The following is a 55589-nucleotide window of genomic DNA, read 5'->3' on the forward strand; positions in this document are numbered from 1 at the left end:
GCCGCACGCCCTCGTCCAACCTTGCCGGATCGCAGGCATAGCACCAGCGCACGAACCCCTCGCCCTCGTCGCCGAACGCGCTGCCGGGCGCCAGCCCGAGCCGGGCGTCCCGCACCAGCTGCTTGCACAGCGCCAGGCTGTCGCCCGCGCCCGGCAGACGGAAGAACACGTACATGGCCCCTTCCGGCGCGTGGGCATCCACACCCGGCACTGCCGACAACGCGCCAACCAGGTGATCGCGGGCTGCGCGCAGCCGCTGCACCAGTCCGCGCGTGAAGGATTCGCCTGCGCGCACCGCCAGGACGCCCGCTTCCTGCACGAACGAGGGCGCGCACGAGGTGTTGTACTCGATCAGCTTGCCGAGATCGTCCGTCATCGACGCCGGCAAGACCATCCAGCCAAGCCGCCAGCCCGTCATCAGCCAGGCCTTGGAGAAAGAGTTGACGTGGATGACGCGCTCCTCGCGCGAAGCGATATCGAGAAAGGACGGCGCGGTGCGGCTCTCGCCACCGCCCGCTTCATCGCCGTAGTAAAGGCGCTCATAAACCTCGTCGGCAATGATCCAGATGCCGTGGCGGCGGCAATGGTCCAGCACGACCCGCTGCGCGGCGCGCGGCATCACCCAGCCAGTGGGATTGTTGGGCGAGTTGACCATCAGCGCGCGCGTGCCGGGAGTCAGCGCCGCCAGCAGCTTGCTGACGTCGAGCGTCCAGCCATGCGGACCATAGTCCAGCGAAACGGTTTCGACCGTGGCACCGAGGATCTTTGGAATCTCGACCAGGTTCGGCCATAGCGGCGTCACCGCCACCACCCGGTCGCCCGGGCCGGTCACCAGTTGCGCAGCCAGCATCAGCCCGTTGACGCCGGCACTGGTAACAGCCACGTTCTCCATGGGTGTCGCACCGTGCAAAGCGCTGGCGTAATCGGCCAGCGCACTGCGCAGTGGTGCGATACCGAGATTGTGTGTGTAGAAGGTAGCGCCATTCGCCAGCGCGCGCGCCGCGGCATCGCGGATGAAATCCGGCGTGGCCTGGTCGGATTCGCCGAACCAGAACGGCAGGACGTCGGGCAGACCGATGCCGGCATTGGCCACTTCGCGGATGCGGGAGGCCCGCAGGTGGCGGACGGTGTCGCGGGCTTGGGGAATATTCAAGTCGGGACTTGCGGGCATGGGGGTTCCTCGGCCAGGCAGTGAATGGGAAGAGTACCGGAAAGCCGCGCCGATTGCCGGTCCCCTCTACCTGGCGGGGTAGCCAAGCCCGTCACGGGCGCCGCCGTCGTTATCGCGCGCAGCGCCGCCCGGCCGGAGTTTCAGGCCAAAGCCGCCTCGCGCCTGCCCGTCGTTTGCCGGCCGCAACGCGTACTGCTCCGAACGCTCCGGTCTTGCCGCCTGCGGGGCCGATGCCGGACCGCGGACGTGGGCCGAAGCGCCGCCGGAAGCCGCAGCGGCAGCCGAGGCTGCTTGCCACGTCAGCAGCAGCGAAATGAGAAGTCGAGGAATCACATGAGGATTTCAATAACCCATTTGCGCAGAGTCAAGGGAAGTTCACACCGGTCTGCGGTGCACAGGTTGCGGTAACGTTCTTCGTATAGGTGTACGTCTGGCCATTCGTTCTTGAATTAGTCAGCGTAACAACAGTACCTTGGGGGACGGACAACGAACAGCTGTAATTGGAAGAGCCATTGCCATCCATTGAGCAAGTCCCACTGCTTGCAGTGACGTTGCCTTGCTTGTCGGCGGCCGATCCGCTTATTGGCGTGGTGCAAGTGGCATTCGGAGAAAACGTCGCGGTGACGCTCTGTGCCGCGCTCATGGTCACCGAGCAAGAGCCAGTACCACTACAGCTCCCGCTCCAACCAGTGAAGGTACTGCCACCAGCCGCTTTCGGTGTCAGCGTCACCAACGTCCCGGCGCCGTAGGAGGCCGAGCAGGTGGACGAGCAACTACTGATCCCTGCCGGCGAGCTATCCACCGTACCCGTACCGGTTCCGGCCTTGGTCACCGTCAAAGCATAGGTCGTCGTCGCGGTATAGGTTGCAGTGACTGTGGTTGCACTTGTCATCGTAAGGGTACAAGGGCCTGTGCCTGAACATCCACCACTCCAGCCTGAGAATGTGGAGCCGCCATTGGCCACTGATGCCAGGGTCACCGACGTCCCGGTATTAAATCCGAACGAGCAAGTCACGCCACAATTAATCCCTACTGGCGTACTGGTTACGGTACCGGAGCCCGTCCCGCTCTGCGTGACGGTCAAAGTCACCCCCAATGCGAAGGTGGCTGTAACGGACGTTGCACTGTTCATGGGGACAGTACAGGCCCCCGTGCCCGTACAAGCCCCGCCGCTCCAGCCGGTGAAGGTCGAGCCGTTATCAGCCACCGCCGTCAACGTCACGGAAGTGCCGGTGGCAAGAGTTGTCGAGCAAGTCGCCCCGCAGCTAATCCCGGCTGGCGCACTGGTGACCGTGCCAGTACCGGTTCCTGTCCTGGTCACCGTCAGAGCGTAGCTGGTGCCGCCGGAGCCGACCTGGCTCTCGAAGCCTGGCCAGATAGGGGGGCACACATCCGCCGCCGAGTCGTTGTCAGGGTTGATGCAAACGTATTTGCCTGCATTACGGGTGAATGCCCCGCCGGCCATCTTCGCGTTACAGGTGCCGTTGCCCGTCACCTTGGTGACCAGGAAGTTCTGTTCGAAGTAATCGGTCGCACTGCCTGCCGTCACAGAGGCGTAGGAACTGGGATATGCGGAAGGCCTTGGGCGCCCGTCGAATGGGCCGGTAATGGCGGTTCCATCAGGCTGAAAAGATGCCCCGTACTTGGTTCCGCTCCACGGCCTGTTGACGACAGGATTGGCGGACTGATCGACGACCGATTGTGTACCCATTCCGGTGGACAGATAGGCACCCACCGAGCCCTTGAATCCGCGATAGCTGCGGGTCGAGGACTCCAGGGGATTTGCGCTGATGAGCGTGCCGTCACTCGCGCCACCGTTGAATGCAGGGTCGCCTACGCAGATGGTCGGACTAGCGGCATTGCCCGTGACGGACTCATCGATAATAACGCCTACGTTTCCATACCAGCCTGGGCCGACGTAGCAGGTGTAAGTGAAGTATTTGTAGGAGTTGCTGCCGCTGGTGACAGCGGTCATCAGGGTTGGCGAATTGTTATAGACGCACTCACCTTCGCTTGACAAGCGAACCCGCACATTGGCTGAACTCGGAATGCCATTGCTGGCGTTCTGATCAAAGAATACCTTGCCGGTTATGGTCGAGAACGATTGTGCGGCATTGTTCTTCGGTGGCAGGTAAAGAAGGATGTCATTCGTGCTGCTCAGGAGGTAGGTCGTTCCATTATTGACGGCAATCTTTGTGCCATCAGCATTTGCCACACTTGTGCCGGTATAGGTTCCGCTGCCCCTCTGAGCAGAGCCGGTGGGCGAAATCAGTGAGCCGCCCAAACCAGCGGTCAACTTGCCCTGCCCGCCAGGGTCATCCCACGCTACCACGCTGTTCAGATCCAGGCGCTGCTGGACGCCCTGGCCGTCGGTCCATGTGGTCGTCAGCTGAACCAAACGCTGCTCCAGGCCCCCGCTGGGCGTTGATACAGCCCACGTCATGGCATAGGAAGCGTTGCTGCCGCTCACCGTCGCATTGCCAGAGACCAGCGGCGTGCCAGTGAATGCCGACTTCACCAGCATATTGCGAACTTGCTCGAGCTTTTGTTGCGACAGAGCCATCGCTTCCGATCGCGACTTTGCCTGACCCGCACCAGAAAGACTCAAGGTCTGCAATTTTGATACCGCCAGCAGACCGATGCTGATGAGGATTAACGCAATCATGGCTTCGATCAGTATGAAGCCATGATTGCGCGGAGTTCTTTTTATATACATAAGATAACCGTCCGAATATCAGCCAGCCTACCAATCGCGCCAACTACCTTGCAGCCTTGCGGCCTGGCCAAGATTGGACGCCGCGCCAAGCACTTTCGGGTCGAAGACAACCTTCAGATTGCCGGTGACATTGGCGGAACCGGCATTCACAATCGCTCCGTAGATGGTGGGCGAACCGTTACCCGTGATATTGCCAGTCACATAAACCAATCCGTTGATCACGGAATTGGCGCTCATATCGAAATCGCCATTTACAATAAGAACCACAGGATGATCCTGGGTACCGATATTTCCCGGTAAGCTGGCATTGCCTTCAACCCAGATGGCGTTGTCCTGCATGTTGACTATGCTGTTCAGACTGGTTGAATTCGATGTGGCCAGCACGCTGCCGGGGTCAACTACCCAGGTAGCTGTGCTGTCCCGGTACGCTACAGGTGTCTGGCCAAAGAAGTACTGAAAAAAGCCATCGCTGCTCAGGCTTGAAAGCTTTGTGTCGTTGCTCACCGTGTCGTGACCAAGGTTGGCGCCTTGCGTGGAACACTGATATCCGGTGGGCGGGTTATTGCACCCGGGGCTGTTCCCGACATTTCGATAAGGATCGCTCAGACTGGCGATCGGATTGCTGACTTCATCGCGAATGAAAGTCTTGCCTGTGTTGCTTTGGCCGAGCAGCGCCCCCCCCGACCAAACTGTCAGGTCGTTGAAGTAGTTGAGGATCGAGGCTCCCCCCGTCAATAGATTGGCCGTGCCTCTGGACGTAACCGGTGTCGAAATGCTGCCCCCGAGAGATGGACTGAAGCCCGCTAACTGCACAATGCGCTGGACCGAACTGTCGTCATCGCTCCAGCCACAACTGATAATGCCTACCCGTGAAAGGTCCATCGGTACGACCGGTTGCGGCAGTGCCGCGGGTGGCAGTGTGCAGGACAATGCCGTGCCATGCGTTGCCGGACAGGTCGTATAAGGAATATCCAACGGGTCGCAGTAAAGCGCCTGGTAATAACTCGGCGTTCCGCTGCTGCTCGTCAGCGTATTCGGTGTGATCACGTCTGGCACGCCATTCTTATCCTGATCGATCCCGCCCTTTCGCATATAGGCCAGGGCCTGATCAAGGCCCGCACTGGCTGCCGCAAACGCCTGTTTCGTCCGTATCTCATTGGCCGAGAGGCGTTGCTCCATGATGGCCGCTCGATTGGTATAAAGCACCATCAGTCCCACCGCCAATAGCAGAATGACGGTCATGATGAGCGTTGCCGCCCCCTGTTGAATCGTGGCTTTCTGTCGCGATGCGAATGGGCGGGACCTCTGGGCAGGTAACTTCATGGCGTGATTACACGGTTGTTGCGTACGAGCACCGTTCCATTCAGAGTTCGAACTATGGTCGAATCGGTTTTGCTTTGAGCCGTAAGGCTGATATTGATCCGCCGGGTTTCTACAAAAGTGTTGGTGGCAGGCGGATAGGTGACTGGCGCGCCAGCTGCGGCCGGGCTGCACGCCTGCAGACTTCCACCTGTTGTTGTCCAGGCTGTGAAAGTGGTGGTATTGGTCGGGTCGTAAGTCGCCGGCAGGTATGAAATGCATTTGGAGCCGATGGTATCGAACGTCAGAGCCGTTACCGTGATGGCTCTCTGGTCTGTCAGGTTCTCCCAAATGGCATCTGTCCCGCACTGCGTACTGGTACTAGTACTAGCTAAATTTGCCGTCGGCAGCAGCGTTTGCACAGCGCCTCCTGAAAGCCGGAACCCGAAGAAATCCATAAAAGCGGCATTGCTGTCCACGACTCCGGGCGCGCCGCCAGCGAACGTTGCATCGTAGCTGTACAGAATGCAGTTGCTGCTGCCCGATATTTCGAGGTTAGTGGCTGCCGCGGTGAACGGATTGGCTCCTTTTGTGGCATTTCCCCAGTATCCAGCCCGTCTAATGTCGTTGACCATGATGTCCATCACAGCACGCATATCCTGGTTCAACTGGGTCGCCGTTGTGGTGACCTGGTTGCCTCGGGAAAAATTCAGGTAGACCGCAGACATTCCCCAAAGCACGATCAACGAGACCACCATGCCCACCATCAATCCGATGAGGCTGTATCCCGACTGTTGTCTTGAAATTGGGCTCAACATGTTGGGTACCCGCCTACCGCCCCACCTGGAGAGCACAATGAAATTCGACCGAGTCGTCCGATGTTCAGGCTGAGCTGCCTGCCCATGGGAGATTGCAAAGTAATAGATTGATCGGTGTTGCCGGTGGCAAGCCCCCGCAGGTCAAACGTGATGACGGCCTGCGCAGCTGGCGAGGTCATCGTGCAGCCCGTGCATTCGGTGGCCGACACGGTGTGCGATACGTTGTTTCCTGCTTCGTTGATGAAACAGGTGGCCCCACTGCATGCCGCAGAGCCATTCGCTATGCCGACATACCAGGGCGCGGACGGGCCCACCGTAAAGGATACGGTTTTTAAGCCAGAGGCGGCCGACGACGACTGTTTGATTGCCTCCGAACGCGCCAGTTGCGCCAGATTCGAAATCGCCCGCATCTGGCTGATCAGACGCTGCTTATCGAGGTAATCACTGAGATTCGGAAATGCCATGGTGACAAGAATGCAGAGCACGGCAATCGTGACCATTAGCTCAATTAACGTGAAGCCACCGGGATGCCTTCTCATGATCACTTGCCCCAGCATGTGGCCGGTGAATAGGTTATTGTGGTTCCGCTAACTGCATAGACGATCGCAGTGCAGCCCGTATCGGCCAGTTGGGATGTCGATGACGCGTTTGCCGTCAACGTGTAGGAGCTTGCTGTCACCGAAGTTGGAGTTGCGAGGGTATAGTTCCCTTGATCGCTGAGGCAAGCGCCTGAAGTCGGGCAAGGCGGCGATAGATTAGATGTCGCAGTCGCGTAGGTCGTATTGTTCAAGCGATACTTTTCCTGCGCGATGCTCGCCGCCTGGAGCAGAGCCTGGGCATCGGCGCGCCTTCCTTTCCTCACATAATTCTGATAGGACGGTATGGCGACGGCTGCCAGGATAGCCACGATGGCGACCGCGATTAGCAGCTCAATGAGAGTAAAACCTCTGTAGCGATTAAAACGCCTCTGCATTTTTTTGACTCAATAGTTCATTGTGATGGCGCTAAGGACAACCGATCCACTCAACGCGGGCAGTCGTCGTCGACTGAAATGCAAGCGTAGCCATGCGTGTGCCTGAGTGATGAGTCGGAGATGAAGCGATAGATCAGGCTTGCAGAAGCGGGAAGCCAAGGGAAAGGGCGTGTGACTTGTCGCCAGTACCTGCGCAACGATCTGTTGCCCTGATCCGGCGGCGGTAGCGGCGCGATCCAGGCGCTCGTCGCCAATCGGCTCGGGCACATCAATGCCCGCGGCCGAGCCAGGTTTGCGCATTCGTTCCGGGTGATCAAGCAGCAATTCGGCCTCACGAAGGTCAGATACTGCGGGCTGATACAAGAACGCGGTTCAGATCACGACGCTGCTCGCGCTGGACGGCCTGCGGTTGGCGCATGGCACGCTGATCGGGGCGCAGACAGGACTGGGTCCGCATCGCGCAGTCGAGGGCCGGCCGACGATTACACGCAAATCCCTGTCGCCTGAGGTGGCGACGGATTTCTTGTGGAACCGGGAAATTGGGCTCAGTCGCGCAAGAATTAGCGGATTCAGCGCTGTCGTCGACAGCGCTGATATGCGGACGAGAGGGCTGGCGCGCCTCTGATGACCTGTTTCATATTGACCCCTTCTTTCGTTGCGCGATCAGACCAGGCGCTCCGCTCTGCGGCGGAACTACCACGTCCTTCCCGAAAATTGCCTCGTTCTGGCATGCTGGAGCCGCATGCGGCATGCGACCGGCAGCGCCTATTTTGTTTATTGACGGGCTCACTAAATGGCCACGTGGCTCAGATGTTGAGGATTTTATACAATCGTGTCAATACTCGACAGAAGGTTGCCAAGGCACAACGTCAATCGTTGGACGATTGCCACATCCTGCCCACTTGGCACCATTGGTACCTTTGGCACTACGCCGCCTTCGTCGCAGGCAAACTGGTAACCGGTGTGGCTTATACCTGACATGGACTCGTCCAGGATCAGCAGTGAAGCATGTAGCGCGGGCACCAGGCGGGAATGACTCGCGTCGCCAGGCATTGCCGCCGATGACCAGGGCTCCGAGCCTGTTGCCGTGCTAGCTCTGGCGCCGCGCGATGAAATGCCGGCGGCTGCCCTGCCCCAGCTCCAGTTGCGCCTTGATTGCCTCGTTCACGCGCGGATGTCCCTAGCCGAGGGACGACACCGCGGCGGCGCCGGAGGCTTCCAGTAGCGCCTGCCTTCAATGCCCCTCAGTTCGGTGCCCTTGCCGGCGACCAGCACCGGGAGAGTCTCTGGCGCGGATTCCGATGAAAGACGTGGGTCATGAAGCTCGATGGGTCCAAAACGACAGGCCTGTAGTGGCGTCGGCGCTTACAGCTTTGATCGCCGAGGTCGATATACGAAGACGCAGCGGTGATGGCGGCAGTATAGATACAAAACCTCCCTCGACGGAACATATGTTTCATAAATAGGCGGACCGGAATCGAACGAATCCACACGTTGGGCAACCGGCCGAGCGAGGGCCGCGTGCCTGTCGCGCAACCAGGTGATGCTGCCCGCAGCCAGCTGTGCAACAATCGTTACAAATCCAATCCGGAGTACCAATGTCGTCCGACAGCCCCACCCCGCCGCAAGACCTGGAGGCCCTGCTTGCCCGGCTGCGCGCCAGTTTCCCGACGCTCAGCACGCAGTTCCAGGGCGGCGCGCGCTACCTGCTCGACCATCCGCAGGACGTGCCGGTGCTGTCAATGCGCAAGATCGCGGCCAGCGCCGGGGTGCAGCCGGCCACCCTGGTGCGGCTGTCGCAGCATCTGGGCTTCGAGGGCTGGCAGGGACTGCGGGAGCTGTTTGTCGACGCGCTGCGCGGCGGCAGCCAGCCGTATGCGCACCGCGCGCGCAAGGTGGTGCGTGAAAGCAGCGCCAGCCGCATGCTGGGCGAGATGCTGGACGCGCAGCACCACAACCTGGACCTGATCGCCGCCAGCAACGAAAAGACGCTGCCGCAGGCCGCCGAGCTGCTGTCGCAAGCGGCCTGCGTGCATGTGGCGGGCTTCCGCTCCTGCTTTCCGATCGCGTTCACCTTCCACTATGTCTACCGGCTGTTCCGCAGCTCCGTGCACCTGATCCGCGCCGATGCCGGCACGCTGGAAATGGAGCTGCGCGGCCTCGCGCCCAAGGATGCGGTGGTGGTGGTCAGCTTCGCCCCGTATTCACACGAGAGCATCCGCGTGGCCGCGGCCGCGCGCGAGTGCGGCTGCAAGGTGATCGCTCTGACCGACAGCACGGTGTCGCCGATGGCGCTGGCGGCGGACTGCACGCTGCTGTTCTCGGTGGAAAGCCCGTCGTTCTTCCCGTCGATTACCGCCGGCGTGGCCGTGGCCGAGGCGCTGGTCGAGCAGCTGCTCGCGCGCAAGGGCAAGGGCGCGATCCGCGCGCTGGAGCAGGCCGAGGGCGAGCTGCACCGCACCGGCGCCTACGTGGCGGCCGGGCGCGGCTGAGCCGGCCCGCCGCGCCCGGCTTACTGCGTGCACTTCTCCCGATACGCCTGCTGCAGCGACTTCTTCGGACGGTCACGTTCCAGCTCCGGGACCATGCGGCCCTGCGCGGTTTCAATGGCCGGCTGGGTGGCGCGGTATTCGCGCTTGGGCGCCTCGGCGATCTGGGCGGCCAGGGCGCGGCATTCGTCCGACTGGATGCTGCCCGGCGTCGCGGCCGGGTCGGGACGGTAGGGGGTGGTGCCCTGCTGCACCGCTTCGTTGATGGCGGCGGCGGCAGCACTGTCCCCGTCCGGCTTCTGCGCATGGGCACCGCAGGCCAGCGCCACGGCGGCGATCGCGGCAATACGGGTCAGGATTCGCTGGCGGCTCGGCATGATTGACTTCTCTCCTGTGGCTCGATGAATTTAGTCAAAGGCCGCCAGCTTAATCGTTCGCGGCCTGCCTGACACTACCGGCATTACCGGCATTTCCGACATTTGCGGCGTCGATGCCACCTGCGACGGGCCCATCGCCCGGCATTCCCGCCTTGCCTGCCTGGACGCGCGCCGCTTGGCGCCAGTCCTGGCGGTGGCGCCGCATCTGCCCCAGCGCCATCCGGGTCATGCTGGCCCAGCCGGACGGCCGCGGATCAGCCAGCATGCTGAGCGCGCGCGCGTAGTCCAGCGTCAGGCCGGGCGTCCAGGCCATGGTCTTGGCGCGCTTGCGGATCTGCGCAGCCACCCAGAGCTCCGGCGTGGTCAGCAGGCGCCAGAGCGGCCGCCAGCCCCTGGCCTGGCGCCAGACCCGGGGGCTGGAAAAACCGGCGGGCCGGGGCCGCTAGTCGCGGCGGCGGTCGCCGCCTTCGTCGCGCTCCAGCTCCCAGTCGCGGCGCATCATGACGTAGGTGAACGAGGTAGACCAGCCGATCAGGATCAGGCCGACGAGCGGCTCGATACTGGCGATCAGGCGGGTGGCGCCCACCGGGACGATATCGCCCAGGCTCTGCGTGGTAAAGGTTTCCAGCGCAAAGTAGGCATAGACCAGCGCACCCGGCTGCCCGTGCATGCCCGATGCCTTGCCGCCCGGCGCGGCAACGCCTGCCAGCCCGCCCAGGCCCAGCACCTGGTCGGCAAACCAGAAACCCAGTGCGAACAGCAGCGCCTCAAGGCAATGGACCACGATGATGCAGACGATCAGCACGCCGATATTGACGCGCCCGCTCCAGCGCCGGGGGTGCATCGCGGACAGCAGCCGCAGCGCCTCGTAGTGGATGCCGACCACGGTCACGGTCAGCACGGCGGCGCATAGCAGTGCCAGCGAATAGTGTTCGGCGGAGGTTTCCATGCGCAGCGGCAGGTCCGGTAAGGCGTCGGGGCAAGCGGTATGGTACGGAACGGGGCGGACAAAAAAATGACGCCCTCCAAAATAACACTGGAAGGCGTGCGGGAAAACCAGGGCGCAGTCAGTGGCTGGCGCGCTGCTGCGCTGGCAGCCCTGGCAGAGGTTTGTTGCTGGCGGCGGCCGGGCGGCCGCCGGGTGGCCCGGTTTCAGTGCTTGCAGTACAGGTTGACGTACAGCCCCCCGTTCCAGTTGAAGGTGTTGTTGCCGCTGACCCGGACCTGGACGATGTCGTTGGCCGCCACAGGTGTGGTGGCCGGCGCCGAACAGGTCCGGTCGGCGTTGTCGAGCACGCATTGGGACGCATCGGTCAAAGGCAGCGATTCGAGCGTGTCCAGCGCCGTGCCGCTGGCGACACGATATGCCGTCATCGTGTATGCCGCATTGGACGGCACTGCGCCCGCCAGGCTTGCGGTCAGGGTAAAGCCGCCGTCGCAGGCCACGGGCATCACCGCGCCGAAATAGGGATCGGAACTCTGCTGCGTCAGCCCGGAGCCGGTCATGACGTAAGTCCCGTTGCCGCCGGGCGGCGAGGTGACGGCGAAATTGGCCGTGTAGACGGTTCCGCCCGTGCCGGGATCTCCCTTGTCGCCCTTTTCTCCCGCCGCACCCGTTGCACCCGTTGCACCCGTTGCACCCGTTGCACCCGTTGCACCCGTTGCACCCTGCGCACCCGTCGCACCCTGCGGACCCGTCGCACCCTGCGAACCTGTCGCGCCCGTCGCGCCAGTGGCACCCGTCGCACCCTGCGCGCCGGTATCGCCCTTGTCCCCCTTCGCACCTGCCGGCCCTGCCGGCCCTGGCGCCCCGTCAGCCCCAGCGGGACCCGCTGGGCCGACCGGCCCCGTCAGCCCGACCACGGATACCCCGGCCGGCCAGCCATCCGCCGTCTTCGGGCCGAACAGCGTGTTGGTGGTCGTATTCAGGTAGAAGCTGCCGACCCCGCCGTCCGCCGCGGTGGGATCGGCCGCGCCGTGCAGCAGTACGGCACCAGGCGCGCCGGCCACGCCCTGCGGGCCGATCAGCGACACGCCGGCCGGCCAGGCCCCGCCAGCCTTGGGACCGTAGAGCGTCGAGCCCGAGACATTGATGTAGAAGTCGCCATCCGTGCCGACGTCCGCGGTCGGCGCATTGGTGCCGGACAGGATGGTCTTGCCGTTGGCGCCGGCGGGACCGGGCACGCTGGCCGATGGCCCGGCGCTGGCCGACGTGGAATCGCCGCCGCCACCGCCGCAACCGGCGAGCAGGATGGCGAAGCAGGCGAGCGGGATCGCTGCGCGTTTCAGGTCGATGTGTTGCATGATGAAAGCCCCCGGATTCTTTTTTGAACTGCATCCCCGGATCGATGCCGGGTGAATCCAATCTAGAGATCGCGGTGCCTCCGACAAATCGTGCATTCGCATGGGCTGTTTCATTAATGAAGCGCGCGGGCGGAACCAGGGAAATTCCGTGCCAGGCCAAATGAATCGCACACCCGTTTAAAATGAAAAAAGGCCATGGAAAACGATTATGAAAAAACCCGGGCTGCCGCGCCAGGCCACGCGAACGCGTGCTGGCAAGATGTCGGCACCGTGGGCGTCTGCAGCACCGCGGCAATGGGTGCCGGCGCAGCCATCAAAGCCCCGGCGTGGCCTCGCCCAAATGGTTGAATAACGGTTGAATTCCGGATGGGATGGCCTGGCGATGGCCGGCGATGGCCCGTTCAAAAGAGAAACAAATAATCGCCATTTACCCCTTTATGGGGGGGTATTCGCAGTGCCGCGGCAACCCGCCATTTATGCGCCTCCCGGCCAGGCTCCGGCACCGTGGCGATGCACTATGCTGAATACTCCAACGGCTCCACGCGGAGGCCAACGTGCGCAAACTCTTTCCGATCCTTACGGCAGTGCTGCTGTGCGGCGCCACCGGCATGGCATTCGCCCACAACTGCCCCAATGAGATGAAGGCCATCGACGCCAAACTGTCGACCAAGCCTGCCCTGTCGCAGGAAGACGCCGCCAAGGTCGCCAAGCTGCGCGCAGACGGCGAGGCCTATCACAAGGCTGGCAATCATGACGAAGCGATGAAATCGCTGCTCGAAGCGAAGAAGATCCTGGGTATCTGATAGCCGGCACAAAAAACCGCCACGCACCCAGGCGTGGCGGTTTTTCTTGTTTTCCTGCGGACAACGCCGCGGCCGGCTGGCTCAGGAGCCCGATCCCACCTGCTGAACCACGCCATTGGGCGCCACCAGGTAATACTCGGCGCCAATCCCGACCCAGCGCGTGCCTTTGCGCGGCGCGGGCAGGTTGTACTGCTTGTAGTCATCGATCACATACTGGCGGTCCCTGAACTCGGTGGGCAGCCGGTCGCCCTTCTTCCACTGCTGCACCTGCATATAGGGCGAGTTCTGCGCAGCCGGCTCGGAGGCGGCCATGGAATCCTTCATCGGCTTGGACCTGGCACCGCCCTGCGCCATCGCGAACGGCGCCGCCAGCACGCTTGCCGCCAGCAACAGCACCGGCATCGCTTTCTTGATATTCATCGTGATCTCCTTGCGTACGGGAAAACCGAACTGCCGGAGGATCCGACAGCATCTACCAGATTAGTCACAAATGCTGACGATCGGGCATCCGCCAGCCCTCGCAGCCTTGACGAATGCGGCAGTCAAGGCACGCGGGGATGGCCAGGTTGTTCACAATTGTTTGCCGGATGGCATCCATCGGGGGGGGGGAGCCTCTGACGGCACCCATGACTAGAATAGAACCTGACAGAAACAAGACTTTGAAGCGCTGCTGATGCGCACGGACAACGTGCCGTACGTGGCCAAGAACAACGGCAGGAATTGCGTCGAGTGGGAGCGGGAGGCCGGGTCGCCGGTGCTTGCCTGAGGCTGCCTGGCCGCCAGTCCTGGGGCGGCTATGCTGCTGGCGTCTCGCCGGCTGCAAACTCCGCGCCCCCGTAGTCGTCGTCCACGGCCACGTTGCCGTCGAGCAGCCGCTGGCTTCCAATGCGCCCACGTCGATCCGCCGTGGTCCACGCCAGCGCCAGGCCCCGGCTGCTGCTGGCGGGGCCGCATCGCCCGGCACTTCGCCAAAGGTGTAGTGTGCCGCCGCCGACAGCGCGCCCCACTTGCCCGCGTACTTCGCCATGTTGTCCTGGCGCGGACCGGTGTAGCCGTTAAGGATGGCGACAGCATCCAGATTGGGATGGCCATAGTGCTGGAAGCGAAACGTTGCGTCATAGGCCGTGGTGAACTGGCGCCCGAACGTCAGCTTGCCCCACGCCTGGTGCTCGAGCCCCAGAAAAGACTGCCGGCCGAACAGCCGGCCCGTGCCCTGCGTGCCAACCTGCCCGTAGTTCGGCGCCGCGGTCCCTTGCAGCGAGGCACCGGTGGCCAGGTCGAAACCGCTTTCCAGGTCGAACAGCGCCGACCAGCCCGCACCCAGCGCCTCGATGCCGCGCACGCCCCAGCGCGAGCCGCTGAAATAGCCCTCGCTCAGTTCCGCCAGGCGCTGGTCCCCGCGGTTGTTGTCCGAGTACCGGACCATGGTGTCGATCAGGCCATAGACCGAAACGGACGACGCCGCCGGCTGCGCCAGCGCCTGCTGGGAGGCGCCGCAACCCACAACCGCCAGCACGCCGGCCATCGCCAGTGGCATGGCGCAGCCGCGCCTGGTATTCCAAACCCTCACGCCCGCCCTCCGTTTTTGCATACAAATTAAGAATGCAAAAATATAGGGCGAGGCCGGCCATCCGCATACGAATGTGTGCGCATGAGGTCATGCGGTTTGCGCCGAAGGTGCCTGGCACGGGCACGTAGAATCTGCCGGTTTCAGGAAGTCAGGCTAGCGGCAGAGTCTATGCCACTTACGGAGCGGTCTATATCGCGCCCGCGCTCGGCTGGCTGTGGACAGTCGATAAAGTATCCCCGACCTGGAATGACGTCGTCGGCGTCGGGTTGGCGTTATGCGGAGCAGGTGTAATCGCCATGGGACAACGGCCGGGCTAGTCGCGCCGCGATCGCCGCGTGCCGGCAAGGTCACGGACCACAGATCATTGCCATCCTTCCATAATTCGACTACATTCAAATTATGGAAACAAACACCGCTCTTGAGGCGCTCGCCGCCCTCGCCCATGGGATTCGTCTGGCCGTTTTTCGCCTGCTTGTGCAAGCCGGCCCTGAGGGCCTGCCCGCCGGCCGTATCGCTGAGCTGATGGAAATGCCAGCCTCGTCAATGTCCTTTCACCTCAAGGAACTGCATCGCGCCGGACTGCTCACGAGCCGCCAGGATGGGCGGTCGATCATCTACTCGGCCGGCTACGAGACCATGAACGATCTGCTCAGTTATCTCACGGAGAATTGCTGCGGCGGGAATCCGTGCTCCCCTGTGACCCGCTGCAGCATCGGCGAACAGCCTGCGGAGCCGAAGCGATGAACACGGCGCAGCAAGCCGCTGTTGCAGCACCGAGCAGCGGTATCGGCTTTTTCGAACGTTATCTGACCGTCTGGGTCGCGCTCTGCATCGTCGCCGGCATCCTGCTCGGACAGTCGCTGCCCGGCGTGTTTCACGCCGTCGGTGCCATGGAGGTGGCACGGGTGAACATCCCGGTCGGCCTGCTGATCTGGGTCATGATCATCCCGATGCTGATCAAGATCGATTTCGGGGCGATGGGCCAGGTCGCCGGCCACTGGCGCGGCATCGGCGTGACGCTGTTCGTGAACTGGCTCGTGAAGCCGTTCTCGATGGCACTGCTGGGCTGGATCTTCGTGCGGCACGTCTTCACAGCGTGGCTGCCGGCCGACCAGCTCGACAGCTATGTCGCCGGCCTGATCCTGCTGGCAGCGGCGCCATGCACCGCGATGGTCTTCGTCTGGTCGCAGCTCTGCAAGGGCGACCCGTATTTCACGCTGTCGCAAGTGGCGCTCAACGACGCCATCATGGTCGTGGCCTTTGCACCCGTGGTCGGGCTCTTGCTGGGCCTGTCGTCGATCGCCGTGCCGTGGGAGACCCTCATCACATCGGTCGCGCTCTACATCGTTATTCCGGTGCTGATCGCCCAGATCATCCGCAGGGCGCTGCTTGCACGCGGCGAGGCAACGTATCGGCGCGTGGTGGGTGCGCTCGGCCCTTATTCGATCATGGCACTTCTTGCCACGCTCGTATTGCTCTTTGGCTTCCAGGGCAATGCCATTGTCGAGCAACCATTGATCATTCTGCTGCTGGCCGTCCCGATCCTGATTCAGGTGGTATTGAATTCCGGCCTCGCCTATTACCTCAATCGCCGCTTTGGCGTCGCCCATTGCGTGGCTGGCCCCTCGGCGCTGATTGGTGCCAGCAATTTCTTTGAGCTGGCAGTCGCCACCGCTATCAGCCTGTTCGGCTTTCAATCCGGCGCCGCGCTGGCCACGGTGGTCGGCGTACTGATCGAGGTGCCCGTCATGCTGCTGGTCGTCGGCGTGGTGAACCGATCGCGCTATTGGTACGAAGCCAAGACGAACTGAGAACCCGAACCATGTCTGTCACGATCTACCACAACCCTGCATGCGGTACTTCCCGCAACACGCTGGCCATGATTCGCAACGCGGGCATCGAGCCACAGATTATCGAGTACCTGAGCGCGCCACCGGATCGTGCCACCCTGCAGGACATGATCCGGCAAGCCGGCCTGACAGTGCGCCAGGCCATCCGCGAGAAGGGCACCCCCTATGCGGAACTCGGCCTGGGCGATCCGGCCCTGACGGACGACCAGTTGCTCGACGCCATGCTGGCGCACCCCATCCTGATCAATCGTCCGTTCGTCGTGACCGAGCTTGGCGTGCGCTTGTGCCGCCCGTCGGAGCTGGTGCTCGACATCCTGCCGTCGCCCCAGCAAGGCCGGTTCACCAAGGAGGATGGCGAGGTGGTCATCGATGCGCAAGGCCGGAGGGTCAACGGATGACGGTTGCATTGCCCAACGTCGTACCGTCGTTGCTCGACACGCCGGACCTGAACAAACTTGTGCCGGCTCGGGTCAGCACCCATCCTCCGCGCATCCTGTTGCTCTACGGCTCGCTGCGCGAGACATCCTACAGCCGCCTGCTGACCCGGGAGGCCGAGCGGATTCTGCAGCAGTTCGGTGCCGAGACCCGGGTCTTCGACCCGCATGGCCTCCCTGTTACCGACAGCGTGCCGCCGGACCATCCCAAGGTAGTCGAACTGCGCAAGCTGTCCGAATGGTCCGAAGGACAGGTCTGGTGCAGTCCCGAGCGGCACGGCACCCTGACCGCCGTGTTCAAGAACCAGATCGACTGGCTGCCGCTGGAGAGCGGCGGCGTTCGTCCCACACAAGGCCGCACCCTTGCCGTGATGCAGGTCTGCGGCGGCTCGCAGTCTTTCAACGCAGTCAACGCGCTGCGCGTGCTGGGGCGCTGGATGCGGATGGTGACGATTCCCAACCAGTCGTCAGTGGCCAAGGCATATCAGGAATTCGATGCTGATGGGCGCATGAAGCCGTCGTCCTACTACGACCGCGTGGTCGACGTGATGGAAGAGCTGTACAAGTTCACGCTGCTGATCCGCGATCGCTCCGACTACCTGACAGACAGGTACAGCGAGCGCAAGGAAGCCGCCCCGCAGGTCGCCGCCACCCTCGCTGCAGCCGCGATGAGCCATGAGCCGGACGCCAAGGCCGGAGATACCGACGACGGCGAGGTCGAATAACCACAAGCCGGGACAGCCCGGGTATCGCGGTGGGGGGGACGGCAGAATCATCGCCATGAACGGGGCGCCCTCGGAAGCTTTCGCCTTCCCAGGCGCTGCTTAACGGACTGATGCCAAAGAAAAAACCCCGCATTGAGCGGGGTTCTTCTTTACAGATTGTGCATACGCAAGGTTAGAACGGAATATCGTCGTCCATATCCTCGAAACCGTTCGATGCCGGCTGCTGCGGACGGCGCGCAGCGCCACCGGCCTGTCCGCCACCCTGGCCGCCACCCTGGGCGCCCGCCTGACCACCGCGGCCGCCGCCGTAGCCACCACCGCCCGATGCTTCGCGGCTGTAGCCACCGCCACCGCCCGCGCCGCCACCGTAGCCGCCTTCGTCACCGCCACCGCCACCACCCTGGCGCGAGCCCAGCATCTGCATCTGGTCGGCAACGATTTCAGTGGAGTACTTGTCCTGGCCCGACTGGTCCTGCCACTTGCGGGTGCGGATGCGGCCTTCGATATAGACCGACGATCCCTTGCGCAGGTACTGGCCGGCGATTTCGGCGATCTTGCCGAAGAACGAGATGCGGTGCCATTCGGTGGCCTCCTTCATCTCGCCGCTCTGCTTGTCCTTGTAGCGATCGGTGGTCGCCAGGCGGATATTGGTCACGGCGTCGCCGCTGGGCAGGTAGCGGGTTTCCGGGTCTGCGCCGAGGTTGCCGACGAGAATGACTTTGTTGACCGATGCCATTTGAATGTTCTCCAAAAGCCACGCGCTGTGTTGAAAAGCGTGGCAATACGATGACTGTAAAGCGGACTGTAGTGTGACGCGATACTGCGGTGACGTAAACGAACATCGCGCCCCCCGGCCAGACGTCGGGTGGCGCGATCATGCTAGGCCTTTTCCAGGCCGGATTCTTTACGAAGTGATGCGGATTCAGTTGTGGATTCAGGCGGCAGTCGCGGGTGCAGCTTCCTGCCCGCGCGCCGGCGGCGCCTTCATGCTCCAGGCAATTATAAGCCAGAGCAACAGCACCACCGCGCAGCCGACGAACACTGCGCTGCGGCCCTCGTGCTTGAGCAGCCAGCCGCCGGCGGCGCCGCCCAGGAACAGGCCCAGGGCCTGGGTCGTGTTGTAGACGCCGAGCGCCGCGCCGCGCGCGGCCGCGGCGTAGCGCGACACCAGCGAAGGCTGCATCGCCTCCAGCACGTTGAACGCGACGAAGAAGAGCAGCAAGACGCCGACGATGGCCCACAGCCCGTGCACGGCGGCAAACAGCAGCTGCACCGCGGTCATCAGCGCGACCGCGCTCAACAGCACCGGGCGCACGCGGCCGTAGCGCTCGGCCGCCATCATCGGGCCCAGCATCAGCACAAAGGACACCAGCACCACCGGCAGGTAGACCTTCCAGTGCTGGTCCAGCGGCATGCCGGCATCCGCCAGCATGGCCGGCACCACCATGAACATCGCCACCTGGGAGGCATGGAGCGCCAGCACGCCCACATTGAGCCGCGCCAGGTCGGCATTGAGCAGCACCTTGCGGAACGGCAGGCGCACCGGATGCGGCGGCGGCGGGGTCGGCACCAGGAACAGCGTCACGCCGATGGCCACCACCCCCAGCACCGACATCAGCCCGAAGATGCCGGACATGCCGATGCTGTGCAGCAGCGGCGAGGCGATCACCAGCGACAACGCGAAGGTCAGGCCGATGCTGCCGCCCACCATCGCCATCGCCTTGGTGCGATGGCGCTCGCGCGTCAGGTCGGCGATGCAGGCGGTGATGGCCGCTGAGATCGCGCCCATGCCCTGCAGCGCGCGGCCGGCGATGATGCCGCTGAGCGTGTCGGAGAAAGCCGCCACCAGGCCGCCGGCGATAAACAGCAGCAGGCCGGCCACCATCACCGGCTTGCGCCCGATCCGGTCGGACAGCCAGCCCAGCGGGATGTGCAGGAAGGCCTGCATCAGGCCGTAGATGCCCATGGCCAGGCCCACGCGCTGGGCGTCGTGCCCGTCGGGCAGGCCGCGCGCGTATTCGGCAAAGACGGGCAGGATCAGGAACAGCCCCAGCATGCGCAAGGCGAAGATGCTGGCCAGCGACACGGCGGCGCGCAACTCGGCGCGGGTCATGCGTTCGCGGGCGGGGGGGGCCTGAGATGCGTCGGCGGCACCCGCACCCGGAGAAGAAGACTGGATCGACGGCATTGCGATCGTGGGATCGTGGAATCTGTCAGGCTGGCTGCCCGTGCCCGGTAATGCGGCAAGCGGCAACGGCAGTTTTGATCGGGATCACGGGGGGAAGTTGCCGCCCGGAACCCGGAGCCGACGGCGGCTTCGCCGGGCGCCTGCATGGCGCGAGCCACCCCGGAAACCGAAGTTGGGTATATTAACAGGTTTGCTCCTTCGCGCTTCCCGGGTCACCTGGCCATGCCAGAGGACCCCCGGGCGTGTGCCCGGGCGCGCATTCCGGCCGTCGCCAGCGGTCGGAAGTGCCAATTTCGGTACTTGTTTCGGGTTCTGCGATTCCTTCAGACAGCCCTGCCAGCCCTTTCAGGCTGGCAAGGCGGCCTGTCTGGCGACGACTTTTCGGCATATGGAAGAAATCAAGATCCGTGGGGCGCGTACCCACAACCTGAAGAACATCAATCTCGACCTGCCGCGCAACCGGCTGATCGTGATCACCGGCCTGTCGGGTTCGGGCAAGTCCTCGCTCGCCTTCGACACGCTCTATGCCGAGGGCCAGCGCCGCTACGTGGAGTCGCTGTCCGCCTACGCCCGCCAGTTCCTGCAGCTGATGGAAAAGCCGGACGTGGACCTGATCGAGGGCCTGTCACCTGCGATCTCGATCGAGCAGAAGGCCACCAGCCACAACCCGCGCTCGACGGTGGGCACCGTCACCGAGATCCACGACTACCTGCGCCTGCTGTACGCCCGCGCCGGCACGCCCTACTGCCCGGACCACAACCTGGCGCTGCAGGCCCAGAGCGTGTCGCAGATGGTCGACGCCGTGCTCGCGCTGCCGGAAGACACCAAGCTGATGATCCTGGCGCCGGTGGTAGCCGACCGCAAGGGCGAGCACATGGACCTGTTCGACAGCATGCAGGCCCAGGGCTTCGTGCGCTTTCGCATCCGCTCGGGCGGCGGCGCCGCGCACGAGGCCGAGGCCAAGGTCTATGAGGTCGACGCGCTGCCCAAACTGAAGAAGACCGAGAAGCACACCATTGAAGTGGTGGTGGACCGCGTCAAGGTGCGCGCCGACATCAAGCAGCGCCTGGCCGAGTCGTTCGAGACCGCGTTGCGCCTGGCCGATGGCCGCGCGCTTGCGCTGGAACTGGACAGCGGCAAGGAGCATATGTTCAGCTCCAAGTTTGCCTGCCCGATCTGCTCGTATTCGCTGCAGGAACTGGAGCCGCGGCTGTTCTCCTTCAACAACCCGATGGGTGCATGCCCGAGCTGCGACGGGCTGGGCCAGATCACCTTCTTCGACCCGAAGCGCGTGGCGGCCTTCCCCAACCTGTCGCTGGCCTCGGGCGCGATCAAGGGCTGGGACCGCCGCAACCAGTTCTACTTCCAGATGCTGCAAAGCCTGGCGGCGTTCTACGAATTCGACACCGAGACCGCGTTCGAAGACCTGCCGGAAAATGTGCAGCAGGTGGTGCTGCACGGCTCGGGCGAGCAGGAGATCCCGTTCACCTATATGAACGAGCGCGGCCGCACCACCGTGCGCGAGCATGTGTTTGAAGGGATCATACCCAACCTGGAGCGCCGCTACCGCGAGACCGATTCGGTCGCGGTGCGCGAGGAGCTGGCCAAGTACCAGAACAACCAGCCCTGCCCCGCCTGCCACGGCACCCGCCTGCGCACCGAGGCTCGCCACGTCAAGCTGGGCGAGGGCGAGCAGGCGCGCGCGATCTTCGAGATCAACGGCTGGCCGCTGCGCGACGCGCTGACGTATTTCCTGACGCTGGACATGCACGGCGCCAAGCGCGAGATCGCCGACAAGATCGTCAAGGAGATCTCCGCGCGGCTGAACTTCCTGAACAATGTCGGGCTGGACTACCTGTCGCTGGAACGCAGCGCCGATACGCTGTCGGGCGGCGAGGCCCAGCGCATCCGGCTGGCGTCGCAGATCGGCTCGGGCCTGACCGGCGTGATGTACGTGCTGGACGAGCCCTCGATCGGGCTGCACCAGCGCGACAACGACCGCCTGATCGGCACGCTCAAGCACCTGCGCGATATCGGCAACTCGGTGCTGGTGGTCGAGCACGACGAGGACATGATCCGCGCCTGCGACTACGTGGTCGATATCGGCCCGGGCGCCGGCGTGCACGGTGGCATGATCGTGGCCGAAGGCACGCCGCAGCAGATCGAGGCCTCGCCGGCCTCGCTGACCGGGCAGTACCTGTCGGGGCAGCGGCGCATCGAGGTGCCGTCGAAGCGGGCCGCGCCGGACGACGAACGGCTGCTGCGCATCGTCAACGCCAGCGGCAACAACCTGCGCAATGTCACCGCCGAGGTGCCGGTTGGCCTGCTGACCTGCATCACCGGCGTGTCCGGCTCGGGCAAGTCGACGCTGATCAACGACACGCTCTACCACGCGGTGGCGCGCCACCTGTACGGCTCCACGGCGGAACCGGCGGCGCACGACCGCATCGAGGGGCTGGAGCACTTCGACAAGGTCATCAACGTCGACCAGAGCCCGATCGGCCGCACCCCGCGTTCCAACCCGGCCACCTACACGGGCCTCTTCACGCCGATCCGCGAGCTGTTCGCCGGCGTGCCGTCGGCCAAGGAGCGCGGCTACGATCCGGGCCGCTTCTCGTTCAACGTCAAGGGCGGGCGCTGCGAGTCCTGCCAGGGCGATGGCGTGCTCAAGGTCGAGATGCACTTCCTGCCCGACATCTATGTGCCGTGCGATGTCTGCCACGGCAAGCGCTACAACCGCGAGACGCTGGAGGTCCTGTACAAGGGCAAGAACATCTCCGAGGTGCTGGAGCTGACCGTCGAGCAGGCGCACGAGTTCTTCAGCGCCGTGCCGGTGGTGCGGCGCAAGCTGCAGACGCTGCTGGACGTGGGCCTGGGCTATATTCGGCTGGGCCAGTCGGCGACCACGCTGTCGGGCGGCGAGGCACAGCGCGTCAAGCTGTCGCTGGAGCTGTCCAAGCGCGATACCGGGCGCACGCTCTATATCCTGGACGAGCCCACCACCGGGCTGCACTTCCACGATATCGAACTGCTGCTCAAGGTCATCCACAAGCTGCGCGACCAGGGCAACACCGTGGTCATCATCGAGCACAACCTGGACGTCATCAAGACCGCCGACTGGCTGATCGACATGGGCCCCGAGGGCGGCGCCGGCGGCGGCCAGGTGATCGCGCGCGGCACGCCGGAGGATGTCGCCAGGAGCAAGGCGAGCTTTACCGGCAAGTACCTGGCGCCGCTGCTCAAGCGGGCCTGAACGGGTGTGGCCGCCCCGCGCGGCTTGCTTTCGCCACCCCGCGCCCTACCATGAACCCGATGGCGGCAAGCCCTGCCGCCATGCGGGAGCCTGCCATGGAACTGTCGGTCGTGCCGGTCACCAAGCCGGAAGCCACCAACTTCATCTTCGGCCAGTCGCACTTCATCAAGACCGTTGAAGACCTGCACGAGGCGCTGGCCGGCACCGTGCCGGGCATCCGCTTCGGGCTGGCGTTCTGCGAGGCCTCGGGCAAGCGCCTGGTGCGCTGGTCCGGCACCGATGAGGGCCTGATCGACCTCGCCTGCGAGAACGCCCGCGCCATCGGCGCCGGGCATACCTTCCTGATTTTCCTCGGGGACGGTTACTTTCCGGTCAACGTGCTGGCCGCGGTGCGGGCGGTGCCGGAGGTGTGCCGCATCTTCTGCGCCACCGCCAATCCGACCGAGGTGCTTGTCGCACAGACCGATGCCGGACGCGGCGTGATGGGCGTAATCGATGGCGCCTCGCCACTGGGCATCGAAACCGATGCCGATGTGGCCGAGCGCAAGGCGCTGTTGCGCATGATTGGCTACAAGCTCTAGTGTCCTGAGTCGGAAGTTCGTTGCAGAAATAAGTCTGTCGAGAAGGTGCGCGAGCCTAGGAGCGAAGCGCAGCAAGGCTGGAGCCTTGCGAGCCTTCGCGACGACGGATCGTGCAGCTTATCGGCAGACTTATGCAACGAACTTGCGATTCAGGACACTAGCGCCGCTGCTCAGTGCTGTGCCGCCTGCACCCGTGGCACCGGCGGCAACTCGTCTTCCTTCATGCGGCTGCGGTTGAGCACGCCGGCCTGTTCCAGCACCGGATAGGCGGTGGCGCAGAACAGCGAATTCAGGCGCTTCAGTTCGCTGATCACGTCCAGGTGCAGCGAGCTGGTCTCGATGCTCTCGGCGGTCTGCACCGCCACGCGCTGCAGGTGGGTGCGCGCGTACTTGCGCTCCAGCTCGCGGAAGTTGGCCTTCTCCGCCATCAGTGCCTGCGCGCTCTTGAGGTCGCCATTGAGAAACACCGACAAGCCCAGCCGCAGGTTGGCGACCAGGCGCGCGTGCATCTCGGCGATCTCCTGCATGCCGGCCTCGGAGAACATCAGGTTGTGGGCGATCTTCTTGTCCTTGGTATCGAGCAGGATGCGCTCGATGATGTCGCCCGCGTGTTCCAGGTTGATGGTGAGCGAGATGATCTCGGTCCAGCGCTGGCCGTCGCGCTCGTCCAGCGCTTCCAGGCTGATGCGGGTCAGGTAGAGCTTGATCGCGGTGTAGAGGTCGTCCACTTCGTTGTCGATGCGGCAGGTGGCGGTGGCCAGCTTGGCGTCGTTGGTGCGCAGCACGCGCAGCATGTTGTCCAGCATCTGCTCGATGCGGTCGCCGATGCGCAGCACCTCGCGCGCGGCGTTGGACAGCGCCAGTGTGGGCGTGGACAGCGCGGCGGTATCGAGGTGGCGCGGCGTGACCTGGCTTTCGCCGGTATTGCGCCCGGGCAGCACGCGCTCGCACAGCCGCGCCAGCGGCGCGGTGGCGCCCAGCAGCAGCACGGCCAGCGTGACGTTGAACAGCAGGTGGAAATTGACGATCAGCCGCTGCGGGTCATGATCGACCAGCGCCAGCAACTCCTCGGCCTGGTTCAGCAGCGGCAGCGCGACCAGGCAGCCCAGCAGGCGCGACAGCAGGTTGCCCAGCGTCACGCGCTTGCCCGGCTGGTTGTTGCCCGAGGTGGTCAGCAGCGCCGAAATGCCCGAGCCCAGGTTGGCGCCCAGCACCAGCGCCAGCGCCACGTGGATCGACACCACGCCGGCCGAGGCCAGCGCGCCGCAGAACAGCACCACGGCCAGGCTGGAATAGCACAGGATGGTCAGGAAGGCGCCGACCAGCATGTCCAGCCCCGAATCGCCTGTCAGCGAGGCAAACAGCACCTTGACGCCGGCGGCCTGCACCACGGGACGGGTCGCGATCGAGATCAGTTCCAGCGCCAGGGTGATCAGGCCCAGGCCGATCAGCACGCGGCCGACGTGGCCGGGCTTGCTGCCCTTCCAGGTCAGGTGGCAGATCACGCCGATGAAGATCAGCAGCGGCGACAGCCAGGACAGGTCCAGCGAGAACACCTGCACCATCAGCGCGGTGCCGACGTTGGCGCCGAGCATGATGGCCAGCGCCGGCGCCACGGCGATCAGGCCCTGGCCGACGAAGGAGCTGACGATGACCGCGGTGGCATTGCTGCTCTGGACCAGCCCGGTGACGCCGAGCCCGGCGAGGAAGGCGGTGAAGCGGTTGGAGACGCTGGTCGACAGGACATGGCGCAGGTTCGCGCCGTAGACGCGCAGGATGCCGACCTTGACGATGTTGGTGCCCCAGACGAGCAGGGCAACGCCTGATAACAGGTGAAGGAGTACGCCCATTGTGCGCCCTTGTGTGACCAGTGCCGACAGAACCCTGGAGGCTCGGCCCGGTCATCGTGTAGTTGTCAATGGGGCATTATGCGCCCGTCACCACACAGCGGCAACGGCATGGGTGCGGCGTGCGGGCAACAGGCAACGCGCCCATACACCCGCCAGCGGCGGCGCTCAGGGCAGCGCGACCTTGATCCCCAGCCCGACGAAGATCGCCCCGGCGGCGCGGTCCAGCCAGCGGCCGGTGGCCGGGCGGCGGCGCAGCCAGGCGCCCAGCCAGCCGGCGCACAGCCCGAACAGCGAGAACACCACCGCGGTCTGCAGCATGAAGACCGCGCCCAGCAGCAAGAACTGCAGCCCCGGGTGCGCGGCATCGGCACGCACGAACTGCGGCAGGAACACCAGGAAGAATAGCGTCACCTTGGGGTTCATCATGTTGCCCAGCACGCTCTGGCGGAACACGCGCGCGAGCGGCACGGCATCGACCTCACCGCCCTGCGCCAGCCCGCCCCTGGCGCGCAGCGCCTGGATGCCGATCCAGATCAGGTAGGCCGCGCCGGCGTACTTGATCAGCTGGAACGCCAGCGGTGACGAGCGCAGCACCGCCGCCAGCCCCACCGCCGCGATCACGGTATGGAACAGGCATCCGACTGAAAAGCCCAGCGCCGCCACCAGCCCGGCACGCCGTCCCTGCGCCATGCCGCGCGCCAGCACTTGCAGGTTGTCTGGCCCCGGGGCCACGGTCACGGCAATCGAAGTCAGCAGGAACAGCAGCAGGTCAGGCATGGGGTCTCCTTGCGTGGAAATCGTGCGGGTCTGTCAGCGCGGCTCAGTGCCCCTCAAACTTGCACACGGTGAACAGCGGCAGCCCGCCGTCCTGCAGCAGCTTCGAGCCGCCCAGTTCGGGCAGGTCGACGATGGCGGCGCCCTCCACCACCGTCGCGCCCAGGCGCTCCAGCAGCTTGCGCCCGGCCATCATGGTGCCGCCGGTGGCGATCAGGTCGTCGACCAGCAGTACGCGGTCGCCGGCCTTGCAGGCATCGGCATGGATCTCGACGGTGGCGCTGCCGTATTCCAGCTCGTACTCCTCGGCCACGGTCTGGAACGGCAGCTTGCCCTTCTTGCGGATCGGCACGAAGCCCAGGTTCAGTTCATACGCGACGATCGCGCCCAGGATAAAGCCGCGCGCATCGATGCCCGCGACCAGGTCCAGCTGCGCGTCCATGTAGCGGTGCACGAAGACATCGATCAGCACGCGCAGGGTCTTGGGGTTCTGCAGCAGCGGGGTGATGTCGCGGAACATCACGCCCGGCATGGGCCAGTCCGGCACGGTCCGGATGCGCTCGCGCAGGTAGCCGGTGACGTCGCCGAGTTCGGGGGACTGGATGATGGAATCTGCCATAAGGTCTGGAAACGGTAGGCGCGCGGCGTCGCGCGCCGGTAGAAAAAGGGAGGACGTGGCCAGGGTCAGGCCTGCGCGGTAACCAGTTACCACCCGCGCCGCCGGGGTAGCCAGCACAATGGTCCTGCCGGCCGCACAGGCTACCAGGACCGGCGGGCCGTGTCCGGCACCCGCCGGACACCCGTAACCATACAGGAGACCGCGATGGCAAAGAAGATTCTGATGCTGGTGGGCGACTACGCCGAAGACTATGAAACCATGGTGCCGTTCCAGGCACTGCAGATGGTCGGCCATACCGTCCACGCGGTCTGCCCTGACAAGCAGGCGGGCGACGCCTGCGCCACTGCGATCCACGACTTCGAGGGCGACCAGACCTACAGCGAGAAGCGCGGCCACAACTTCACGCTGAACGCGACCTTTGCCGGGATCGACCCGGCCGCGTACGACGCGCTGGTCATCCCCGGCGGCCGCGCCCCCGAATACCTGCGCCTGAACGCGCGCGTGCTGGAGATCGTGCGCCACTTCGCCCAGGCCGACAAGCCGATCGCCGCCGTCTGCCACGGCGCCCAGCTGCTGGCCGCGGCGGGCGTGCTGGAAGGCAAGACCTGCTCCGCCTACCCGGCCTGCGCGCCCGAGGTAAAGCTTGCCGGCGGCACTTATGCCGATATCCCGGTCGACCAGGCCCATACCGACGGCAACCTTGTCACCGCCCCGGCGTGGCCCGCGCATCCGGCCTGGCTGGCGCAGTTTCTTGCCGTGCTGGGCACGCGGATCGTACATTAGAGCTTTCCGCACGCGGCGCCCCCACGCGTGAAGGCACGGCTCGCCCCCATGCGGCGAATCGTGTACATGCCTGTCGGCAGCGCCGCCCGCACGGGAGCATTCATGTGTGAAATCTTTATCCGCGCCAATCCGGAGTCGTACCAGAGCCAGTCGCGCTCGCTGCGCCTGCACGGGGTGGCCACCAGCATCCGGCTGGAAAGCCTGTTCTGGGAAGTGCTGGAGGAACTGGCGCAGCGCGACGGCATGACCGTCAACCAGCTGATCACGCGCCTGCACGATGAACTGACCGAACATCGCGGCAGCGAGGCGGTGGCGGGCAATTTCTCGTCCTTCCTGCGCGTGTGCTGCCTGCGTTACCTGATGTTGCAGGGCGAGGGCCGCATCCCGGCCGATACCAGCGTGCCGATCCGCTCGCTGGACGCACGCGCGGTGCTGGAGAATCTGCCGGAATCCTGGGTCGAGGCGCGTCCGCACTGACGCATCCGGCGGCCCCGCTCAGCCGTTCAGGATGCGCGTCTCTGCCGCCTCCAGCGCTTCGGGCGGGCCGCGCAGCACCACGATGTCGCCCGGTTCCAGCACGGTCTCGGGCTGCGGGTCGAAGGCGCGGATGCCGCGCCGGCGCACCGCGGTGACTTCCACGCCTATGCGCTCCAGCCCCAGCACGCCCAGGCGCCGCCCCACCGCGGTGGATTGCGGCCCGAGCGACACGGAATGCAGCCGCACCGAATCGCGCTCGACCATGTCCTCGTCATCGTCGCGGCCATGGAAATAGCCGCGCAGCAGGCTGTAGCGCGCGTCGCGCGCCTGCTGCACGCCGCGCACCACCCGGCGCATCGGCACGCCCAGCAGCACCAGCGCGTGCGACGCCAGCATCAGGCTGCCCTCGATGATCTCGGGCACCACCTCGGTGGCGCCGGCCTTCTGCAGCGTGTCCAGTTCTGAATCATCCACCGTGCGCACGATCACCGGCAGCGCCGGCGCCAGTTCCTGCACGTGGTGCAGCACTTTGAGCGCCGAGGGCGTATTGGCATAGGTGACGATCAGCGCGGCGGCGCGGTGGATGCCCGCGGCGATCAGCGCCTCGCGCCGGCCCGCGTCGCCGTAGACCACGGTGTCGCCGGCGGCGGCGGCCTCGCGCACGCGGTCGGGATCCAGGTCCAGCGCCACGTAGTTGATGCCCTCGCGCTCCAGCATATGCGCCAGGTTCTGCCCGCTGCGGCCGAAGCCGCAGATGATGGCGTGCTTCTCGGTCTGCAGGCTCTGGGCGGCGATGCGGGTCATGTTCAGCGACTGCATCAGCCATTCGTTGGCGGCAAAGCGCAGCACGATGGCGTCGCTGTACTGGATCAGGAATGGCGCGGCCAGCATCGACAGCAGCATCGACGCCAGGATCACCTGGATCAGCACCGGGTCGACCAGGTTCAGGCCGTCGATCTGGTTCAGCAGCACGAAACCGAATTCGCCCGCCTGCGCCAGCCCCAGCCCGGTGCGGATGGCCACGCCCTGGCGCGAGCCGAAGACCCGCGCCAGCACCGAGATCAGCACCAGCTTGAACAGTATCGGCACCACCAGCAGCGCCAGCACCAGCCACGCGTGGTCCAGCACCACACGGATATTGAGCAGCATGCCGATGGTGACGAAGAACAGCCCCAGCAGCACGTCGCGGAACGGCTTGATGTCTTCTTCCACCTGATGGCGGTAGGGCGTCTCGGAGATCAACATGCCCGCCATGAAGGCGCCCAGCGCCATCGACAGGCCCAGCCGCTCGGTCAGCGCCGCCATGCCCAGCGTCACCAGCAGCAGGTTCAGCATGAACAGTTCCTGCGAGCGGCGCGCCGCCACCACATGGAACCAGCGGCTCATCAGGCGCTGGCCGAGGAAGAAGATGGCGCCCAGTGCCACCACGATCTTGAGCATGGCCAGGCCCAGCGCCGCCATCAGGTCGGCCGGATCGCGCGACAGCGCCGGGATCACGATCAGCAGCGGCACCACCGCCAGATCCTGGAACAGCAGGATGCTGATGATATTGCGGCCGTGCTCGCTCTCCAGCTCCATGCGCTCGGAGAGCATCTTGGAGACGATCGCCGTGGAAGACATCGCCAGCGCCCCGCCCAGCGCCACCGACGCCTGCCAGGACATCGGGAACAGCCAGTTGAACGCCCAGCTTGCCGGCACCACCGCCAGCATCGACAGCACCACCTGGGAGCCGCCCATGCCGAACACCAGCCGCTTCATCGAGCGCAGCTTGGTCAGGTTGAATTCCAGCCCGATCGAGAACATCAGGAAGACCACGCCGAATTCGGCCAGGTACTTGGTCTGCGCGGTGTCGCTGGCCAGCCCCAGCGCGTGCGGGCCGATCAGGATGCCGACGGCCAGGTAGCCCAGCATCGGCGGCAGCTGCAACATGCGGAATGCGACCACGCCGAAAACGGCGGCGGCCAGCAGCACCAGGGTCAGTTCCAGCGGAGAATGCATCAGGCGGTCTGGGTGACCGGCCAGGCGCGCGTCCGACCCGGCACGGGCACCCTGCCGGCAAAATACGGCGAGCACGGCAAGCACGACGTGCGCCGTAGGTCAGACCAGGCGCCATCGCATTCGTTGGTATACTTCGTCGCCATGATAGCCAATTTCGATGCGGATCGAGCACTCAGGCTCGCCCGCGACACTCTCCAGACCGAAGCCGACGCGGTTTCCGCACTTTCCGGACGCCTGAACGGCGACTTTGCCCGTGCCGTGCTGCTGATCCTGCAATGCACGGGGCGCGTGGTCGTCTCGGGCATCGGCAAGTCCGGCCATATCGGGCGCAAGGTCGCCGCCACGCTGGCCTCGACCGGCACGCCGGCGTTTTTCGTGCACCCGGCCGAAGCCAGCCACGGCGACCTGGGCATGGTCACGCGCGACGACGTGCTGATCGCCTTCTCCAATTCGGGCGAGACCGGCGAGCTGCTGTCGATCATCCCGATCGTCAAGCGCATCGGCGCGCGGCTGATCTCGGTCACCGGCAACCCCGACTCCAACCTGGCCAAGCTGGCCGACGTCCACCTGGACGCGGCGGTCGAGAAGGAAGCCTGCCCGCTGAACCTGGCGCCGACGGCCAGCACCACCGCGGCGCTGGCGCTGGGCGATGCGCTGGCGGTGGCGGTGCTGGACGCGCGCGGCTTCGGCGAGGAAGACTTCGCCCGCTCGCACCCCGGCGGCGCGCTTGGGCGCAAGCTGCTGACCCATGTGCGCGACGTGATGCGCACCGGCAACGCCGTGCCCGAGGTGCGTGAAAACACGCCGCTGGCCCAGGCGCTGATGGAAATCACCCGCAAGGGCATGGCCATGACCGCGGTGGTGGACCCGGACGGGCACGCCATCGGGGTGTTCACCGACGGCGACCTGCGCCGCCTGCTGGAAACCCCGCGCGACTGGAAGACCGTGCCCATCGGCGAGGTCATGCACCGCAACCCGCACGTGGTCAACGAGAACCAGCTGGCCGTGGAAGCGGTGCAGGTGATGGAAGCCAACCGCATCAACCAGTTGCTGGTGGTGGATGACGACGGCCGCCTGAGCGGCGCGCTGCATATCCACGACCTGACCCGCGCCAAGGTCATCTGAGCGGGCGCGCCCGGCAACCAGGCACAACGCCAAGGACAACATGCAGGCACTCCTCGCCTCCCTCAGCGGCATCGTCATGCGGCTGCTGCCGCTGCTGCTGATGGCCATCGTGGCGGGCAGCACGTTCTGGCTGGTCCAGATCAACTCCCCCAAGGAAGACCAGGCCGCGCAAAGCACCAAGAAGCACGAGCCTGACTACTTCATGGACCGCTTCTCGGCCACCGAGCTGGCGCCTGACGGCAGCACCAAGATCCGCTTCACCGGCGATCGCATGGTCCATTTCGAGGACGACCAGACCTACGAGGTCACGCGTCCCGCCATGCGCGCATATCAGCCGGAGCGCCCGCCGGTGACCGCCCGCGCCGACATCGGCCGCATGAACGCCGAAGGTTCGGTGATCGACCTGTACGGCAATGGCTTCGTGCTGCGCCAGCAGGGCGCGGACGCGTCCAAGGACCCGCAGCTGACCGCGGCGTCGAGCTACTTCCAGCTGCTGGTCAACGACGACATCGTCAAGACCGACAAGCCGGTCAAGCTCATGCGCGGCCCCTCGGTGATGACCGCCAACGGCCTGATCTTCAACAACGTTAGCCGCGAAGTACAATTGCTCGGCAACGTACGCGGCACCATCGTCACCGGGCCGTCCCCGGCCCGCACGCCGGGGTCCTGAACCCTGGCCTTGCGGGGGACCGCGCACGCGGCGCCGGAACGCGCCGGCGGCCGGCACGAACCCGTGCGAACCCGCATGAAACCGCACCACCACGTATCCCGACGCCCTCAAGCAACCCTGCCAACATGACCGCTTCCCTGACGACTTCGTCCCGTCGACGCACCGCCCCCGCCCTGCTCGCACTGGCCATGGCCTTCGGCCTGCTGGCCCAGCCTGCCCTTGCCGAGCGCGCGGACCGCGACAAGCCGATGGTGCTGGAGGCGGACAACGCCAGCTACGACGACGTCAAGCAGATCTATACGCTGACCGGCAACGTGGTGCTGACCAAGGGCACCATGATCCTGAAGTCGGACGCTGCCGAGCTGCGCACCGACCCCGAGGGCTATCAGTTCGCGGTGGCCACCGCCAAGCCGGGCAGGCAGGCCTATATCCGGCAGAAGCGCGAAGGCGTCGACGAATACATCGACGGCTGGGGCGACCGCATCGAATACGACGGCAAGCAGGAATTCTCCAAGCTGATCGGCAATGCCCGCATGGCGCGCCTGCAGGGCGCCAAGCTGCTCGACGAAATCCGCGGCGCAGTGCTGACCTACGACAGCCGCAAGGAGTTCTACACGGCTGCCGGCGGCAGCGGCGACGCCGCGGCCGCCAACCCGTCGGGCCGCGTGCGCGCGGTGCTGTCGCCGCGCCAGGACCAGAAGGCCGGCACCCCGGGCAGCGGTGGCTCGCCGCTGGACCTGAAGCCGGCACCCGCGCCCGCCAACAAACCTTGACGCCTGGCGCGGGCCCGCCCGCCCGCGCCTGATACGCCCGAACGCCTGACTGTGCCCATGACCGATACCGCAACCATCGCCGACAAGCCTTCCGTCGAAGCCTCCACCGTTCTCCCCGGCGGCAGCACGCTGGTCGTGCGCCACCTGAAGAAGCGCTATGGCTCGCGCACGGTGGTCAAGGACGTCTCGCTCGACGTGAAGAGCGGCGAGGTGGTCGGGCTGCTCGGCCCCAACGGCGCGGGCAAGACCACGTCGTTCTACATGATCGTGGGCCTGGTGGCGCTGGACGAGGGCGATATCGTGCTCGACGGCGACCATATCAGCGGCCTGCCGATCCATGAGCGCGCGCGCATGGGGCTGTCGTACCTGCCGCAGGAAGCCTCGGTGTTCCGCAAGCTCAACGTCGAGGAGAACATCCGCGCGGTGCTGGAACTGCAGCTGGACAAGGGCAAGCCGCTGGCCAAGGCCGAGATCGAGCGCCGCCTGGATTCACTGCTCGACGACCTGCAGATCGCGCACCTGCGCAACAACCCGGCGCTGTCGCTGTCGGGCGGCGAGCGCCGCCGCGTGGAAATTGCACGCGCGCTGGCGTCGTCGCCGCGCTTTATCCTGCTGGACGAGCCCTTCGCAGGCGTGGACCCGATCGCCGTGGGCGAGATCCAGCGCATCGTCAGCTTCCTCAAGGCGCGCAATATCGGCGTGCTGATCACCGACCACAACGTGCGCGAGACGCTCGGCATCTGCGACCACGCCTACATCATCAGCGAAGGCACGGTGCTGGCCGCGGGCCGGCCCGAGGAAATCATCGCCAATGACGCCGTGCGGCGCGTCTACCTGGGCGAGAATTTCCGCATGTGACATGACGGCCTGCCCCTGGCGGGCAGGCATTCCGGCGGGGCGTGCGCGGACGCGCCACAGCCAACGGCGATCACAGCGCATCAGCGATAGCAATTTCCGTTCCAACATCGGAAAGATGCGCATAAAATAGGTCGCATGAAACCGTCGCTACAGCTCCGCCTCTCCCAGCATCTGGCACTGACCCCGCAGCTGCAACAGTCGATCCGGCTGCTGCAGCTGTCCACGCTGGAACTGCAGCAGGAAGTCGAACAGGCCCTGACGGAAAACCCGCTGCTCGAGCGGGAGAACGACTGGATCGAAAGCCCGCTGCGCGTGGCCGCCGATGGCTCGGTCAATATCCAGAGCGCACCGGCGCCCGCCCCCGCCGAACCCCAGGGCAATGGCGACGCCCGTGCCGACGGCGCGGGTGACGACGACAGCTATGGCGACAACAGCAGCGGCGACGACTACGGCAGCGGCGACTGGAGCCTGGACGACTTTGCCCGGCGCCCGCAAGGCGACGAGGACGAAAAGACGCCGATGCAGCTGCGCGAAGCCGAGCCCACGCTGCGTGAGTACCTGATGGAGCAGCTGACGCCGCTGAAGATCTCGACGCGCGACAAGGGCCTGGCCATCTTCCTGATCGAATCGCTCGACGACGATGGCTACCTGAGTGCCTCGCTTGAAGAGATCTGCACGGAGTTGCCTGAAGAACTCGAATTCGAGCTCGACGAAGTTCACGCGATCCTGACGCTCTTGCAGAGCTTCGATCCGCCGGGGGTGGGCGCGCGCAATGCCGCCGAGTGCCTGGCGCTGCAGCTGCGCCGCCTGAAGCACCCGCAGCGCGACTTGGCGCTGAACATCGTCACCAATCACCTGGAGTTGCTGGCCGTACGCGACTACACGCGGCTGAAGAAGGCGCTGCAGGTCGATGAAGTAGCGCTGAAGGCCGCCCACGACCTGATCCGTTCGCTCGCGCCCTACCCGGGCCATGCCTACAGCCGCCCGGAAGCTGATTTCGTGGTCCCGGATGTGTTTGTGCGCAAGAGCGGCGGCGGCTGGATCGCGCAGCTCAACCCGGATGTGATGCCGAGGCTGCGCATCAACGATATGTATGCACAAATCCTGCGTGGCGCGAAGGGGGAGTCCGGCACCGCGGGGCTGCAGCAGAAGCTGCAGGAGGCACGCTGGCTGATCAAGAATATCCAGCAAAGGTTCGATACGATCCTGCGTGTCTCGCAAGCCATTGTCGAGCGTCAAAAGAACTTTTTCACCCACGGTGAAATCGCCATGCGCCCCTTGGTTTTGCGTGAGATTGCCGATACACTGGGTTTACACGAGTCAACCATCTCCCGGGTGACGACCAATAAATACATGGCAACGCCGATGGGTACTTTCGAACTGAAGTACTTCTTCGGCAGCCACGTGTCCACCGAAACCGGTGGCGCGGCTTCATCAACGGCCATCCGCGCCTTGATCAAGCAACTGATAGGAGCCGAAGACCCGAGGAATCCCCTTTCCGACAGTCGCATTGCCGAACTGCTGGGTGAGCAAGGCTTCGTTGTCGCACGACGCACCGTCGCCAAGTATCGCGAGGCCCTGAAGATCCCCGCAGTCAATCTCCGCAAGTCTTTGTAGCCGAGCCCACCGCCTGCCTGGTGAGGCTCTTTCAGAAGGAGAAGCGCTATGAACTTCAAGATCAGTGGACACCACCTGGACATCACGCCCCCTCTGCGTGAGTACGTGGAAACGAAGCTGGAGCGAATCGTCAGGCATTTCGATCAGGTCATTGGCGTTAGCGTGCTGCTCTCTGTCGACAACCACAAGGAAAAGGACCGGCGTCAGTACGCGGAAATCAATCTACATCTCAAGGGCAAGGACATCTTTGTCGAGGCGCATCACGAAGACCTATATGCAGCTATCGACGCACTCGTCGACAAGCTGGACCGTCAGGTGATCCGCTACAAGGATCGCGTGCAAGGCCACGACCGCGAAGCGGTCAAGTACCAGATGGCCGCAGCGCAAATGCAGCAATGACCGTGCCCGGCAGCCCCGCACAGGGCTGCTGACCCAGGATTGAACAGGCAAGCCGCGCCACGAAGCGCGGCTTTTTTGCGCCCGTGCGTTGCGCCGGCCACGGCCGGGCCGCGTCAGCGCTGGCGCCGCGGCAGGTTGTGGCGCCGGAGCAAACGCCTTTCACCCGAATGGGCAAGGGTGTTCGCAAGCGCGGCGGCACGGTGTATGCTGCGCCATACAAAGAGAAGGAATCCTGGCCGCGCCCTGTGTTGGTGCGACGGCTTCCGGCACGGAGGGCACGATTGCATCGCTATGTATCGTTCTGCACCGGATTGCCTCGCTGCATTGCACAATCCGAGGGTGGCCGCTGCTCTATAATGGGCCGAACGCCTCCGGCCAGGCCAAGGACAGCCCGGAGCCAGCTCCCTGCCCGGCGGAACGATCCGCCCGCTAACTGACATCCTGCGCATCGCTCATGAATCGTTTGGCCAAATTGCTGCCACCCGGCAACATCAATCTCGACGTCAGCGTCACCAGCAAGAAGCGTGTGTTTGAGCAGGCCGGGCTCCTCTTCGAGAACAACCATGGCGTGGCGCGCGCCATCGTGACCGACAACCTCTTTGCGCGCGAGTCGCTGGGGTCTACCGGCCTGGGCGCCGGCGTGGCGATCCCGCATGGCCGCATCAAGGGACTGAAGCATCCCCTGGCCGCCTTCATGCGCCTGGCCGAGCCGATTCCGTTCGAATCGCCCGACGGCAAGCCGGTATCGCTGCTGATCTTCCTGCTCGTGCCCGAACAGGCCACGCAACAGCATCTGGAAATCCTGTCCGAGATCGCGCAACTGCTTTCGGATCGCGACATGCGCGAAGGGCTGGCGACACTGCCCACGCCCGATGCCGTGCACGAGCTGCTGATCGCATGGCATCCCTGATCCCCTGATCCCCCAAAGCGGGCCGGCACAGACCGGGCAGGCGCCACGCGCTTCGCACACCGCCCTACCAGTCCTACCGCATGGAACTCACCGGCGTCACTTCCCAGTCCATCTTCGACGACAACGCAGCCGACATCAAACTCTCGTGGGTGGCCGGCCTGGAGGGCGCCGACCGCGCCTTTGACGTGGAGTTCGCCCGCGAAGCCACCTCCGCCGCCGACCTGGTGGGCCACCTGAACCTGATCCACCCGAACCGCATCCAGGTGCTCGGCAAACCCGAGATCACCTACTACCAGCGCCTGGACGACGAGACCCGCAAGCGCCAGATGGGCGAGCTGATCCTGCTGGAGCCGCCCTTCCTGGTGATCGCCGACGGCATGGAGCCGCCGCCCGACCTGGAACTGCGCTGCACGCGCTCGTCGACACCCCTGTTTACCACGCCGGTGTCGTCGGCGGCCGTGATCGACCACCTGCGCCTGTACCTGTCGCGCATCTCCGCGCCGCGCGTGACCATGCACGGGGTGTTCCTCGACATCCTGGGCATGGGCGTGCTGATCATGGGTGAATCGGGACTGGGCAAGAGCGAACTGGGCCTGGAACTGATCTCGCGCGGCCACGGGCTGGTGGCCGATGACGCGGTCGACTTCGTCCGGCTGGGGCCGGATTTCATTGAAGGCCGCTGCCCGCCGCTGCTGCAGAACCTGCTGGAAGTGCGCGGCCTGGGCCTGCTCGATATCAAGACCATCTTCGGCGAGACCGCGGTGCGGCGGAAGATGAAGATCAAGCTGGTGGTGCAGCTGGTGCGGCGCAACGACGGCGAGTTCGAGCGGCTGCCGCTCGATTCGCAGTACCTCGACGTGCTGGGCCTGCCGATCCACATGGTCAAGATCCAGGTGGCGGCCGGCCGCAACCTTGCCGTGCTGGTCGAGGCCGCCGTGCGCAACACCATCCTGCGCCTGCGCGGCATCGACACGCTGCGCGACTTCATGGACCGCCAGCGTGCCGCCATGCAGGCCGATGTCGTGTCGCGCGGCCAGGGCCGGCTGCTCTGAGGCCCAGGGCCGCCTGCACCCGCGCAGCACGGTTTTCATTTGCTTACAACGGCATTGACGCATTACGTCAACGTTTCTCAGGCATGCTCCGTTTTGTGCTGTAATGGGCATCGCGCCCGTTACGGAAGCTGCAACGCCGCCAATGGCGCGCGGCCATGAAGTTTTCCACACCGAGGAGAGCAAGCATGAAGAAACTGATCGCGATGTGTGCGCTGGTCACCCCGATGATCGCTGCCAGCGCTTTTGCGCAGACCGCCGCCACGCCAGCCACCCCCGCCACGCCGGCAAAGCCGGCGGCGACCGCCCCGGCGATGCCGGCCACACCCGCCACGTCCGCCACGCCGGCTACCCCGGACAAGCCCACGGCCAATGCCCAGCAGGACAAGATGAAGGCCTGCAATACCCAGGCCTCCGGCAAGAAGGGCGACGAACGCAAGGCGTTCATGCAGGAATGCCTGTCCAAGGCCGGGGTACCCAAGACCCAGCAGGAGAAAATGGCCTCCTGCAGCAAGTCCGGCAAGGGCAAGAAGGGCGACGAATACAAGTCCTACATGAAGGATTGCCTGTCCAAGGCAGCCTGAGCGGCGACACCAGCTGAAGAAGCATGGCGAACCGGGAGGTTCGCCATTTTTGCTTTGTAAACGCACTGTCATGACGCAGCCGGCACCTGATGCTATGCTTCAAGTGCTATGCGCATCATCCTCATCACCGGCATATCCGGTTCCGGCAAGTCCGTCGCACTGAACGTCCTGGAAGATGCAGGCTATTACTGCGTGGACAACCTGCCGGCCCAGTTCATCCCTGAACTGACCCGCTACCTCGACAGCCAGGGCTATACGCACCTGGGCGTGGCCACTGACATCCGCAGCCGCGAATCCCTGGACCAGCTGCCCGACACCGTGCGCGCGCTGGCCGCCGAGCACCAGGTCGAGGTGATCTTCCTGACGGCCAGCACCGATGCCCTGGTGCAGCGCTACTCCGAGACGCGCCGCCGCCACCCGCTGTCGGCGCGCACCGAGGGCGTGACGGTCCCGGGCGGCGAAACTGCCTTCAATGACACCGCGCTGATGGAAGCGATCGAGATGGAGCGCGCGCTGCTGAGCCCGCTGGCCGAGGCCGCGCACCGTATCGACACCAGCAATGTGCGCACCAATACGCTGCGCAGCTGGATCAAGGAACTGATCCGCGAAGACAGCCAGCGCCTGACGCTGCTGTTCGAGTCGTTCGGCTTCAAGCACGGCGTGCCCAGCGATGCCGACATGGTGTTCGACGTGCGCTCGCTGCCCAACCCCTACTACGACCTGGCACTGCGCCCCCTTACGGGCCGCGACATGCCAGTGATCAACTTCCTGCAGGCCCAGCCGATGGTGCTGGCGATGGCCGAGGATATCCGCGCCTACGTCGAAAAGTGGCTGCCAAGTTTCATCGCCGACAACCGCAGCTACCTGACCGTGGCGATCGGCTGCACCGGCGGCCAGCATCGCTCGGTCTATATTGCGGAAAGGCTCGCCAACTATTTCCGGGCGCATGGTAATGTGCTGGTGAGACACCGAGAGCTCGCACCGGCGGGCTGACGCAGGCGGACTGCCCACCGGCATCCGCACACAGCGTTGGCCTGTTGGCCCTTTGCTGCGCGATACCCAAGCTGGCACTGCATGTCCTCGACCGACCTCTACCGTCCCACGGCATCAGAAGATCCGCCACGGACGCTCGACAACCTGCCGCTGTTCCCGTTGCACACGGTGCTGTTTCCCGGTGGACGGCTGCCATTGCGCGTGTTCGAGGCGCGCTATGTCGACATGGTGCGCAACTGCCTGCGCGACAGCACACCCTTTGGCGTCTGCCTGATCGAAAGCGGCGAGGAAGTGGCCCGCCCGGACCAGTCCACCGTGCCCGAGCCGGTCGGTTGCCTGGCCGAGATCGTCGACTGCAACATGGAGCAACTCGGCGTGCTGCTGATCCGCGCGCGCGGCCGCGAGCGCTTCCATATCGTCAGCCATGAGACCCGCGACGACGGCCTGCTGGTGGCACGCGCCGAAGTCCTCCCCCCCGACATCATCGACTGCAAGCTGGAGCTGCTGGGCGAATGCCTGGATGCGCTGCGGCGCATTGTCACGCGGCTGCATGCCGAGCAACCCGACCGCCTGCCGTTCGACGAGCCCTACCTCTGGGACGACCCGAGCTGGGTTGCCAACCGGCTGTGCGAATTGCTGCCGGTGCCGCTCAAGGCCAAGCAGATGCTGATGGCACTGCCCGACGCGGGCATGCGCGTCGAGATCGTGCACCGCTACATGCGCCAGAACCACATGCTCTAGGCGCGGTCTTCAGTCACGTTCAGAACAACCCGCCGCGGGCCTGGTCTTCCAGCAGCCGGCGCACCGGCGCGGGTGTCCCCACCGCATCGAGATCGTCGAGCGAGAGCCAGCGTTGCGCGGCCTCGCCGGCGCTGTCCTGCACCATCAGGCTTGCGCCTTCCGCGCTCACATCGACCCGGATGGCACGGATCAGCAGGCGGAAGTGCGTGAACACATGGGTCAGCTCGCCGGTCAGCGCCGCGCGCGCGGGCCTGCCGAAGGCGCGCGCATAGTCGAGCGCCGCCGCCTCGGCGGCTTCCGCATCGAAGGGCACGGTGTCGACCGGCATCTCCGGCAGGCTCCACAGGCCGCCCCAGATGCCGCTGCCCGGGCGCAGGCGCAGCAGCACTTCGCGCTCGCGCCGCACCAGCAGCATCACCGTGCTGCGCTCGGGGATGGCCGCGCGCGGCTTGGGCGTGGGCAGCACGCCGGTCAGCCCGTCGCGGCGGGCCGCGCAATCGGCCGACAGCGGGCACGCGCCGGCGTCGGCCAGGCAGGCCGGCTTGCCGCGCGAACACACCGTGGCGCCCAGGTCCATCAGCCCCTGCGTATAGGCGATCATGTCCTCAGCCTGGCGCGGGCCGGGCGACGGCAAGGCCACCTCGGCCAGTCGCCACATGCGCGTTTCCACCGCGCGCTCGCCCGGATGGCCATGGATGCCGAAGCAACGCGCGAACACCCGCTTGACGTTGCCGTCCAGGATCGGCGAGCGCACGCCGGCACTGAACGCGGCGATCGCCGCGGCAGTGGAGCGGCCGATGCCTGGCAGCGTGGCCAGCACCGCGGGATCCGTCGGGAAACGGCCGCCGTGCTCGCTGACCACCTGCATGGCGCAGCGGTGCAGGTTGCGCGCGCGCGAGTAATAGCCCAGCCCCGCCCACAGCGCCATCACCTGGTCGGCAGGCGCCGCGGCCAGGTCCTGCACCGTGGGCAACTGCGATACAAAGCGCTGGAAATAATCGATCACCGCGCTCACCTGGGTCTGCTGCAGCATGATCTCCGACAGCCAGATGCGGTACGGGTCGCGCGTGTTCTGCCACGGCAGGTCGTGCCGGCCATGCCGGCGCTGCCAGTCGACCACGCGCGCGCCGAAGTCGGGCGGCACGCGGATGTCGTCGGGCATGGCGGGGACGGGGCGGAGGGCTGGTTTGCGGGGCATTTGGGTAAATCGATCTGAAGCGCTGAGGCGCGGGAACACTGCGGCGCGCCAAAGAAAAAGGCGCCGCAAAGCGCGGCGCCACATGATATACCGGCCGGGGACGCGGGCTAGGCTACCGCAAGGCTCGCACTATCGGCGCCGGCAGCCGGCAGCATCAGCCGCTGCGCGTAGCCCTCGATGAGCCCGCTGCGATCATCGAGCCCGTTGAGCACTTCCTCAAGCTCGGCGATGCGGCTTTCCAGCGTGTCGGTGGCCTCGTGGATGCGCTCGATCGAATCGACGCGCCGGCGCAGCTGCTTCTGGTGCTCGCGCACCTGCGCTTCCAGCGGCGTCATCACCGACTTGAGCCAGACCTCGATATCGCGGTTCAGGTCACGGAAGTTCTCCAGCACGCGGCTGGCCATGGTGTTGAACGCGCTCTGCACCAGCTGCGGGCGTGAACGCGTCAGCATGCTGACCGTGCCGAAGTGCGCATGCACCAGCCGCAGCGTCTCCTGCAGCTCGGCCACGTAGCGCTCGGCGGTGAACTGCATCGGCGCGGGCAGTGTGAAGCCGTGCTCGGCATTGAAGCGCCGGTACATGCTTTCGATCAGCTGGTGCAGCTGGCCGATCTTGTTGTCGGCATCGGTCACCAGTCCCGTCAGCTGCGCGAACAGCGCATCCATGTCCTCGCGCAGGCCGCGCGAGAAGAAGCGCTCCTTCATCTGCTCGCGCGCGGCGCGCATGGTGCGGCGCACGTCGCGCAGCTGCAGGCTCTTGATGATGTCGGCGCTGTGGCGGCCGAAGACCATGCGCAGTGCCTGGAACTTGCTGATGCTCTGCTCGAACTCGTCCTTCTCGCCCTGCACCCGCATCAGCATGTGCTTGACCATCGCATGGTTCTTGCCGCGCAGGCCGCGCAGCTCGAACAGCTGCTCGACGATATCGCGGCGGCGGCTCTGCAGCAGCTGCTGCGCGGCGCGCGCCATGTCCTGCACCTGCCGGTGCACCTGGTCCGAGACGATCTCGCGCCGGCGCGGGATCAGCTGGTCGGACAGCACGTGCTCGAATTCGGGCAGCCCGCTGCGCGCCAGCAGCGCATCGTCATGCGTGACCTTGGCCACCAGGCCCTTCTGCGCCGAGACCGGATACACGCGCGACTGCTCGATGCCCAGCACCTGCCCGGTGGTGGACACCTGCCGCGCGATCTCCTGCGCGATCTCGCCCGGCTGGCGCAGCGGATCCCACAGCCCGTCGATCTTGTTGAGCACGGCCAGGCAGCCGCGCCGGTGGCCGGCGCCGACATGGCTGCGCCACAGCTCCAGATCGCTCTTGGTGACGCCCGCGTCGGCAGCCAGCACGAACACCACCACGTGCGCGTCCGGGATCAGCCGCAGCGTCAGCTCGGGCTCGGTGCCGATCGCGTTCAGGCCCGGCGTGTCCAGGATCACCAGGCCCTGGCGCAGCAGCGGGTGCGGGAAATTGATGACGGCGTGGCGCCAGCGCGAGATCTCGACCATGCCTTCGGCATCGACCGAATAGGCGGCGTCGGGATCGTTCTCGTGGTACAGGCCCAGCGCCTCGGCCTGCTCCGGGGGCACGCGCACGGTCTGCACCACGTGCTGAAATGCGTCCAGCATGCCCTCGGGCGAAGACGGATCCAGCGGCACCGAATGCCAGTGCGAAGCCGAGGTGCCTGCCTCCAGGAAGTCAGCGGTCGAGGCCTCCTGCAGGCGCGTCTCGATCGGCAGCAGGCGGATGCTGGGTGGCTCGGCCTCGTCGTAGCGCAGCTCGGTCGGGCACATGGTGGTGCGCCCCGCCGACGATGGCAGGATGCGGCGCCCGTAGTCGGCAAAGAAGATGGCGTTGATCAGCTCGCTCTTGCCGCGCGAGAACTCGGCAATGAAGGCGACCTTGAGGCGGTCGCTGCGCAGCACGCTCTGGATGCGCTGCACGCGGTCGTCGGCCTGGGCATCGTACAGGTCGTGCTGCTGCAACCAGGACTGGAATTCGGCCAGTGACTGGAGGACCCCGGTTCTCCAGGCGCCGTATTGTTCGAATTGGTGGGCGAGCGTTGTCATGGAGCTGTTCGGCTGACTCGGTTTTACCTCGGGGCTCGCCGCCTTCGCGGTGTGCCCGTGTTCACGCAATGCCGGCCCGCACCAGCGTCTACCCGGCAAGCGGCTGGGCCATTTTGTAACTTTTTATGACTGCGTACACGATACAGGTTTCCACGATGGTTTTGTGGAATTCGCGCCCCTTGCGCGGCGGCGGCGCCGGGAGTGTTGCGCCGACCCATCGACAATAGCCGGCGGCGCGCATTGTGCGGCACACGGCGCCTGCTGCCGGACTGGCCTGAGGGGCCGCCAAGGCTCAGTGCTGGCAGTTGGGGCAGTAGAAGGTAGAGCGCTGGCCCTGCACGATCTGGCGCACGGGCGTGGCGCAGACCCGGCACGGCTGGCCGGCGCGGTCGTAGACAAAGCAATCGAGCTGGAAGTAGCCGCTGGCGCCGTCGCTGCCGACAAAATCGCGCAGCGTGCTGCCGCCGCGCTCGATGGCCTGCGCCAGGGTTTCGCGCACAGCCTGCGCCAGGCGGTCGCAGCGCGCTCGGCTCAGGCGCCCGGCCGGGGTGGTCGGGCGGATGCCGGCGCGGAACAGGCTTTCAGACGCATAGATATTGCCCACCCCAACCACGATGCCGCCGGCCAGCAGCACGGTCTTGATGGCGGCGCTGCGCCCGCGCGTGTGGCGATGCAGCCAGGCGCCGTCGAAGGCGGGATCGAAGGGCTCGATGCCGAGCGTGCGCAGCAGCGGATGCGACGCCAGTTCCGCCTCGGGCAGGGTCGTCCACAGGATTGCGCCGAAGCGGCGGGGATCGCGGAAACGCAGCACGATCGTGCCCTGCCCGGGCTGCTGGGTGGCATCTGGTGTGGCGCCCGGCTCCGCAGCCAGCACCAGGTCGAGGTGGTCATGCGCACCGGGCGGTGGCGCATCGGGCAGCACCCGCAGGGTTCCGGTCATGCCGAGGTGCACCAGCAGCCAGCCAGCGGGCTCCCCCGCATCGGCACTGACGCACTCGAGCAGCAGGTACTTGCCGCGGCGCTCGATGCGGCGCACCAGCCGCCGCGCCAGGCGCTCTTCCAGCTCCGGATCTACCGGCCAGCGCAGGCCGCGGTGGCGCACGGTGACCGCGGCGATGCGGCGTCCCACCACATGCGGCAACAAGCCGCGCCGGGTCACTTCGACCTCGGGCAATTCTGGCATCGAACCTCTCCGTTGGTTACCGCTCAAAACTTCTGCCGCGCCTGCGGGCACCGTCCTGCGGCGCCAAGCAGCGCATTGTAGCGGCAGGCTACAATGCCTTTATCAATGCGCAATCTCCCATCCTTCGCCTGCGCGCGCCGGAGCACTCAATACATGTCGGACCTCATGCCGGACCTGATGCCGGACTCCACGTTGCAAGCCACCGCGGGCGGCCGCCTGACCACATTCCCGGGCGCCGGATCGCGCACAGCCGGTGCTTTTGCCCGCTTGTGCCTGGCGCCACGGCGCCACGCGCGTGCGCTGGCCGCCTTTGCGGTGCTGGCCATGGCCGCGGGCGCAAGCCCTGCGGCGCCGGCAGTTGACGCAGGGGCACTGCCTAGGTTGCAGCTGGCCGCGGCGGAAAACGAGCGCCCTGCCGCCGGCAAGTCGGCGCGCACCCCGCTGCCGTCGCTGGGGCTGACCGACGATATCGTCTATATGGTGCTGGCCGCGGAGATTTCCATGCAGCGCGGGCTGGTCGGCCCGGCCTACCGCACCTACCTGGAACTGGCACGCCAGACCCGCGACCCGCGCTTCGCGCAGCGCGCCACCGAGATCGCCTTCAACGCGCGTATCCCGCAGCAGGCGCTCGACGCCGCGCGCCTGTGGAAGGACATCGCCCCGACCTCACCCGCGGCAACCCAGGTGCTGTCGACGCTGCTGGTGCTCAACGGCCGCTGGGACGACGCCCGGCCACTGCTGCAGCAACAGCTGGCCGCTGTGCCGGCCAACCATCGCGGCGACGCCATCCTGCAGCTGCAGCAGCAGCTGTCGCGCACCAGCGATCCGGCCGGCGCGGCCGCGCTGCTGCAGGACCTGACCAGGAATGAAGCCAGGCTGCCTGAAACGCAGCTGGCCCTGGCGCGCGCCAGGGAAATCGCCGGCGACGACCCGGGCGCGCTGGCCGCCCTCGACCAGGCGCTGCTGCTGCGCCCCGGCTATGAAGCGGCCGCGCTGATGTCGGCCGAGATGCGCGCGGAGAAGCAGCCCGACGAAGCCGTCGCGGTGCTCAAGCGCTTCCTCGAGAAGTCGCCCGACTCGGTCAACGGCCATATCACGCTGGCGCGGCTGTACCTGCTGAAGAACGACATGCAGTCGGCCCGCGCGGAATTTGAGACGCTGCGCAAGGTGGCCCCTGCCGACCCGCGCGTCCCGCTGGCGCTTGGCCTGACCAGCCTGCAGGCCAAGAACTACGACGAGGCCGAGCAGTACCTGCAGGAATACCTGCAACTGGTCGAGAAGCAGCCCACCGCCAACCCGGACATCGCCTACCAGTACCTGGCGCAGATTGCCGAGGAGCGCAAGGACTACGCGGGTGCGATCCGCTGGCTGGACCGCATCGAGGATATCCGCCTCGCGCCCGCGGCAACCGCCAAGCGCGCGCAGTTGCTGGCGCGCATGGGCAAGCTCGACGACGCGCAGGCGCTCTTTGGCGAGCTGCTCAGCGACGCCGATGACATCCCCGATCCCGGCCAGCGCACGCAGCGCGTGACCGCCATCCGCCAGGCCGAAGTGGCCACGCTGATGGAGAGCAAGGCCTATGACCGCGCCCGCAAGGTGCTCAACGAACGCGTTACCGCCGAGCCCGACAACGCCGACTGGATCTATGAGCTGGCCATGCTCGACGAACGCCAGAAGCGCTACGACAGCATGGAAAAAGGCCTGCGCAAAGTGATCGCGCTGCAGCCGCAGCAGAAGCAGGGCTATAACGCGCTGGGCTACTCGCTGGCCGACCGCAACGAGCGCCTGCCCGAGGCGCTCAAGCTGCTGGAGCGCGCCTCCGAGCTGGGACCGGACGATCCTTACATCATGGACAGCCTGGCCTGGGTCAAATTCCGCATGGGCGACCTGCGCCCCGCGGCCGACCTGCTGCGCAATGCCTATTCCAAGGCGCCCGAAGCCGAGATCGGCGCGCACCTGGGCGAGGTGCTGTGGGCACTCGGCGAGCGCGACGAAGCGCGCAAGACCTGGACCGAAGCCGTGCGCATCGACCCCGAGAACGAGACCCTGGTCGATACGCTGCGCCGCTACAAGGTCAACATGCAGCTGTCCAAGTAACCCCGCGCGCCGCGCGCCCGAAGCCCGGGCCCGCGGCGCCGGATTCCCGTCAGCCGGCGGCCGCCGCGCCGCCGTCCTCACGACCATGCCCATGAACCGATCCCGACGCCTGGCGCTGCTTTGCCTGGGCGCGCCCCTGCTGTTGCAGGCGTGCGCCAGCGTGGCGCCGTCGCGCAGCTTTGATGTCGACCCCAGCGCCGCCAGCCAGCAATACACCGGCCGCTTCTCCGCCAACTACGTGCGCTACGGGCGCGACGAGGGCGTGCAGGGCAGCTTCCGCTGGGAAGAGCAGGGCCGCAACGTGCGGCTGGACCTGGTGTCGCCGCTCGGCCAGACCCTGGCCGTGGTCACCGCGACACCGTCCGGCGCCACGCTTGACCTGCCCAACCAGCCGCCGCGCAACGCGCCCGAAGTCGACACCCTGATGGAGGAAGCGCTCGGCTTTGCGCTGCCGGTGGCCGGCATGCGCGACTGGCTGCACGGGCGTGCCACGCAGGGCGCGCCGGCGCGCACCACGCGCGACGAGCAGGGCCGGCTGGCCACGCTGTCGCAGAACGGCTGGACCGTGCGCTATGTCGCCTGGCAGGATGCGCCCGCAGCCGGCGCCGCTGCAACCCAGGTGCCGCGCCGCATCGACCTGGCCCGCGACGCCGGCAGCAATCCGCTGTCGGTGCGCCTCGTGATCGATCCCCAGACGCCATGAACCACGCCATGCGCCGCAGCCATCCCCTGCCCCCGCCCGAACTGCGCGACTGCCCCGCGCCGGCCAAGCTCAACCTGTTCCTGCACGTGACCGGCCGCCGCGCCGACGGCTACCACACGCTGCAGACCGTGTTCCAGCTGGTCGACTGGTGCGACACGCTGCATTTCCGGCGCCGCGAAGACGGCGTGGTCGCGCGTGTCACCGAGGTGCCCGGCGTGCCGGCCGAGACCGACCTGGTGGTGCGCGCCGCGCGCGCGCTGCAGGCCGCCACCGGCACCACCTTCGGCGCCGATATCGCCATCGACAAGGTGCTGCCGATGGGCGGCGGGATCGGCGGCGGCTCGTCCGATGCCGCCACTACGCTGCTGGCGCTGAACCACCTGTGGGGACTGGGCCTGAAGCGCGCCGAGCTGATGCGCATCGGCCTGGCGCTGGGCGCGGACGTGCCTGTGTTCGTGCTCGGCGAGAACGCCTTCGCGCAAGGCATCGGCGAGGACCTGACGCCGGTCGAGTTGCCCGACAGCTGGTTCGTGGTTATCCACCCGAAACAGCATGTCCCCACCGCTGAAATTTTTTCGGACGAGTGCTTGACAAGGGATACGCCCCTCTCCATAATTGCGGTCTTCGCTGCTCGCACAAACAAATTCGATTTCGGTCGCAACGACCTGGAACCGATAGCAACAGCGAAGTTCGGCGAAGTCGCCCGAGCCCTGACATGGCTGAAGCAACATAATCAGCATGCCAGGATGACCGGATCCGGAGCCTGCGTGTTTGCGCGTTTTCCAGACGCAATAACGGCGCAGAAGGTTTTGGAAAGGTTGCCTCCCGAGTGGGATGGCAGGTGTGTGCGCAGTCTGGCACGTCACCCGCTCGCAGCGCTCGCGTAGCAAGTTTTTCGTTCGGCGAGGTACGGCAGTCTGGTACCACGATGAACGGCCCGGTTGTGTAGGGGAGTCGCCAAGTTGGTCAAGGCACCGGATTTTGATTCCGGCATTCGAAGGTTCGAATCCTTCTTCCCCTGCCATTACATTCCTATAGTGTCCTTACGGACCCTCAGTATCAGTCACCGGCTTTGCCGGTGACGCCAAGCTCCCCCAGCAGCAAGACAGGTGCCCCGAATGAGCAGCGAAGGCTTGATGGTATTTACCGGCAACGCCAACCCCAAACTCGCGGAGGCTGTCGTACAGCACCTCGGCATTCCGCTAGGGAAGGCACTCGTTGGCCGTTTCTCCGACGGCGAAGTTCAGGTTGACATCCAGGAAAACGTTCGCGGCAAGCACGTCATCGTGCTGCAGTCCACCTGCGCGCCGACCAACGACAACCTGATGGAACTGATGGTGATGGTCGATGCGCTCAAGCGCGCCTCGGCACGCAGCATCACCGCCGCCATGCCCTACTTCGGCTATGCCCGCCAGGACCGCCGCCCGCGTTCGGCGCGCGTGGCGATCTCGGCCAAGGTCGTGGCCAACATGCTGGAAGTCGCCGGCGTCGAGCGCGTGCTGACGATGGACCTGCATGCCGACCAGATCCAGGGCTTCTTCGATATCCCCGTCGACAACATCTACGCTTCGCCGGTTCTGCTGGGCGACCTGCGCGAGAAGAACTACGGCGACCTGCTGGTGGTGTCGCCGGACGTCGGCGGCGTGGTCCGTGCCCGCGCGCTGGCCAAGGAACTGAACTGCGACCTGGCGATCATCGACAAGCGTCGTCCCAAGGCCAACGTGGCCGAGGTGATGAACATCATCGGTGAAGTCGACGGCCGCAACTGCGTCATCATGGACGACATGATCGACACCGGCGGCACGCTGTGCAAGGCCGCCCAGGTGCTGAAGGAGCGCGGCGCGCTGAAGGTCTTCGCCTACTGCACGCATCCCGTGCTGTCGGGCGGCGCGGCGGCCCGCATTGCGGACTCGGCGCTGGACGAAGTGGTGGTGTGCGACACCATTCCGCTGTCCGAAGAAGCCGCCAAATGCACCAAGATCCGTCAGCTCTCGACCGCCCCGCTGCTGGCCGAGACTTTCACCCGTATCGTCAAGGGCGACTCGATCATGTCGCTGTTTGCGGGTTCCTGATAGAATTTAAAGCTTTATTGCGTTGATCGCCGTTTTTTAGCGGTCAACGTGACTTGATCGGCGCATATTTTTCCGTTTGCGCCGCAACGAGGCTGTCTGGTCGCGGACAGCCTTCTTACTTTTGGAGTCATCATGAAAGTTGTCGCTTTCGAGCGTAGCGTACAGGGAACGGGTGCGAGCCGCCGCCTGCGCAATTCGGGCAAGACCCCCGGCATCATCTACGGCGGCGCCGCCGAGCCGAAGATGATCGAACTGGATCACAACGCCCTGTGGCACGCCCTGAAGAAGGAAGCGTTCCACTCGTCGATCCTGGACCTGGAAGTTGCCGGCAAGAGCGAACAGGCCCTGCTGCGTGCATTCCAGATGCACCCGTTCAAGCCGCTGGTGCTGCACGTCGATTTCCAGCGCGTGTCGGCCAACGACAAGATCCACGTCAAGGTGCCCCTGCACTTCATGAACCAGGAAACCGCTCCTGGCGTGAAGCTGGGCCACGGCATCGTCAACCACATCGTGAACGACCTGGAAGTGTCGTGCCTGCCGGCCGACCTGCCCGAGTTCATCGAAGTGGACCTGGCCGCCGTCGAACTGAACCAGACCGTCCACCTGTCGGACATCAAGCTGCCGAAGGGCGTGACCGTGATCACCCACGGTGACGACAACCCGGCCGTCGCCAGCATCTCGCAACCGGCTGGCGCCGTGTCGGAAGCTGCCGAAGGCGGCGAAGCCGCTGGCGAAACGCCGGCTGCCTAAGCTGCAGCAGCGGTTGCGGCCCGCGGGCCGCGCCACGAAGAAACCGCCGCTCTTGCGGCGGTTTTTTTTCGCCCGGCAAGCCGTCTGCCGGTTTTTCGGTATCCTTGGCGCCTGTGGCGCAGCCCTGCGCGCCAACGACACAGTCAAACGCATGATCAAGCTCATCGTCGGCCTCGGCAATCCCGGTGCGGAGTACGAGGCCACCCGACACAACGCCGGCTTCTGGCTGGTGGACCAGCTGGCCCGCATGGGCGGCACCACGATGCGCGTGGAAGGCCGCTTCCACGGCCTGGCCGCGCGCGCGCGGCTGTGGGACCAGGACATCTGGCTGCTCAAGCCGTCGACCTTCATGAACCGCTCCGGGCTGGCCGTGGTGTCGCTGGCGCGCTTCTACAAAATCCTGCCCGACGAGATCGTGGTCGCGCATGACGAGATGGACCTGCCGGCGGGCGCCGCCAAGCTCAAGCGCGGCGGCGGCGCGGGCGGCCACAACGGCCTGAAGGACATTTCGGCCCACCTGACCACGCAGGACTACTGGCGCCTGCGCCTGGGCGTGGGCCATCCGCGCAACGCCCCCGGCGGCGCCGGTACCGGCCGCGAGGACGTGGTCAATTTCGTGCTCAAGCCGCCGCGGCGCGAGGAACAGGAAGCCATCGACGCCGCCATCGACCGCTGCATCGACCCGCTCGGCCTGCTGGCACGCGGCGATGCCGAGCGCGCCATGGCGCAGTTGCATACCACGCGCTGATCGACAGGCCCAGCCACGCAAGCCGATGGGGGCGTAACCGCGCAGTATTGCAGGCAGTACCTGTTGCAACCGGGAAAAAACAAAACCCCCGTCACCTTGCGGTGCCGGGGGTTTTTTGCCTGGCTGAAGCTGCCGGATTCAGGCCGCGTGCTTCGCCGCCGTCAGCAGACGGTAGCGCTGCATTAGCACCTCGTGGGTCTCGACGCGGTTCGGATCCTTGGGGATACAGGCGACCGGGCAGACCTGCTGGCATTGCGGCTCGTCGAAATGCCCGACACACTCGGTGCACTTGTTGGGGTCGATTTCATAGATCTCGGGCCCCATCGAAATGGCTTCGTTCGGGCACTCGGGTTCACAAACGTCGCAGTTGATGCAGTCGTCAGTGATGATCAGCGCCATGGTGTTTCCTTCCTGCCGACACGCCCGCGCCCGACTGGCCGCGAACTGGCGTGTCTGAAGCCAGTATTTTATTCCGGTTTGCCGATTTTCTCTTGCAGCCAGCGTTCCACCGACGGGAACACGAACTTGCTGACATCGCCGCCCAGCACCGCGATCTCGCGCACGAAGGTGCCGGAGATGAACTGGTACTGGTCCGATGGCGTCAGGAACATGGTTTCCACGTCGGGCAGCAGGTAGCGGTTCATGCCCGCCATCTGGAATTCGTACTCGAAGTCGGACACCGCGCGCAGGCCGCGCACGATCACGCGCGCATTGTTATTGCGCACAAAGTCCTTGAGCAGGCCGGAAAAGCCTTCGACGCGCACATTGGGATAGTGCCCGAGGACTTCACGGGCGATGCCGATGCGCTCTTCGAGCGAAAAGAACGGGCGCTTGTTGGGGCTGTGCGCCACGCCGACCACCAGTTCGTCGAAGATGTTCGACGCACGGCGGACAAGATCCTCGTGTCCCCGGGTCATTGGATCGAAGGTGCCGGGATAGACCGCGATGACCATACTTCCTCCTTGATCTGCCCGCTGCCGGCCATGGATGGCCGCCTCTTGCGCCGGCCGGGCCGGTGTGGGTGCTGCGTCGCGAGCGCGTTGTGACAGCGGCGTAGTGTAACCCTAAATGCGCCACTTGGAAGTCGCCCGGCGCACCGTTTTGCGGCAGTGCAGCTAAGAAGCCGTTGCTAAATGAGGAAGGGGACCTTCCCCATTTTGGAACCGGGATCCCCGAGCGAAGCCCCGGAACGGTGAATCAGCCGGCGCCGTTGCCCGGCACGCGGTGCTGCAGCAGGTGGAAATGCACCGCGCCGGCACGCGCGTAGCGCACGATCTCGAGTGATGCCGGCACGGGCGCGTCGGCACCGCTCAGCGCGTGGTCGGTCTCGACATAGACCGCGCCGCCGGGGCGCGACAGCCGTGCCGCGTGTTCCAGCGCGGGTCCGATCCAGTCCTGGGCAAACGGCGGGTCCAGGAAGACCACGTCGAAGCTGGCATCGGGCAGCTGCGCGGCAATGGCGAAGGCATCGCCCTGCATCACGCGCACCTGGGCCGCGTCGAGCCGGTACTGGTTGTCGCGCAACTGCTTGGCCACGCGCGCATTGAACTCGACCAGTGTCACAGCGGCCGCACCGCGCGAGGCGGCTTCGAAGCCAAGCGCGCCGGAGCCCGCGAACAGGTCCAGGCATTCCAGCCCGGACAGGTCCTGGCCGAGCCAGTTGAAGAGCGTCTCGCGCACGCGGTCGGGCGTGGGGCGCAGGCCCTGGGCGTCGGGAACGGGCAGCAGGGTGCGCTTCCAGCGGCCGCCGATGATGCGGACCTGGGAAGGTGCCTGGCGCGGCACCGCGGAAACGGGAGGTCGCCCGCCAGTGGCGGGCGAAGGCAATCGGGAACGCGAATTCATGCCGTGATTGTAGAGCCTCTGGGCCGGTCCGCCGCAGGCGACGCCGACATCACTGCCCGGCCGCGGTCGCGGGAGCCGGCGCAACCGGGCCGCCGACGATCACCGTCGCCATGCCGTCCGGGTGCACATGGCGCTGGAAGGCCGCCTTGACCTGTTCGCGCGTGACCTTGCCGATCTGCGCGGTCCAGGTGTCCAGGTAATCCAGCGGCATCCCGTACCAGCCGATATTGGCCACGTTGGTCAGCAGCTTGCGGTTGTTGTCGATGCGCAGCGGGAAACCGTTGATCAGGTTGTCCTTGGCCGCGCGCAGCTCCTTGTCGGTCGGGCCCTCGGCGACAAAGCGTGCCAGCACCTGGCGCACCAGCGCCAGCGCCTCGTTGGTCTGCGCCTTCTTGGTCTGCAGGCTGATGCCGAACGGCCCCGGCTGCTTGGACGGCGCGAAGTAGCTGTCCACGCCGTAGGTCAGGCCGCGCTTCTCGCGCACCTCGTCGGTCAGGCGCGAGCTGAAGCCGCCGCCGCCCAGCACGTAGTTGCCCACCAGCAGCGCAAAATAATCAGGGTCGCCCCGCGCGATGGACGGCTGGCCGATCGCCACGCTGGCCTGCTGCGCCGGGTGCGGCATGCGCTGCTCGCTGGGCGCGATCTTCAGGCGCACCTGCGGCATCGCCGGCGCCGCGCTGCCCGGCGGCAGGCCGCGCGTGAGCTGCTCGGCAATGGCCTCGGCCTGCTTGCGGTCGACCGCGCCGATCAGCGTCACCACCGCGCGCTGCGCGCCGTAGTTGTCGCGCCAGAACTTGACGATGTCATCGCGCTGGATCGACGTCACACTGTCCGGGGTCGCGGCCACGCCATAGGGATGGTCGGGATACATGGCCTTGGCCAACGCCTTGTCGGCCATCACGCCGGGCTTGGCATCGGCTTCGCGGATGGCGGTGATCAGCCGCTGCTTCTCGCGCGCGACCACGGCGTCCGGATAGGTCGGCGCCTTGATCAGCTGCGCGGCCAGCGCGACGGACTGGTCCAGCTCCGGCTGGGCGGTCAGCGTGCGCAGCCCGATGCCGCCGCGGTCGCCGCCCGCCGCGCCGCCAAAGGCGGCACCGGTATCGGCAAAGGCGTCGGCGACCTTCGCTTCATCGCGCGCCGGCTGGCCGTCCTGCGCCGCGGCGCCCTTGTCCAGCAGCGCGGCCGTCAGCGTGGCCAGCCCGGCCTTGCCCGGCGGGTCATAGCGGCTGCCGGCGTCGAAGTCGATATTGACGTCGAGCATCGGGATCGACGGGCTGTGCACGAAGAACACCTGGGCGCCGGTGGAAGCGGTCCAGTGCTCGATCGGGATCGCAGCCTGCGCCAGTTGCGCGGCCAACAGCATGGCCGCGCCCAGTGCAGCGCCGGCGAACTTGCGCAGCGCACGCTGCGGTGTGGTGTCGTATTCAGTCATCGCCTTTCCTCAGTGGCGCAGGCCTGCCGGGGCCTGGGACTTGGGCTTGTTCGGATCGATCGGCTGCGGCACCAGCGTGGCCACGGTCAGGTTGTCGTCGTTGAAATACCTGGCGGCGACGGCCTGCACCTGCTCCGGCGTGACGGCCTTGATCTTGTCGAGCATGCGGTCGATCTGGCGCCAGGAGATCTCCGAGATCTCCGAGACGCCGATCTCCATGCCCTGCCCGAACACCGAATCGCGCTTGTAGATCTGGCCAGCCACCACCTGCGCCTTGACGCGCTTGAGCTCTTCCGGCGAAACGCCCTCCTTGGCGATGCGCTGGATCTCGGCGCGCAGCGCGCGCTCGATCTCGTCGGTGTTGTGGCCCGCGGCCGGCGTGCCGTCGAGCACGAACAGCGACTCGCCGCGGTTGATGCTGTCGTAGCCGACATTGACGTCGTCGGCCAGGCGCTGTTCGCGCACCAGTTCGCGCGTCAGGCGTGCGTTGTCGTAGCCGTTGAGCACGGCCGACAGCACCTCCAGCGCATAGGGATCGACGTCCTTCTCGACATCGTGCAGGCGCGGCGCCTTGTAGGCCATCACCATGTACTGGTTCTCGGCCGGCGCCTTGACCCAGATGCGCTTGATGCCCTTCTGCACCGGCTCTTCCTGGTCCTTGCGCAGCGGCAGCGTGCGCGGCCTGAGCTTGCCGTAGTAGCGCTCGGCCAGCGCGCGCACTTCCTCGGCCTTGACGTCGCCGGTGACGATCACCATGGCGTTGTTGGGCACGTACCAGTGGCCGTACCAGTCCTTGACATCGTCCACGCGCATATTGACCAGGTCGTCCATCCAGCCGATCACCGGGTGGCGGTAGGCTGCGGCGGTGTAGACCGTGGCCAGCAACTGCTCGTAGACGGTGCCGCGCGCGGAGTCGTCGGTGCGCAGGCGGCGCTCTTCCATCACCACCTTCATCTCGCGCTCGAACTCGTCCTTGGTGATGATAAGGTTGGCCATGCGGTCGGCCTCCAGCTCCATCATCCTGGGCAGGTACTGCTTGCCGATCTGCTGGTAGTACATGGTGAAGTCGCGGTTGGTCATGGCGTTCTCTCGCCCGCCCAGCGCCGCCACCTGCTTGGAGAACTCGCCCACGCCGACCTTGGGCGTGCCCTTGAACATCATGTGCTCGAGCATGTGGGCCACGCCCGTGGTGCCGCTGACCTCGTCGATGCCGCCCACGCGGTACCAGATCTGGTGCGCCACCGTGGGGGCGCGGTGGTCTTCCTTGACGATCAGCCGCAGCCCGTTGGACAGGCGGTATTCGGTCGTGCCTTGTGCGGTCGCACCGGCCATGGCGGTCTGCGTGCCAGGCCTCGACGAGGCCACGGCTTCCTGCGCCCCCGCCGGCATCGCCCACGGCAGCAAGGCCAGCAGCAGCGTGGGAATGACTCGCTGCGCAAGTCGCGCGGCGCGGGCAGGAAGCGGTTGGGAAGATGCTGCGTGGCGTTGGATGCGCGTTTGGGCCCAGGCCTTGGTGCCTTGTGCGCCCGCTGCGGTCAGGACAGCGCAATGGTTCATGCGACCCCGTCTGCTAGAATTTTGCCGATTGACTCACGTGCGCAAGACCGCGCGCATGAATCTCCCATGTAGCGAACTATACGCAATCGCCGGCCGGGACCACAACGGTTTCTCCCCAGCCACCGCGACGCCTGCGTAACCCATTGATTTATAACCGGTTGCCTGCTGGC

At 65.6% G+C, this 55589-nt stretch carries 54 protein-coding genes, 1 tRNA gene and 2 pseudogenes (1 of these 57 only partly in view); 29 read left to right on the forward strand and 28 right to left on the reverse strand.

Going from position 1 to position 55589, the window contains the following annotated elements:
- From DN412_RS04245 to DN412_RS45805, 8 genes and pseudogenes are all read right to left on the reverse strand, one after another.
- Positions 1–1171, reverse strand: partial view of a pyridoxal phosphate-dependent aminotransferase gene (locus DN412_RS04245; RefSeq protein WP_115013370.1) — the 5' portion only. The gene continues 26 nt to the left of window position 1, outside the view; only the first 1171 of its 1197 coding nucleotides appear in the window; it begins with the start codon at positions 1169–1171; the stop codon falls past the left edge of the window.
- Between the two features lie 364 nt (positions 1172–1535).
- The gene (locus DN412_RS43335; RefSeq protein WP_161563973.1) at positions 1536–3887 is read right to left on the reverse strand and encodes an InlB B-repeat-containing protein; all 2352 of its coding nucleotides are present in this window, start codon (positions 3885–3887) and stop codon (positions 1536–1538) included.
- A 27-nt stretch (positions 3888–3914) separates the two neighbouring features.
- Positions 3915–5210 (reverse strand): pilus assembly PilX family protein, encoded by a 1296-nt coding sequence (locus DN412_RS04265; RefSeq protein ID WP_279635123.1) that lies wholly within the window; start codon positions 5208–5210, stop codon positions 3915–3917.
- Positions 5207–6004, reverse strand: coding sequence for a PilW family protein (locus DN412_RS43340; RefSeq protein ID WP_161563975.1), 798 nt, complete (start codon positions 6002–6004; stop codon positions 5207–5209). The genes DN412_RS04265 and DN412_RS43340 overlap by 4 nt, the downstream gene beginning before the upstream one ends.
- On the reverse strand, positions 5998–6543 hold the full coding sequence (locus tag DN412_RS04270; RefSeq protein WP_161563976.1) for a GspH/FimT family pseudopilin: 546 nt from the start codon (positions 6541–6543) through the stop codon (positions 5998–6000). The genes DN412_RS43340 and DN412_RS04270 overlap by 7 nt, the downstream gene beginning before the upstream one ends.
- Before the next feature lie 2 nt (positions 6544–6545).
- Complete coding sequence (locus DN412_RS45795) at positions 6546–6977, reverse strand: type IV pilin protein (RefSeq protein ID WP_115013373.1); 432 nt, start codon at positions 6975–6977, stop codon at positions 6546–6548.
- 9 nt (positions 6978–6986) lie between these two features.
- Positions 6987–7340: a hypothetical protein gene (locus DN412_RS45800; RefSeq protein ID WP_161563977.1), complete on the reverse strand. Its 354-nt coding sequence runs from the start codon at positions 7338–7340 to the stop codon at positions 6987–6989.
- Between the two features lie 534 nt (positions 7341–7874).
- A pseudogene (locus tag DN412_RS45805) lies at positions 7875–8296 on the reverse strand (hypothetical protein); the annotation flags it as partial.
- A 279-nt stretch (positions 8297–8575) separates the two neighbouring features.
- Here DN412_RS45805 and DN412_RS04285 point away from each other — a divergent pair.
- A complete protein-coding gene (locus DN412_RS04285) occupies positions 8576–9469 on the forward strand; it encodes a MurR/RpiR family transcriptional regulator (protein WP_115013374.1) in 894 nt (297 codons plus the stop codon).
- A gap of 20 nt (positions 9470–9489) precedes the next feature.
- Here the strand turns inward: DN412_RS04285 and DN412_RS04290 are convergent, their stop codons facing one another.
- From DN412_RS04290 to DN412_RS45430, 4 genes and pseudogenes are all read right to left on the reverse strand, one after another.
- Positions 9490–9843, reverse strand: a complete 354-nt coding sequence (locus DN412_RS04290) for a hypothetical protein (protein WP_115013375.1) — start codon at positions 9841–9843, stop codon at positions 9490–9492.
- A 49-nt stretch (positions 9844–9892) separates the two neighbouring features.
- Positions 9893–10264, reverse strand: a pseudogene (locus DN412_RS04295) (DUF308 domain-containing protein); the annotation flags it as partial.
- Positions 10265–10285: 21 nt separating this feature from the next.
- On the reverse strand, positions 10286–10792 hold the full coding sequence (locus tag DN412_RS04300) for an ion channel (protein ID WP_115013376.1): 507 nt from the start codon (positions 10790–10792) through the stop codon (positions 10286–10288).
- Positions 10793–10995: 203 nt separating this feature from the next.
- Positions 10996–12147, reverse strand: coding sequence for a collagen-like protein (locus DN412_RS45430; protein WP_115013377.1), 1152 nt, complete (start codon positions 12145–12147; stop codon positions 10996–10998).
- A gap of 554 nt (positions 12148–12701) precedes the next feature.
- On the opposite strand from DN412_RS45430, the gene DN412_RS04310 reads away from it, so the two are divergent.
- On the forward strand, positions 12702–12950 hold the full coding sequence (locus tag DN412_RS04310; RefSeq protein ID WP_115013378.1) for a hypothetical protein: 249 nt from the start codon (positions 12702–12704) through the stop codon (positions 12948–12950).
- 81 nt (positions 12951–13031) lie between these two features.
- Here DN412_RS04310 and DN412_RS04315 read toward each other — a convergent pair whose 3' ends face one another.
- Positions 13032–13370: an RcnB family protein gene (locus tag DN412_RS04315; protein ID WP_078195216.1), complete on the reverse strand. Its 339-nt coding sequence runs from the start codon at positions 13368–13370 to the stop codon at positions 13032–13034.
- Positions 13371–13434: 64 nt separating this feature from the next.
- Positions 13435–14487, reverse strand: coding sequence for a porin (locus tag DN412_RS44395; RefSeq protein WP_244222557.1), 1053 nt, complete (start codon positions 14485–14487; stop codon positions 13435–13437).
- Positions 14488–14651: 164 nt separating this feature from the next.
- Between DN412_RS44395 and DN412_RS04325 the strand changes: the two genes are divergently transcribed.
- The 5 genes from DN412_RS04325 (at position 14652) to arsH (ending at position 17529) form a co-directional block, all read left to right on the forward strand.
- Entirely contained in the window at positions 14652–14837 is a 186-nt protein-coding gene (locus DN412_RS04325; protein ID WP_115013464.1) for a YnfA family protein, read from the forward strand.
- An 82-nt stretch (positions 14838–14919) separates the two neighbouring features.
- Positions 14920–15264: an ArsR/SmtB family transcription factor gene (locus tag DN412_RS04330; protein ID WP_115013379.1), complete on the forward strand. Its 345-nt coding sequence runs from the start codon at positions 14920–14922 to the stop codon at positions 15262–15264.
- The gene (arsB, locus tag DN412_RS04335; RefSeq protein WP_115013380.1) at positions 15261–16331 is read left to right on the forward strand and encodes an ACR3 family arsenite efflux transporter; all 1071 of its coding nucleotides are present in this window, start codon (positions 15261–15263) and stop codon (positions 16329–16331) included. The genes DN412_RS04330 and arsB overlap by 4 nt, the downstream gene beginning before the upstream one ends.
- Positions 16332–16342: 11 nt before the next feature.
- Positions 16343–16768, forward strand: a complete 426-nt coding sequence (gene arsC / locus DN412_RS04340; RefSeq protein ID WP_115013381.1) for an arsenate reductase (glutaredoxin) — start codon at positions 16343–16345, stop codon at positions 16766–16768.
- Positions 16765–17529 (forward strand): arsenical resistance protein ArsH, encoded by a 765-nt coding sequence (gene arsH, locus DN412_RS04345; protein ID WP_115013382.1) that lies wholly within the window; start codon positions 16765–16767, stop codon positions 17527–17529. The genes arsC and arsH overlap by 4 nt, the downstream gene beginning before the upstream one ends.
- A gap of 172 nt (positions 17530–17701) precedes the next feature.
- Here arsH and DN412_RS04350 read toward each other — a convergent pair whose 3' ends face one another.
- On the reverse strand, positions 17702–18265 hold the full coding sequence (locus DN412_RS04350; RefSeq protein WP_115013383.1) for a single-stranded DNA-binding protein: 564 nt from the start codon (positions 18263–18265) through the stop codon (positions 17702–17704).
- Between the two features lie 198 nt (positions 18266–18463).
- Positions 18464–19717 carry an MFS transporter gene (locus DN412_RS04355; protein WP_115013384.1) on the reverse strand — a complete coding sequence of 418 codons (1254 nt, stop codon included), beginning with the start codon at positions 19715–19717 and terminating at the stop codon, positions 18464–18466.
- Positions 19718–20105: 388 nt separating this feature from the next.
- Here DN412_RS04355 and uvrA point away from each other — a divergent pair, with 388 nt between their 5' ends.
- Both uvrA and DN412_RS04365 read left to right on the forward strand, forming a co-directional pair.
- A complete protein-coding gene (gene uvrA, locus DN412_RS04360) occupies positions 20106–22970 on the forward strand; it encodes an excinuclease ABC subunit UvrA (protein WP_115013385.1) in 2865 nt (954 codons plus the stop codon).
- A gap of 95 nt (positions 22971–23065) precedes the next feature.
- Entirely contained in the window at positions 23066–23551 is a 486-nt protein-coding gene (locus DN412_RS04365; protein WP_115013465.1) for an adenosine-specific kinase, read from the forward strand.
- A gap of 170 nt (positions 23552–23721) precedes the next feature.
- On the opposite strand, the gene DN412_RS04370 is transcribed toward DN412_RS04365, so the two are convergent.
- The 3 genes from DN412_RS04370 to DN412_RS04380 form a co-directional block, all read right to left on the reverse strand.
- Positions 23722–25401, reverse strand: coding sequence for a Na/Pi cotransporter family protein (locus DN412_RS04370; protein ID WP_115013386.1), 1680 nt, complete (start codon positions 25399–25401; stop codon positions 23722–23724).
- Between the two features lie 165 nt (positions 25402–25566).
- Complete coding sequence (locus DN412_RS04375) at positions 25567–26178, reverse strand: LysE family translocator (RefSeq protein WP_115013387.1); 612 nt, start codon at positions 26176–26178, stop codon at positions 25567–25569.
- A 43-nt stretch (positions 26179–26221) separates the two neighbouring features.
- Positions 26222–26794, reverse strand: coding sequence for an adenine phosphoribosyltransferase (locus tag DN412_RS04380; RefSeq protein WP_013955479.1), 573 nt, complete (start codon positions 26792–26794; stop codon positions 26222–26224).
- 204 nt (positions 26795–26998) lie between these two features.
- Here DN412_RS04380 and DN412_RS04385 point away from each other — a divergent pair, with 204 nt between their 5' ends.
- Positions 26999–27577, forward strand: coding sequence for a DJ-1/PfpI family protein (locus tag DN412_RS04385; RefSeq protein WP_115013388.1), 579 nt, complete (start codon positions 26999–27001; stop codon positions 27575–27577).
- A gap of 102 nt (positions 27578–27679) precedes the next feature.
- Positions 27680–28054, forward strand: a complete 375-nt coding sequence (locus DN412_RS04390; RefSeq protein WP_115013466.1) for a ribbon-helix-helix domain-containing protein — start codon at positions 27680–27682, stop codon at positions 28052–28054.
- An 18-nt stretch (positions 28055–28072) separates the two neighbouring features.
- On the opposite strand, the gene DN412_RS04395 is transcribed toward DN412_RS04390, so the two are convergent.
- On the reverse strand, positions 28073–30052 hold the full coding sequence (locus tag DN412_RS04395) for a monovalent cation:proton antiporter family protein (protein WP_115013389.1): 1980 nt from the start codon (positions 30050–30052) through the stop codon (positions 28073–28075).
- Positions 30053–30193: 141 nt separating this feature from the next.
- Between DN412_RS04395 and DN412_RS04400 the strand changes: the two genes are divergently transcribed.
- The 11 genes from DN412_RS04400 (at position 30194) to DN412_RS04450 (ending at position 39771) form a co-directional block, all read left to right on the forward strand.
- Positions 30194–31177 carry a KpsF/GutQ family sugar-phosphate isomerase gene (locus tag DN412_RS04400; RefSeq protein ID WP_078198446.1) on the forward strand — a complete coding sequence of 328 codons (984 nt, stop codon included), beginning with the start codon at positions 30194–30196 and terminating at the stop codon, positions 31175–31177.
- 40 nt (positions 31178–31217) lie between these two features.
- Positions 31218–31847 (forward strand): LPS export ABC transporter periplasmic protein LptC, encoded by a 630-nt coding sequence (gene lptC / locus DN412_RS04405; protein ID WP_115013390.1) that lies wholly within the window; start codon positions 31218–31220, stop codon positions 31845–31847.
- A 125-nt stretch (positions 31848–31972) separates the two neighbouring features.
- Positions 31973–32620: a lipopolysaccharide transport periplasmic protein LptA gene (gene lptA / locus DN412_RS04410; protein WP_115013391.1), complete on the forward strand. Its 648-nt coding sequence runs from the start codon at positions 31973–31975 to the stop codon at positions 32618–32620.
- A 57-nt stretch (positions 32621–32677) separates the two neighbouring features.
- Positions 32678–33478 carry an LPS export ABC transporter ATP-binding protein gene (gene lptB, locus DN412_RS04415; RefSeq protein ID WP_115013392.1) on the forward strand — a complete coding sequence of 267 codons (801 nt, stop codon included), beginning with the start codon at positions 32678–32680 and terminating at the stop codon, positions 33476–33478.
- 135 nt (positions 33479–33613) lie between these two features.
- Positions 33614–35095, forward strand: coding sequence for an RNA polymerase factor sigma-54 (locus tag DN412_RS04420; protein ID WP_115013393.1), 1482 nt, complete (start codon positions 33614–33616; stop codon positions 35093–35095).
- Between the two features lie 48 nt (positions 35096–35143).
- Positions 35144–35494: a ribosome hibernation-promoting factor, HPF/YfiA family gene (gene hpf, locus DN412_RS04425; protein ID WP_010814386.1), complete on the forward strand. Its 351-nt coding sequence runs from the start codon at positions 35144–35146 to the stop codon at positions 35492–35494.
- Between the two features lie 454 nt (positions 35495–35948).
- Positions 35949–36404 carry a PTS sugar transporter subunit IIA gene (locus DN412_RS04430; RefSeq protein ID WP_078195189.1) on the forward strand — a complete coding sequence of 152 codons (456 nt, stop codon included), beginning with the start codon at positions 35949–35951 and terminating at the stop codon, positions 36402–36404.
- 80 nt (positions 36405–36484) lie between these two features.
- Positions 36485–37456 carry an HPr(Ser) kinase/phosphatase gene (gene hprK / locus DN412_RS04435; protein ID WP_078195188.1) on the forward strand — a complete coding sequence of 324 codons (972 nt, stop codon included), beginning with the start codon at positions 36485–36487 and terminating at the stop codon, positions 37454–37456.
- A 185-nt stretch (positions 37457–37641) separates the two neighbouring features.
- A complete protein-coding gene (locus DN412_RS04440; RefSeq protein WP_115013394.1) occupies positions 37642–38037 on the forward strand; it encodes a PsiF family protein in 396 nt (131 codons plus the stop codon).
- Between the two features lie 108 nt (positions 38038–38145).
- Positions 38146–39030, forward strand: coding sequence for an RNase adapter RapZ (rapZ, locus tag DN412_RS04445; RefSeq protein ID WP_078195186.1), 885 nt, complete (start codon positions 38146–38148; stop codon positions 39028–39030).
- Positions 39031–39111: 81 nt separating this feature from the next.
- Entirely contained in the window at positions 39112–39771 is a 660-nt protein-coding gene (locus DN412_RS04450) for an LON peptidase substrate-binding domain-containing protein (RefSeq protein WP_078195185.1), read from the forward strand.
- Positions 39772–39790: 19 nt separating this feature from the next.
- Here the strand turns inward: DN412_RS04450 and mutY are convergent, their stop codons facing one another.
- The 3 genes from mutY to mutM form a co-directional block, all read right to left on the reverse strand.
- Positions 39791–40969, reverse strand: coding sequence for an A/G-specific adenine glycosylase (gene mutY, locus DN412_RS04455; RefSeq protein WP_115013395.1), 1179 nt, complete (start codon positions 40967–40969; stop codon positions 39791–39793).
- Between the two features lie 107 nt (positions 40970–41076).
- Positions 41077–43029, reverse strand: coding sequence for a dynamin family protein (locus tag DN412_RS04460; RefSeq protein ID WP_115013396.1), 1953 nt, complete (start codon positions 43027–43029; stop codon positions 41077–41079).
- A 292-nt stretch (positions 43030–43321) separates the two neighbouring features.
- Positions 43322–44212: a bifunctional DNA-formamidopyrimidine glycosylase/DNA-(apurinic or apyrimidinic site) lyase gene (mutM, locus tag DN412_RS04465; protein WP_115013397.1), complete on the reverse strand. Its 891-nt coding sequence runs from the start codon at positions 44210–44212 to the stop codon at positions 43322–43324.
- A gap of 153 nt (positions 44213–44365) precedes the next feature.
- Between mutM and DN412_RS04470 the strand changes: the two genes are divergently transcribed.
- From DN412_RS04470 to pth, 7 genes are all read left to right on the forward strand, one after another.
- The gene (locus DN412_RS04470; RefSeq protein WP_115013398.1) at positions 44366–46309 is read left to right on the forward strand and encodes a tetratricopeptide repeat protein; all 1944 of its coding nucleotides are present in this window, start codon (positions 44366–44368) and stop codon (positions 46307–46309) included.
- A gap of 91 nt (positions 46310–46400) precedes the next feature.
- Positions 46401–47012: a lipoprotein insertase outer membrane protein LolB gene (gene lolB, locus DN412_RS04475; protein ID WP_115013399.1), complete on the forward strand. Its 612-nt coding sequence runs from the start codon at positions 46401–46403 to the stop codon at positions 47010–47012.
- Between the two features lie 8 nt (positions 47013–47020).
- Positions 47021–47899: a 4-(cytidine 5'-diphospho)-2-C-methyl-D-erythritol kinase gene (gene ispE / locus DN412_RS04480; RefSeq protein ID WP_115013400.1), complete on the forward strand. Its 879-nt coding sequence runs from the start codon at positions 47021–47023 to the stop codon at positions 47897–47899.
- Positions 47900–47959: 60 nt separating this feature from the next.
- Positions 47960–48036: transfer RNA gene (locus DN412_RS04485), tRNA-Gln, on the forward strand.
- Positions 48037–48130: 94 nt separating this feature from the next.
- Positions 48131–49084 carry a ribose-phosphate pyrophosphokinase gene (locus tag DN412_RS04490; protein ID WP_010814374.1) on the forward strand — a complete coding sequence of 318 codons (954 nt, stop codon included), beginning with the start codon at positions 48131–48133 and terminating at the stop codon, positions 49082–49084.
- A gap of 132 nt (positions 49085–49216) precedes the next feature.
- Complete coding sequence (locus tag DN412_RS04495; protein WP_115013401.1) at positions 49217–49834, forward strand: 50S ribosomal protein L25/general stress protein Ctc; 618 nt, start codon at positions 49217–49219, stop codon at positions 49832–49834.
- A 151-nt stretch (positions 49835–49985) separates the two neighbouring features.
- A complete protein-coding gene (gene pth, locus DN412_RS04500) occupies positions 49986–50582 on the forward strand; it encodes an aminoacyl-tRNA hydrolase (RefSeq protein ID WP_115013467.1) in 597 nt (198 codons plus the stop codon).
- A gap of 138 nt (positions 50583–50720) precedes the next feature.
- Here pth and DN412_RS04505 read toward each other — a convergent pair whose 3' ends face one another.
- From DN412_RS04505 to DN412_RS04525, 5 genes are all read right to left on the reverse strand, one after another.
- Positions 50721–50981 (reverse strand): YfhL family 4Fe-4S dicluster ferredoxin, encoded by a 261-nt coding sequence (locus DN412_RS04505; protein WP_078195177.1) that lies wholly within the window; start codon positions 50979–50981, stop codon positions 50721–50723.
- Between the two features lie 68 nt (positions 50982–51049).
- Positions 51050–51535: a pantetheine-phosphate adenylyltransferase gene (gene coaD, locus DN412_RS04510; protein WP_010814369.1), complete on the reverse strand. Its 486-nt coding sequence runs from the start codon at positions 51533–51535 to the stop codon at positions 51050–51052.
- Positions 51536–51779: 244 nt separating this feature from the next.
- Complete coding sequence (gene rsmD / locus DN412_RS04515; RefSeq protein WP_208647562.1) at positions 51780–52427, reverse strand: 16S rRNA (guanine(966)-N(2))-methyltransferase RsmD; 648 nt, start codon at positions 52425–52427, stop codon at positions 51780–51782.
- 49 nt (positions 52428–52476) lie between these two features.
- The gene (locus DN412_RS04520; protein ID WP_115013403.1) at positions 52477–53862 is read right to left on the reverse strand and encodes a M16 family metallopeptidase; all 1386 of its coding nucleotides are present in this window, start codon (positions 53860–53862) and stop codon (positions 52477–52479) included.
- A 9-nt stretch (positions 53863–53871) separates the two neighbouring features.
- Positions 53872–55419: a M16 family metallopeptidase gene (locus DN412_RS04525; RefSeq protein ID WP_115013404.1), complete on the reverse strand. Its 1548-nt coding sequence runs from the start codon at positions 55417–55419 to the stop codon at positions 53872–53874.
- Positions 55420–55589 lie beyond the last annotated feature (170 nt).

This window comes from Cupriavidus lacunae, assembly GCF_003353055.1.
Lineage (GTDB): Bacteria > Pseudomonadota > Gammaproteobacteria > Burkholderiales > Burkholderiaceae > Cupriavidus > Cupriavidus lacunae.

What these genes read in the sequence shown, in the direction of transcription:
- DN412_RS04290 (WP_115013375.1), bottom strand. Translation starts at nt 9,843, where the DNA reads ATGCCGAGCCGCCAGCGAATCCTGACCCGTATTGCCGCGATCGCCGCC.
- DN412_RS04420 (WP_115013393.1), top strand. Translation starts at nt 33,614, where the DNA reads ATGAAACCGTCGCTACAGCTCCGCCTCTCCCAGCATCTGGCACTGACC.
- DN412_RS04380 (WP_013955479.1), bottom strand. Translation starts at nt 26,794, where the DNA reads ATGGCAGATTCCATCATCCAGTCCCCCGAACTCGGCGACGTCACCGGC.
- uvrA (WP_115013385.1), top strand. Translation starts at nt 20,106, where the DNA reads ATGGAAGAAATCAAGATCCGTGGGGCGCGTACCCACAACCTGAAGAAC.
- DN412_RS04300 (WP_115013376.1), bottom strand. Translation starts at nt 10,792, where the DNA reads ATGGAAACCTCCGCCGAACACTATTCGCTGGCACTGCTATGCGCCGCC.
- DN412_RS04265 (WP_279635123.1), bottom strand. Translation starts at nt 5,210, where the DNA reads ATGAAGTTACCTGCCCAGAGGTCCCGCCCATTCGCATCGCGACAGAAA.
- DN412_RS04315 (WP_078195216.1), bottom strand. Translation starts at nt 13,370, where the DNA reads ATGAATATCAAGAAAGCGATGCCGGTGCTGTTGCTGGCGGCAAGCGTG.
- arsH (WP_115013382.1), top strand. Translation starts at nt 16,765, where the DNA reads ATGACGGTTGCATTGCCCAACGTCGTACCGTCGTTGCTCGACACGCCG.
- DN412_RS04390 (WP_115013466.1), top strand. Translation starts at nt 27,680, where the DNA reads ATGTGTGAAATCTTTATCCGCGCCAATCCGGAGTCGTACCAGAGCCAG.
- mutY (WP_115013395.1), bottom strand. Translation starts at nt 40,969, where the DNA reads ATGCCCCGCAAACCAGCCCTCCGCCCCGTCCCCGCCATGCCCGACGAC.
- DN412_RS04385 (WP_115013388.1), top strand. Translation starts at nt 26,999, where the DNA reads ATGGCAAAGAAGATTCTGATGCTGGTGGGCGACTACGCCGAAGACTAT.
- DN412_RS04285 (WP_115013374.1), top strand. Translation starts at nt 8,576, where the DNA reads ATGTCGTCCGACAGCCCCACCCCGCCGCAAGACCTGGAGGCCCTGCTT.
- pth (WP_115013467.1), top strand. Translation starts at nt 49,986, where the DNA reads ATGATCAAGCTCATCGTCGGCCTCGGCAATCCCGGTGCGGAGTACGAG.
- ispE (WP_115013400.1), top strand. Translation starts at nt 47,021, where the DNA reads ATGCGCCGCAGCCATCCCCTGCCCCCGCCCGAACTGCGCGACTGCCCC.
- DN412_RS04490 (WP_010814374.1), top strand. Translation starts at nt 48,131, where the DNA reads ATGAGCAGCGAAGGCTTGATGGTATTTACCGGCAACGCCAACCCCAAA.
- DN412_RS04330 (WP_115013379.1), top strand. Translation starts at nt 14,920, where the DNA reads ATGGAAACAAACACCGCTCTTGAGGCGCTCGCCGCCCTCGCCCATGGG.
- DN412_RS04505 (WP_078195177.1), bottom strand. Translation starts at nt 50,981, where the DNA reads ATGGCGCTGATCATCACTGACGACTGCATCAACTGCGACGTTTGTGAA.
- lptC (WP_115013390.1), top strand. Translation starts at nt 31,218, where the DNA reads ATGCAGGCACTCCTCGCCTCCCTCAGCGGCATCGTCATGCGGCTGCTG.
- DN412_RS04395 (WP_115013389.1), bottom strand. Translation starts at nt 30,052, where the DNA reads ATGCATTCTCCGCTGGAACTGACCCTGGTGCTGCTGGCCGCCGCCGTT.
- DN412_RS04450 (WP_078195185.1), top strand. Translation starts at nt 39,112, where the DNA reads ATGTCCTCGACCGACCTCTACCGTCCCACGGCATCAGAAGATCCGCCA.
- lptA (WP_115013391.1), top strand. Translation starts at nt 31,973, where the DNA reads ATGACCGCTTCCCTGACGACTTCGTCCCGTCGACGCACCGCCCCCGCC.
- DN412_RS04365 (WP_115013465.1), top strand. Translation starts at nt 23,066, where the DNA reads ATGGAACTGTCGGTCGTGCCGGTCACCAAGCCGGAAGCCACCAACTTC.
- rsmD (WP_208647562.1), bottom strand. Translation starts at nt 52,427, where the DNA reads ATGAATTCGCGTTCCCGATTGCCTTCGCCCGCCACTGGCGGGCGACCT.
- DN412_RS45795 (WP_115013373.1), bottom strand. Translation starts at nt 6,977, where the DNA reads ATGCAGAGGCGTTTTAATCGCTACAGAGGTTTTACTCTCATTGAGCTG.
- DN412_RS43340 (WP_161563975.1), bottom strand. Translation starts at nt 6,004, where the DNA reads ATGTTGAGCCCAATTTCAAGACAACAGTCGGGATACAGCCTCATCGGA.
- DN412_RS04350 (WP_115013383.1), bottom strand. Translation starts at nt 18,265, where the DNA reads ATGGCATCGGTCAACAAAGTCATTCTCGTCGGCAACCTCGGCGCAGAC.
- hprK (WP_078195188.1), top strand. Translation starts at nt 36,485, where the DNA reads ATGGAACTCACCGGCGTCACTTCCCAGTCCATCTTCGACGACAACGCA.
- DN412_RS04460 (WP_115013396.1), bottom strand. Translation starts at nt 43,029, where the DNA reads ATGACAACGCTCGCCCACCAATTCGAACAATACGGCGCCTGGAGAACC.
- DN412_RS45430 (WP_115013377.1), bottom strand. Translation starts at nt 12,147, where the DNA reads ATGCAACACATCGACCTGAAACGCGCAGCGATCCCGCTCGCCTGCTTC.
- DN412_RS04440 (WP_115013394.1), top strand. Translation starts at nt 37,642, where the DNA reads ATGAAGAAACTGATCGCGATGTGTGCGCTGGTCACCCCGATGATCGCT.
- lptB (WP_115013392.1), top strand. Translation starts at nt 32,678, where the DNA reads ATGACCGATACCGCAACCATCGCCGACAAGCCTTCCGTCGAAGCCTCC.
- DN412_RS04430 (WP_078195189.1), top strand. Translation starts at nt 35,949, where the DNA reads ATGAATCGTTTGGCCAAATTGCTGCCACCCGGCAACATCAATCTCGAC.
- arsB (WP_115013380.1), top strand. Translation starts at nt 15,261, where the DNA reads ATGAACACGGCGCAGCAAGCCGCTGTTGCAGCACCGAGCAGCGGTATC.
- coaD (WP_010814369.1), bottom strand. Translation starts at nt 51,535, where the DNA reads ATGGTCATCGCGGTCTATCCCGGCACCTTCGATCCAATGACCCGGGGA.
- hpf (WP_010814386.1), top strand. Translation starts at nt 35,144, where the DNA reads ATGAACTTCAAGATCAGTGGACACCACCTGGACATCACGCCCCCTCTG.
- DN412_RS04270 (WP_161563976.1), bottom strand. Translation starts at nt 6,543, where the DNA reads ATGAGAAGGCATCCCGGTGGCTTCACGTTAATTGAGCTAATGGTCACG.
- DN412_RS04495 (WP_115013401.1), top strand. Translation starts at nt 49,217, where the DNA reads ATGAAAGTTGTCGCTTTCGAGCGTAGCGTACAGGGAACGGGTGCGAGC.
- DN412_RS04355 (WP_115013384.1), bottom strand. Translation starts at nt 19,717, where the DNA reads ATGCCGTCGATCCAGTCTTCTTCTCCGGGTGCGGGTGCCGCCGACGCA.
- DN412_RS04525 (WP_115013404.1), bottom strand. Translation starts at nt 55,419, where the DNA reads ATGAACCATTGCGCTGTCCTGACCGCAGCGGGCGCACAAGGCACCAAG.
- DN412_RS04520 (WP_115013403.1), bottom strand. Translation starts at nt 53,862, where the DNA reads ATGACTGAATACGACACCACACCGCAGCGTGCGCTGCGCAAGTTCGCC.
- DN412_RS04370 (WP_115013386.1), bottom strand. Translation starts at nt 25,401, where the DNA reads ATGGGCGTACTCCTTCACCTGTTATCAGGCGTTGCCCTGCTCGTCTGG.
- lolB (WP_115013399.1), top strand. Translation starts at nt 46,401, where the DNA reads ATGAACCGATCCCGACGCCTGGCGCTGCTTTGCCTGGGCGCGCCCCTG.
- mutM (WP_115013397.1), bottom strand. Translation starts at nt 44,212, where the DNA reads ATGCCAGAATTGCCCGAGGTCGAAGTGACCCGGCGCGGCTTGTTGCCG.
- rapZ (WP_078195186.1), top strand. Translation starts at nt 38,146, where the DNA reads ATGCGCATCATCCTCATCACCGGCATATCCGGTTCCGGCAAGTCCGTC.
- DN412_RS04375 (WP_115013387.1), bottom strand. Translation starts at nt 26,178, where the DNA reads ATGCCTGACCTGCTGCTGTTCCTGCTGACTTCGATTGCCGTGACCGTG.
- DN412_RS43335 (WP_161563973.1), bottom strand. Translation starts at nt 3,887, where the DNA reads ATGTATATAAAAAGAACTCCGCGCAATCATGGCTTCATACTGATCGAA.
- DN412_RS04400 (WP_078198446.1), top strand. Translation starts at nt 30,194, where the DNA reads ATGATAGCCAATTTCGATGCGGATCGAGCACTCAGGCTCGCCCGCGAC.
- arsC (WP_115013381.1), top strand. Translation starts at nt 16,343, where the DNA reads ATGTCTGTCACGATCTACCACAACCCTGCATGCGGTACTTCCCGCAAC.
- DN412_RS44395 (WP_244222557.1), bottom strand. Translation starts at nt 14,487, where the DNA reads ATGCCACTGGCGATGGCCGGCGTGCTGGCGGTTGTGGGTTGCGGCGCC.
- DN412_RS04470 (WP_115013398.1), top strand. Translation starts at nt 44,366, where the DNA reads ATGTCGGACCTCATGCCGGACCTGATGCCGGACTCCACGTTGCAAGCC.